Source organism: Mucilaginibacter aquariorum (genome assembly GCF_024498135.1).
GTDB classification, from domain to species: Bacteria; Bacteroidota; Bacteroidia; order Sphingobacteriales; family Sphingobacteriaceae; genus Mucilaginibacter; species Mucilaginibacter aquariorum.
Window position 1 is genome coordinate 807,400 of record NZ_JANHOH010000001.1, and the last position, 57,671, is coordinate 865,070.

General features: G+C 39.1%; 52 protein-coding genes (2 of these 52 only partly in view). 22 read left to right on the forward strand and 30 right to left on the reverse strand.

Going from position 1 to position 57,671, the window contains the following annotated elements:
- Both NPE20_RS03480 and NPE20_RS03485 read left to right on the forward strand, forming a co-directional pair.
- A protein-coding gene (locus NPE20_RS03480; protein ID WP_256537208.1) for a TraR/DksA family transcriptional regulator crosses the window boundary here: on the forward strand, positions 1 to 45 show its 3' end. Its footprint begins 342 nt before the window's first position; 45 of the gene's 387 nt are visible here — the last part of the coding sequence; the start codon falls outside the window, past its left edge; its stop codon occupies positions 43 to 45.
- A 4-nt stretch (positions 46 to 49) separates the two neighbouring features.
- On the forward strand, positions 50 to 811 hold the full coding sequence (locus NPE20_RS03485) for an HAD-IIB family hydrolase (protein WP_256537209.1): 762 nt from the start codon (positions 50 to 52) through the stop codon (positions 809 to 811).
- 290 nt (positions 812 to 1,101) lie between these two features.
- Here NPE20_RS03485 and NPE20_RS03490 read toward each other — a convergent pair whose 3' ends face one another.
- From NPE20_RS03490 to NPE20_RS03505, 4 genes are all read right to left on the reverse strand, one after another.
- On the reverse strand, positions 1,102 to 3,759 hold the full coding sequence (locus tag NPE20_RS03490; protein ID WP_256537210.1) for a DUF5686 and carboxypeptidase-like regulatory domain-containing protein: 2,658 nt from the start codon (positions 3,757 to 3,759) through the stop codon (positions 1,102 to 1,104).
- Positions 3,760 to 4,036: 277 nt separating this feature from the next.
- Positions 4,037 to 4,612 carry a DUF417 family protein gene (locus NPE20_RS03495; RefSeq protein ID WP_256537211.1) on the reverse strand — a complete coding sequence of 192 codons (576 nt, stop codon included), beginning with the start codon at positions 4,610 to 4,612 and terminating at the stop codon, positions 4,037 to 4,039.
- A gap of 123 nt (positions 4,613 to 4,735) precedes the next feature.
- Positions 4,736 to 5,962: a Pycsar system effector family protein gene (locus NPE20_RS03500; protein ID WP_256537212.1), complete on the reverse strand. Its 1,227-nt coding sequence runs from the start codon at positions 5,960 to 5,962 to the stop codon at positions 4,736 to 4,738.
- 21 nt (positions 5,963 to 5,983) lie between these two features.
- Positions 5,984 to 6,292, reverse strand: a complete 309-nt coding sequence (locus tag NPE20_RS03505; protein WP_256537213.1) for a phosphoribosylpyrophosphate synthetase — start codon at positions 6,290 to 6,292, stop codon at positions 5,984 to 5,986.
- A 938-nt stretch (positions 6,293 to 7,230) separates the two neighbouring features.
- Here NPE20_RS03505 and NPE20_RS03510 point away from each other — a divergent pair.
- From NPE20_RS03510 to NPE20_RS03530, 5 genes are all read left to right on the forward strand, one after another.
- Positions 7,231 to 8,148 (forward strand): pyridoxamine 5'-phosphate oxidase family protein, encoded by a 918-nt coding sequence (locus NPE20_RS03510; protein WP_256537214.1) that lies wholly within the window; start codon positions 7,231 to 7,233, stop codon positions 8,146 to 8,148.
- 7 nt (positions 8,149 to 8,155) lie between these two features.
- On the forward strand, positions 8,156 to 8,509 hold the full coding sequence (locus NPE20_RS03515; protein WP_256537215.1) for a phosphoribosylpyrophosphate synthetase: 354 nt from the start codon (positions 8,156 to 8,158) through the stop codon (positions 8,507 to 8,509).
- A 4-nt stretch (positions 8,510 to 8,513) separates the two neighbouring features.
- The gene (locus NPE20_RS03520; RefSeq protein ID WP_256537216.1) at positions 8,514 to 9,461 is read left to right on the forward strand and encodes a heme-binding domain-containing protein; all 948 of its coding nucleotides are present in this window, start codon (positions 8,514 to 8,516) and stop codon (positions 9,459 to 9,461) included.
- A gap of 5 nt (positions 9,462 to 9,466) precedes the next feature.
- Positions 9,467 to 9,943 carry a cytochrome P460 family protein gene (locus NPE20_RS03525; protein WP_256537218.1) on the forward strand — a complete coding sequence of 159 codons (477 nt, stop codon included), beginning with the start codon at positions 9,467 to 9,469 and terminating at the stop codon, positions 9,941 to 9,943.
- A 289-nt stretch (positions 9,944 to 10,232) separates the two neighbouring features.
- On the forward strand, positions 10,233 to 12,659 hold the full coding sequence (locus NPE20_RS03530; protein WP_256537219.1) for a histidine kinase dimerization/phosphoacceptor domain -containing protein: 2,427 nt from the start codon (positions 10,233 to 10,235) through the stop codon (positions 12,657 to 12,659).
- Positions 12,660 to 13,188: 529 nt separating this feature from the next.
- Here NPE20_RS03530 and NPE20_RS03535 read toward each other — a convergent pair.
- The 12 genes from NPE20_RS03535 to NPE20_RS03590 all read right to left on the reverse strand — a co-directional run bounded on the left by NPE20_RS03535 (position 13,189) and on the right by NPE20_RS03590 (position 29,136).
- Complete coding sequence (locus NPE20_RS03535; RefSeq protein WP_256537220.1) at positions 13,189 to 14,250, reverse strand: alpha/beta hydrolase; 1,062 nt, start codon at positions 14,248 to 14,250, stop codon at positions 13,189 to 13,191.
- Between the two features lie 49 nt (positions 14,251 to 14,299).
- The gene (locus NPE20_RS03540) at positions 14,300 to 15,298 is read right to left on the reverse strand and encodes an alpha/beta hydrolase (protein WP_256537221.1); all 999 of its coding nucleotides are present in this window, start codon (positions 15,296 to 15,298) and stop codon (positions 14,300 to 14,302) included.
- A 698-nt stretch (positions 15,299 to 15,996) separates the two neighbouring features.
- Positions 15,997 to 17,376 carry a sigma-54-dependent transcriptional regulator gene (locus NPE20_RS03545; protein ID WP_256537222.1) on the reverse strand — a complete coding sequence of 460 codons (1,380 nt, stop codon included), beginning with the start codon at positions 17,374 to 17,376 and terminating at the stop codon, positions 15,997 to 15,999.
- A 423-nt stretch (positions 17,377 to 17,799) separates the two neighbouring features.
- The gene (locus NPE20_RS03550; RefSeq protein ID WP_256537223.1) at positions 17,800 to 20,118 is read right to left on the reverse strand and encodes a histidine kinase dimerization/phosphoacceptor domain -containing protein; all 2,319 of its coding nucleotides are present in this window, start codon (positions 20,116 to 20,118) and stop codon (positions 17,800 to 17,802) included.
- Positions 20,119 to 20,166: 48 nt separating this feature from the next.
- The gene (locus NPE20_RS03555; protein ID WP_256537224.1) at positions 20,167 to 22,449 is read right to left on the reverse strand and encodes a histidine kinase dimerization/phosphoacceptor domain -containing protein; all 2,283 of its coding nucleotides are present in this window, start codon (positions 22,447 to 22,449) and stop codon (positions 20,167 to 20,169) included.
- A gap of 67 nt (positions 22,450 to 22,516) precedes the next feature.
- Positions 22,517 to 25,285, reverse strand: coding sequence for a sigma 54-interacting transcriptional regulator (locus NPE20_RS03560; RefSeq protein WP_256537225.1), 2,769 nt, complete (start codon positions 25,283 to 25,285; stop codon positions 22,517 to 22,519).
- 235 nt (positions 25,286 to 25,520) lie between these two features.
- Positions 25,521 to 25,907, reverse strand: a complete 387-nt coding sequence (locus NPE20_RS03565; RefSeq protein ID WP_256537226.1) for a DUF302 domain-containing protein — start codon at positions 25,905 to 25,907, stop codon at positions 25,521 to 25,523.
- A gap of 98 nt (positions 25,908 to 26,005) precedes the next feature.
- Positions 26,006 to 26,578 (reverse strand): DUF417 family protein, encoded by a 573-nt coding sequence (locus NPE20_RS03570; RefSeq protein WP_256537227.1) that lies wholly within the window; start codon positions 26,576 to 26,578, stop codon positions 26,006 to 26,008.
- A 29-nt stretch (positions 26,579 to 26,607) separates the two neighbouring features.
- Complete coding sequence (locus NPE20_RS03575) at positions 26,608 to 27,033, reverse strand: DUF983 domain-containing protein (protein ID WP_256537228.1); 426 nt, start codon at positions 27,031 to 27,033, stop codon at positions 26,608 to 26,610.
- 67 nt (positions 27,034 to 27,100) lie between these two features.
- Positions 27,101 to 28,060 carry an MBL fold metallo-hydrolase gene (locus NPE20_RS03580; RefSeq protein WP_256537229.1) on the reverse strand — a complete coding sequence of 320 codons (960 nt, stop codon included), beginning with the start codon at positions 28,058 to 28,060 and terminating at the stop codon, positions 27,101 to 27,103.
- 37 nt (positions 28,061 to 28,097) lie between these two features.
- The gene (locus NPE20_RS03585) at positions 28,098 to 28,523 is read right to left on the reverse strand and encodes a nuclear transport factor 2-like protein (RefSeq protein WP_256537230.1); all 426 of its coding nucleotides are present in this window, start codon (positions 28,521 to 28,523) and stop codon (positions 28,098 to 28,100) included.
- Positions 28,524 to 28,587: 64 nt separating this feature from the next.
- Positions 28,588 to 29,136: a carboxymuconolactone decarboxylase family protein gene (locus tag NPE20_RS03590; protein WP_256537231.1), complete on the reverse strand. Its 549-nt coding sequence runs from the start codon at positions 29,134 to 29,136 to the stop codon at positions 28,588 to 28,590.
- A gap of 436 nt (positions 29,137 to 29,572) precedes the next feature.
- On the opposite strand from NPE20_RS03590, the gene NPE20_RS03595 reads away from it, so the two are divergent.
- Together NPE20_RS03595 and NPE20_RS03600 are read left to right on the forward strand one after the other, a co-directional pair.
- A complete protein-coding gene (locus NPE20_RS03595) occupies positions 29,573 to 30,604 on the forward strand; it encodes a class I fructose-bisphosphate aldolase (protein WP_256537232.1) in 1,032 nt (343 codons plus the stop codon).
- Positions 30,605 to 30,642: 38 nt separating this feature from the next.
- Entirely contained in the window at positions 30,643 to 31,812 is a 1,170-nt protein-coding gene (locus tag NPE20_RS03600; RefSeq protein WP_256537233.1) for a sensor histidine kinase, read from the forward strand.
- A gap of 103 nt (positions 31,813 to 31,915) precedes the next feature.
- On the opposite strand, the gene NPE20_RS03605 is transcribed toward NPE20_RS03600, so the two are convergent.
- Together NPE20_RS03605 and NPE20_RS03610 are read right to left on the reverse strand one after the other, a co-directional pair.
- On the reverse strand, positions 31,916 to 32,695 hold the full coding sequence (locus NPE20_RS03605) for an SDR family NAD(P)-dependent oxidoreductase (RefSeq protein WP_256537234.1): 780 nt from the start codon (positions 32,693 to 32,695) through the stop codon (positions 31,916 to 31,918).
- An 86-nt stretch (positions 32,696 to 32,781) separates the two neighbouring features.
- Positions 32,782 to 33,573 (reverse strand): alpha/beta fold hydrolase, encoded by a 792-nt coding sequence (locus tag NPE20_RS03610; RefSeq protein WP_256537235.1) that lies wholly within the window; start codon positions 33,571 to 33,573, stop codon positions 32,782 to 32,784.
- A 528-nt stretch (positions 33,574 to 34,101) separates the two neighbouring features.
- Here NPE20_RS03610 and NPE20_RS03615 point away from each other — a divergent pair.
- The 3 genes from NPE20_RS03615 (at position 34,102) to NPE20_RS03625 (ending at position 36,530) form a co-directional block, all read left to right on the forward strand.
- Positions 34,102 to 35,043: an alpha/beta fold hydrolase gene (locus NPE20_RS03615; RefSeq protein ID WP_256537236.1), complete on the forward strand. Its 942-nt coding sequence runs from the start codon at positions 34,102 to 34,104 to the stop codon at positions 35,041 to 35,043.
- Between the two features lie 19 nt (positions 35,044 to 35,062).
- The gene (locus NPE20_RS03620; RefSeq protein ID WP_256537237.1) at positions 35,063 to 35,473 is read left to right on the forward strand and encodes a nuclear transport factor 2 family protein; all 411 of its coding nucleotides are present in this window, start codon (positions 35,063 to 35,065) and stop codon (positions 35,471 to 35,473) included.
- Between the two features lie 73 nt (positions 35,474 to 35,546).
- A complete protein-coding gene (locus tag NPE20_RS03625) occupies positions 35,547 to 36,530 on the forward strand; it encodes an SLAC1 anion channel family protein (RefSeq protein ID WP_256537238.1) in 984 nt (327 codons plus the stop codon).
- Between the two features lie 420 nt (positions 36,531 to 36,950).
- Here the strand turns inward: NPE20_RS03625 and NPE20_RS03630 are convergent, their stop codons facing one another.
- From NPE20_RS03630 to NPE20_RS03655, 6 genes are all read right to left on the reverse strand, one after another.
- Positions 36,951 to 37,922 (reverse strand): NAD(P)/FAD-dependent oxidoreductase, encoded by a 972-nt coding sequence (locus tag NPE20_RS03630; protein WP_354003235.1) that lies wholly within the window; start codon positions 37,920 to 37,922, stop codon positions 36,951 to 36,953.
- A gap of 9 nt (positions 37,923 to 37,931) precedes the next feature.
- Positions 37,932 to 38,615, reverse strand: a complete 684-nt coding sequence (locus NPE20_RS03635) for a response regulator (protein ID WP_256537239.1) — start codon at positions 38,613 to 38,615, stop codon at positions 37,932 to 37,934.
- A gap of 31 nt (positions 38,616 to 38,646) precedes the next feature.
- Entirely contained in the window at positions 38,647 to 40,047 is a 1,401-nt protein-coding gene (locus NPE20_RS03640) for an ATP-binding protein (protein ID WP_256537240.1), read from the reverse strand.
- A gap of 100 nt (positions 40,048 to 40,147) precedes the next feature.
- A complete protein-coding gene (locus NPE20_RS03645) occupies positions 40,148 to 40,828 on the reverse strand; it encodes a metal-dependent hydrolase (RefSeq protein WP_256537241.1) in 681 nt (226 codons plus the stop codon).
- A gap of 95 nt (positions 40,829 to 40,923) precedes the next feature.
- Positions 40,924 to 41,382 (reverse strand): DoxX family protein, encoded by a 459-nt coding sequence (locus tag NPE20_RS03650; RefSeq protein ID WP_256537242.1) that lies wholly within the window; start codon positions 41,380 to 41,382, stop codon positions 40,924 to 40,926.
- A gap of 18 nt (positions 41,383 to 41,400) precedes the next feature.
- On the reverse strand, positions 41,401 to 43,686 hold the full coding sequence (locus NPE20_RS03655; RefSeq protein WP_256537243.1) for a multicopper oxidase family protein: 2,286 nt from the start codon (positions 43,684 to 43,686) through the stop codon (positions 41,401 to 41,403).
- 684 nt (positions 43,687 to 44,370) lie between these two features.
- Here NPE20_RS03655 and NPE20_RS03660 point away from each other — a divergent pair.
- From NPE20_RS03660 to NPE20_RS03695, 8 genes are all read left to right on the forward strand, one after another.
- Complete coding sequence (locus NPE20_RS03660) at positions 44,371 to 45,288, forward strand: SDR family NAD(P)-dependent oxidoreductase (RefSeq protein WP_256537244.1); 918 nt, start codon at positions 44,371 to 44,373, stop codon at positions 45,286 to 45,288.
- A 34-nt stretch (positions 45,289 to 45,322) separates the two neighbouring features.
- The gene (locus tag NPE20_RS03665; RefSeq protein WP_256537245.1) at positions 45,323 to 46,150 is read left to right on the forward strand and encodes an SDR family oxidoreductase; all 828 of its coding nucleotides are present in this window, start codon (positions 45,323 to 45,325) and stop codon (positions 46,148 to 46,150) included.
- Positions 46,151 to 46,493: 343 nt separating this feature from the next.
- Positions 46,494 to 47,909 carry an aldehyde dehydrogenase family protein gene (locus NPE20_RS03670; protein ID WP_256537246.1) on the forward strand — a complete coding sequence of 472 codons (1,416 nt, stop codon included), beginning with the start codon at positions 46,494 to 46,496 and terminating at the stop codon, positions 47,907 to 47,909.
- Positions 47,910 to 48,051: 142 nt separating this feature from the next.
- Positions 48,052 to 48,855, forward strand: a complete 804-nt coding sequence (locus tag NPE20_RS03675) for a helix-turn-helix domain-containing protein (protein ID WP_256537247.1) — start codon at positions 48,052 to 48,054, stop codon at positions 48,853 to 48,855.
- A gap of 278 nt (positions 48,856 to 49,133) precedes the next feature.
- Positions 49,134 to 50,714, forward strand: a complete 1,581-nt coding sequence (locus NPE20_RS03680) for a GMC family oxidoreductase (protein WP_256537248.1) — start codon at positions 49,134 to 49,136, stop codon at positions 50,712 to 50,714.
- Positions 50,715 to 50,879: 165 nt separating this feature from the next.
- Positions 50,880 to 51,329 carry a cupin domain-containing protein gene (locus tag NPE20_RS03685; RefSeq protein WP_256537249.1) on the forward strand — a complete coding sequence of 150 codons (450 nt, stop codon included), beginning with the start codon at positions 50,880 to 50,882 and terminating at the stop codon, positions 51,327 to 51,329.
- Positions 51,330 to 51,486: 157 nt separating this feature from the next.
- A complete protein-coding gene (locus tag NPE20_RS03690; RefSeq protein ID WP_256537250.1) occupies positions 51,487 to 51,918 on the forward strand; it encodes a putative quinol monooxygenase in 432 nt (143 codons plus the stop codon).
- Positions 51,919 to 52,009: 91 nt separating this feature from the next.
- The gene (locus NPE20_RS03695) at positions 52,010 to 52,594 is read left to right on the forward strand and encodes a Crp/Fnr family transcriptional regulator (RefSeq protein WP_256537251.1); all 585 of its coding nucleotides are present in this window, start codon (positions 52,010 to 52,012) and stop codon (positions 52,592 to 52,594) included.
- A 48-nt stretch (positions 52,595 to 52,642) separates the two neighbouring features.
- Here the strand turns inward: NPE20_RS03695 and NPE20_RS03700 are convergent, their stop codons facing one another.
- The 3 genes from NPE20_RS03700 to NPE20_RS03710 all read right to left on the reverse strand — a co-directional run bounded on the left by NPE20_RS03700 (position 52,643) and on the right by NPE20_RS03710 (position 54,461).
- Positions 52,643 to 52,888: a hypothetical protein gene (locus NPE20_RS03700; RefSeq protein ID WP_256537252.1), complete on the reverse strand. Its 246-nt coding sequence runs from the start codon at positions 52,886 to 52,888 to the stop codon at positions 52,643 to 52,645.
- 1 nt (position 52,889) lies between these two features.
- Positions 52,890 to 53,513 (reverse strand): pyridoxamine 5'-phosphate oxidase family protein, encoded by a 624-nt coding sequence (locus tag NPE20_RS03705; protein ID WP_256537253.1) that lies wholly within the window; start codon positions 53,511 to 53,513, stop codon positions 52,890 to 52,892.
- A 66-nt stretch (positions 53,514 to 53,579) separates the two neighbouring features.
- A complete protein-coding gene (locus tag NPE20_RS03710) occupies positions 53,580 to 54,461 on the reverse strand; it encodes a helix-turn-helix domain-containing protein (RefSeq protein ID WP_256537254.1) in 882 nt (293 codons plus the stop codon).
- A gap of 219 nt (positions 54,462 to 54,680) precedes the next feature.
- Here NPE20_RS03710 and NPE20_RS03715 point away from each other — a divergent pair, with 219 nt between their 5' ends.
- Both NPE20_RS03715 and NPE20_RS03720 read left to right on the forward strand, forming a co-directional pair.
- Positions 54,681 to 55,745 carry an NADH:flavin oxidoreductase gene (locus tag NPE20_RS03715; protein ID WP_256537255.1) on the forward strand — a complete coding sequence of 355 codons (1,065 nt, stop codon included), beginning with the start codon at positions 54,681 to 54,683 and terminating at the stop codon, positions 55,743 to 55,745.
- A gap of 36 nt (positions 55,746 to 55,781) precedes the next feature.
- Entirely contained in the window at positions 55,782 to 56,171 is a 390-nt protein-coding gene (locus NPE20_RS03720; protein ID WP_256537256.1) for a nuclear transport factor 2 family protein, read from the forward strand.
- Between the two features lie 139 nt (positions 56,172 to 56,310).
- Here NPE20_RS03720 and NPE20_RS03725 read toward each other — a convergent pair whose 3' ends face one another.
- From NPE20_RS03725 to NPE20_RS03735, 3 genes are all read right to left on the reverse strand, one after another.
- On the reverse strand, positions 56,311 to 56,745 hold the full coding sequence (locus tag NPE20_RS03725; RefSeq protein ID WP_256537257.1) for a DUF2493 domain-containing protein: 435 nt from the start codon (positions 56,743 to 56,745) through the stop codon (positions 56,311 to 56,313).
- Positions 56,746 to 56,770: 25 nt separating this feature from the next.
- Complete coding sequence (locus NPE20_RS03730; protein ID WP_256537258.1) at positions 56,771 to 57,163, reverse strand: SPW repeat domain-containing protein; 393 nt, start codon at positions 57,161 to 57,163, stop codon at positions 56,771 to 56,773.
- A gap of 93 nt (positions 57,164 to 57,256) precedes the next feature.
- On the reverse strand, positions 57,257 to 57,671 hold the 3' portion of the coding sequence (locus NPE20_RS03735; RefSeq protein ID WP_256537259.1) for a Dps family protein. The gene runs 62 nt beyond the window's last position; 415 of the gene's 477 nt are visible here — the last part of the coding sequence; its start codon lies off the right edge, out of view — the gene reads right to left on this strand; it ends in the stop codon at positions 57,257 to 57,259.

Sequence of the window (57,671 nt, forward strand, 5' to 3'; positions counted from 1 at the left end):
CCGCATACCACCCAAACGATGGAGGCGAAACTTAAACAAGCATAGTATCATGAAGAAATTAGTCATATTCGATCTTGACGGAACGCTTGCCGAAAGCAAAGCTGCTATCGACGAGGAAATGAGCTTAATCTTAGGCAACCTGTTAACCGTTTCAAGAGTGGCTATAATTTCGGGTGGTGACTGGCCTCAGTTTCAGAAACAAGTGTTGGCTCACCTACCCGATTCTGATCTTAAAAAACTATCCATCCTACCCACCTGCGGTACAAAATATTACAACTACGAGCATGGCTGGAAGAAGATGTATGCCGAGAATTTCACACAAGAAGAAAAAGAACTGATCATTAAAGAGCTTACCGAAGCAGTAATAGCTTCTGGTTTCGAGGCTGAAAAGACCTGGGGGGATCAAATTGAAGACAGGGATAGTCAGATCACCTATTCAGCGCTTGGACAATCTGCACCTATAAACGAAAAAATGAATTGGGACCCGGATTTCGCAAAGCGTAAACAGATCAAAAAAATACTCGATAAAAATTTAAAAGGTTTTGCCGTAAATATGGGCGGCGCTACCTCCATCGATATTACTAAACCGGGCATTGATAAAGCCTACGGTATAAAGAAGCTAAAGACCGTCCTCAAAATTAAGATCTCAGAAATGATCTTCATCGGGGATGCTCTTATGGAGGGTGGCAATGATCACCCCGCTTATAAAACCGGTGTCGATTGTATCAAAGTTCGTGGACCTGAAGATACCAAACGGGTTGTAGAAGGAATTATGGTTTGCCAGGGGTTCAAACCTACACAGATCAAATAGTTAAAAGAGTAGCCTCGACCTTGTTTGATTATTAAAAGCTTACGTGTCATTTTTTTAATTAATTATAAAGTACTAATTTCTCCATACCTGTTTTTGGGAGATACACCTGTAAAAGTTCCCGCTCTTTTTCCGTGATCCGATCCGGAACGTTTTTATAGCGGTGATTTTAGGGACCAAACAAAACTTTCAGCTAACGTGAAGCCAAAGAAAAACAGCTGATATTCTTTACGGATTACTTTTTTTTACAATTGCATTTTTACTCCTGAACGTGTGCAAATCCTGCAAGCTCATTAAAATTGCAATAGGATAAGTGCACGTATACCGCTTTTGGCAATATTCGGATGATCCAGATAAGAAAAGCGCTTTACGTAATCCAACCTTAATACCTTAAAAATATTACCGATTCCTACACTGCCTTCCTGGTAAGGCCCATTTGTTAGCGCATATGTAAAAGGAATTCCGTTGCGTTCCGGGAAATTAAGTAATGACGGATCATTATCAGGATTATTTTGACTTCTCACTCCACCCCACAAAACTTTATAGGAAATCGTTTCTCTAAGCTTTAGTTTTTTCAGCAACGGAATTTTATTGAAAATAAATCCATTAAAATTCTGGTCTATATTAATTGCCGCATAATGGTCGCTTACAAATTCCTGAAAGTTCATAAGGTTGTAAGATTGCAGTTGTAAAGCATAACTCTGATTGGCATGATGGATGTCTAATAAAGGAAAAGGAACCTTGCCTGCAATTACACCTCCTTCACTGCTAACATCTGCGTATCCTAACTGTGATAAATAAAATCTTTTGGTAATATTGCCGGTTATGTTTTCATATCGATACTGTCCTCCTAATGCACCTTTTATTCCTTGCTGATAACGCAGGGTGTACACAGGATATTTGTCAGGGATCGGTGTTCTGTACAATTTTCCCTGATAAAATTTTTCATGCGGTGCATATCGTATTTCAGCTGATACTTCCAGGTTTTTTACTCCCTCAATAATGTTACCGCCTCCATTTAAGTCATTCTCAAAGTACAGCGCCCCGCCAACATTTGGTCCTGCAGCAAATTGACTCCATCTTTTAATTCCAATTTTATAAGAAAAGTGATTTAAGAATTCCTGGACATAATCCAACCGGAATACGTTATTATATGTTAAAATATTATTATAACCTCGTTTGAAGGAAAGAAAAAAATTATCTTCCTGGACAAATTGAAGTTCCTGGCCCGGTATCTTAGTGTCATGCTGGAAGCTGGCTCGAATATAACTCTGAGGATAAGAGTATACCGACTTATTGTTAAACGAAAAAGTACCGCTGAGGAAATATTTAAACTTTTGATCCTTAAAACCATATGCTCCATAGGTTTCCGCATACCAACGTTTGCTTAGAGTTGTAGTTGTTCGGCCGCCCAACCTTAATCGGAAACCCTCAATTGGATTAAAATTATAAAAGGTATTAACCGGACCAACTTCAAACGGGCCAAATGATTTATACCCTGCCAGCACAAGAGTGGCTATATCCATCGTTCGGCGAAACGAGGGTATAGTCTGCAAACTATCAATGTTTTTGTAAATGTTGGCCTCCGCAGCTTTAAGGCTATCCGGCCTGTTTGCATTCCAGTAATCATCATCTTTCTTACCTGCATCAGCGGAAATAACTTCAGATGCACCCTGGTATGTATTGAGTGGCCTTGGAATATTAATCATAAAATCACGTAGTATTACTACCCGCTCGCCAAGAATTCCACCTCCTTTGTTCTTCTTCAAACCAAATTCAATTTTCAAGTCACTTTGATTTAAGTGATATTTACCATCACTGGCCTTTTCGAACGTTAGCACTGCCTGCATTTGCCTGACAAAATTGAGATTGATATTTTTGTTCACGGTGAGAAGCGATTTTTCTACAGCATAATTACCATCCATTGTAATATAGATCTTACCCTCAAATAATAAATCCGTTGTTGTCCGGGGCGTAAAACTCAATTCAATTAAATTCGGGGTTACGTCTTTTAAGGTGTCGGTAATAAAAAATTTATAGAAAGTTGGTGAGCCATCTGCAATTGGGCTTAATAATTGGTTACCCAGCATCGATACATTGTTATCATAAATATTTATATCCTGATACATTCGATTAAACCAGCTGCTGAGGCCCTGATTATCAATAAAATTTTCATCATATTTTACTTGTTTATCAGCTTCAATAAATTGTTTTTTTGCAAATGGCTGTTTCCTGAAAAAATTATGCGAAAGTTTTTCCTCCATGTAGATGGGCAGCAAATTTTTCCCGCCAATTTCTGTGGAATCCTGAGTTCTGAAAAGAAACTGGTATTTCTTAAATAACCCCTTGTTTTTAAATCGGTCAGACAAATTACTTAAGGCAAACATCATTTTCTCGTATTGATGATATTCGGCGAAATCATAATTCTCTACCCTGTTCCGATTTTTATGAGCGATTACTTGTCTAATCAATTCAACTGCAGGATTATTCCTGTTACTATATCTGGCTTTTTTGGCGGATTTAATTACAACTTCATTCAGTAGCTGATTATCTTCTGACATAGCAACATTTAATTCAGTATTTTTTTCAGACCCTAAATCGCGGGTAACTGTTTGGTAACCTATAAAAGAGAATTTAATAGCCTTATTTACCCCATTGCCCTTGAGGGTATAGTTCCCATGGTTGTCGGTACTTGTTCCGATTGAGGTTCCCGAAAATTGTACAGTAACAGCTTGTAAAGGCTCATGAGTTTTGGCATCGGTGACAGTTCCGCGAAACAAACTGATCTGTTGCCCCTTTAAGCGATAAGGAAATAAACAAATTATTGTTGTGAAAAAAATGAGCGAAAAAGAACATATGTTCAGTTTAATAATTACCGTCCTGAAGGTTCGCCTTAGCCCTGTTATTGGATGGCAGATATATTTGATAAAAATTGAGTAAAGCTTTTCCATATGGCCTTGTGCATTTTAAATCCAGGCCCTTGGCTTAGGATATCGGCACGGAATTGCAAATTCAAAGTTTATACCATTATATATGTTACTATATATCAAGCACTTACAATTAATACACTTGTATAAATATTTCTTAATCTCGCTAATTATTATTTTTTTAGCGATATATGATAACTGGATAAATTTAAACTTTACTCGCTAACCTGCATTATCTACTATAAAAAAAGGAGGCACTACTAGGCCTCCCTCTTTAATTTTTATCATTTCCTCTAAAGGCTTATTGTTTGATACCTTTTTTCCTTAAAAGATAAATTGACGCAGATTCGCTCATCGTAATCAAGGCGCCACCGAGAATGACAATATCCTTTATAACCAAGCGTCCTCTTCCTGATAAAAAAGGAAACCCAAAATCATTATCCGTTAAATGGGGAACCCAATTTTCAGGAGTTGTTATCAGGAATGATAACGTGCCTAAGGTCATCGTGAAGATCAAAATACTGGCTATCATACTCGCCAGAGGCGCAACCTTATAAATGGCAATTAATACACCCAAAATGATCAAAACCGATCCAAGGCCTTTTGAAAATCCATAAGTATTGTTTTCAATGTTCCATTCATGATTCTTTGGAACCAATTCCCCTTCTTTACTCATATGACTTTTATACTCCTCAGGATGATTGTAGAAAAAAGACATGAATGGGCTGTTAGCAACAAACGGCACAATACCGTCAGCTTCGTAAGTAAAGAATTTAAGTCCTCCAATCCATATAAATACTATGGCAATGCCAAAACGAATCGCTCTTTTACCAACCTGATCGAGGTTAGCTATAAAATTAATGATGGTAGTTTTCATACTGTTATTTTTTAACAAAATTACAGCAATCGCAGGCCGGAGAACATGGACAGATAAGGTTAAAGCTTGGACAATTCCGTATTCTTTAGCGGTAAATATCAAAGGATAGCGCTAACCATGTTTTCAGTTTGTTTGAGTCTTATTGATAAAACCTGGTTCTAATGAAGAATGATTAATAATTACTACGATAATGAATGCTAATACGGAAACAATTAAACCAAACATAAAAATATTGTAAGAAACTCTTAAAAGTAAATATTTTTTCCCCAATACTATTCCTTGCCCATAAACATCCCGGATTAGAGCACGGTACAGAAATTTTTTTTCATCCATCATTTTTAACATACCTTCCGTATAATCATCCAGTGACATTCTGTAGAAATTTCCAAAAAACAAGAGATTTGCGGTTTGTTCATTAATGTCTTCGTTACTAAAGCGTCCGTTTGGTATGGTGGGTCGTGTAGCCAGTATTGCAAAGATCATTGAAAATAAACTGATACTTAACAATAAGATTGTCGGATAAATCAGGAACACATTGTCGCTTAACTTCCGTAATAAAATACTGATAATGGCTGATAAAATTATAGAATTAACGGTAATTAGAATGTGGGCCTTGTTATCACCCAGACTTGTCAACCGCTGATTATTAGAAGAGGATATCCGGAACATCGTTTCTATACCTTTATCCCGTTTATCATTGTTGTCGCTTGTTAATCGATGTCCACCCTGATGATCGCTAAGGATTTTATAATGGTGATCCATCACGGATACCTGTTCCTCTAACTTTTTCAGGTTTTTTTTCAGCCTTCTTTTTTGCGTGCCCGATAATGGATCAACGAATGCAAAGGTCTGCATATTTACCATTACCTGTTTTAACCATTCTGAAACCGAGATCTGCCGGCATTCCATAACTTCGGTATCTTTACGAAGCGCCTCTGACCAAATAGAAAATGATTTGTTAAACCAATAAAAACAGTTTGCTTCTGATAGTAAAGAATTTAGAGGACTAGCAGGAGTCGCCAATTCTTTTGGTGGTTGAAGTAACAACATTACGGATTCAATAAAAGGGCCTTCCACACCACCTGCAATTAACAGCTCGCGCACGGTATCGACCGCCCTGTCACCATATTCAAAATATTCCAGTTGGCTGATATCATAAAACCAACCTGCGATTTCAATTTTGAACTTATCATTTTCAATTAATTTCCGGTATCCCGGTATCCTTTTTAATTCATTGACCAACCGGACAGTATGCTCGTAAGTATGGTAATGAAAATTCTTTTTAGATTTTGCAAGGAATACATGCTCTATATACGCCTTAATATTAAACAATACGATCCTGGTGCTCATACATGATTTTAAACCCAATGATTAGTTAAGGTTCGCTGCCAACTTCGACCATAAGTGAATAGATAACCCCTGTGTAAAAGCGCCGTAAGAGGTCATCAGAATGCCTTTTACTCCATTTTGAAAAGAACTGATAGCGTAAATAACAAAAGGGAGATCAGCTTCGGCTTCATTTTCAAATAAAAAGGTTTCAGCTATTTCAAAGTCGTCCGGGCTGATCAATTCACCGTCCTGGATACATCGCAGAAATTCATTGTTTAGTGTAAAATCCAGATCATACCCTTTTTTCTGCAGGCCGATAATCACTTCGGCTTTCGTTATTAAATTTTCCATTTCTTAAGTGGTTTTGAAAAGATATAAATAATTCTGTGTCGTTAAATCTATTTATACATATTCAAAGATTAAGCCCGTTTACATCGCGTTGATTATTTGGCAGTTATAATAAATATTGCCATAGTTATATGCTTATATATCGCTAATCGACACAGCAATTATTGATATTTAAAAAATTAATAAACTGGACATCAACACCCTCATTAATTTAGAGCCACCGATTAAGGCAACTAATTTCAACAGCCTCCTTTCCATATGGACATCCATCTTTTGCCAGACCTTCTCATTATTTATATATCATAATAGTATCGCTAAATACTGAAATAACGATTTTATAAATTTCAAAAAAATCACCTAAGTATCTGATTTAGTGAATTATAAATTATGGTCTCATCTATGCATACCCCGATCATATAGAAACATTGACTTGATACGATATGCAACCCCCTAAAAATAAAAATGAGTATAGCCCTGGCTCTCGTGTTATTCTATCGACAAATCATTTGAAGATAGGAGGTTCGTCAACATGCAAGAGTAAAAATAATGCTCATCAAAAAACAAAAGGAATATATAATTGGCTATTAGCCAATTTGTTGGATGCGTACCTGTATACCCTGGAATTGCTTTATTTGATCTACAGGTAATTATTCAGAAACGCAAAATAACTTTTAAATACATTAAGTATGGAAACCACTATTTTTATAATAACCCGCCTGATTATGATAGCCTGTCTGATAGTACTTTATCGTGCAATTGTCGGCCCCAATAAGGGTAACGCCTCAGCTGAGGGTTCGATCTTATAAGAGCATAAGTTCCATAATTGTTGAAATATCATTCATCCTAACCTATCAAGCGGTATATCGCTTATACGACAATCACGATTAAGAATTAAGTAATTGATTTAAAGCAATATATCTTATGGCATCATCTTTACATATATGAAAACAGAAGTAGACCATACAGATATGTCAGACCCTATATTTCATTCAGGCGAAGAATTTATTCAGGAACAATCCGGTGAAAAAGGCATGGCCATTAGAAATCGTGGTATAATAAGCAATCAACTCAGCCCCGGAGCAGCTACATTTCTTATCAATCAAAAGATTTTTTTCACTTCGTCTATGGATGCCGATGGATTTTTATGGGCTTCCGTTTTATCAGGAGCTGATGGTTTCTTAAAATTTGATGAATCACAGCAATTAGATTGTGACACAACATTTTTAACCTCCAATCCCCAGGAGTTATTTTGGAATAATATCATTCATATGCCGGGTGTCGGCTTACTGTTTATTGATCTGATTAATCGCCGGCGATTAAGGATAAATGGTTCCTTTTCGGGTCACAACGATTTGTGGCAAATAAAGATTAAGCAGGCTTATCCTAACTGCCCGAAATATATTCAACGTCGTGATTTGCTCAACTCAACCGGCAAATTTAAGGCTGTCAGTCATGAAATTGAAAATTGGGTCAGTATGGCTGACACCATATTTGTGGCCAGTGCGGACTTGAATGGCAACCTGGATGTTTCACACCGCGGCGGTAATAAAGGCTTTGTAAAATATTTGGATGAGAATACATTAAGAATACCGGACTATTTAGGAAACAGCATGTTCAATACGCTTGGAAACTTTCACATTAATCCCTCAGCAGGCATTTTAATACTTGATTTTAATACTGGTGATACGCTGCAATTGACCGGAAAAGCAACTGTTCATTTGAATGAAGAAAATAAAGATGTATTTACCGGGGGTACAAAGCGTTTTTGGGATTTTAAAATTGAAAAAACGCTGTTTAGTAAGTCACTCTCCAATTTCAGCTCACGCTTCATTGATTTCTCTCCTTATAATCCTCAATAATTAAATTATGGAAACGAACTTTCATTACGAAACCGCAGCAATTGCGATAAATGAACTTAAGCGGCTTGGATACGTAACTGATTTTAATCTGCAAGAAAATCACCTGGTGGGCCCTGAAAATAAATATATTGCTGAATTTTTTGTGATCAGGGATATTTACAGGTATGAGGGAGACTCGGATCCGGGCGATGAAGTAATTATTTACGCGATAGAATCTGACGCTGGAACAAAAGGGATATTTGTTGCCGCTTATGGCGTTTCATCAGATGAATTAACTTCCGGTGTTATTGAAAGGCTTAAAAAACCAAAATTATCCAATGGCGGAGCTACTAGTTTTATTTCCACCAATCTAACCTCTTAATGTCATGAGTTCTAATAAAAAACACACTTTCCTGGGTATAGGAATTATCATGTTGATCTTACTGATCACATTGCAATTTTTGCGGCCGGACCTTAAAACTCCACCGGTTACCGGGGAAATTTCAGTTCCGGTAAACGTAAAAGCCATATTTAAAAGGTCCTGCTATGATTGTCATTCAAATCAGACGAAATTGGGTTGGGGCGACAAAATTGTGCCTATTTATTGGCAGGTAGCTAAACACGTGAATACAGGACGGGCACATCTGAATTTTTCTGAATGGGATAAATTAACTCCCGTTGAACAAAAAACAAAATTATGGGAAGCTGTGAATCACGCAACTTTAGGTGCAATGCCGCGGGCTGATTATGCCTTAATACATCCCTCTGCCAAGCTATCTACTGCAGATATAGCAACTCTTAAAAATTATTTAGCGGGCCTGGTGGATCACAAAGCTTCAGATACATCTAAAATCAACGCGGAAAACGCTCAATATAAATTATGGATAAATGAAAAACAGGAACCGGTCAAACATCCGGTAGCACTGAACGGAATTCCGTATGACCCGGATTATAAAAACTGGCTACCCTTAAGTACCAGTGACAGATTTGAAAATGGCACCATGCGCGTAATATTTGGCAACGACATTGCCGTAAATGCTGCCAAAAATGGGCAAACAAGGCCGTGGCCGGACGGTGCAAGGCTTGCGAAAGCCTTATGGACACAACTGGTAGATACTGCCGGCAATACGCGAACCGGAGCATTTGTGCAAGTAGATTTGATGATCAAAAACGCTCAAAAATATGCCTCCACCGGAGGCTGGGGATTCGCACGTTTCAAAACATTAAAGCTAGCTCCCTACGGAAAGACAACCATGTTTGCTTCCGAGTGTATCAATTGCCATCGCCCTATGAAAAATAATGATTTTGTCTTTACGGTTCCCGTTAAACATTAATTACCATGAAAAGTATAACCCTTACCATTTTGTGTACATTTTTGATATTGAATTTAGGTTGCCATGTATCTCCAAAACTTGATGAACCGGTTAACAAAAATGCTTCCCTTCCAGCGGAATTTAATTTTAGTAGCAAACGTTTAAGGGTCATAAGTAGCATCATCAACAAAACCAAAGGCACTATGTCTACACTCTATGGTAATGACATAGCTATCGATGCCGCCAAGTCTGGCAATCAAAAGAATACTCCGGGTATAGAATTGACCCTTATTACCTGGCAACAAAAGCCGAATAAATATTGGTTTGGTAATAACATTCCCGGGAAATTAATTACAATTGAAACGGTTGAGGCAAATCAAATTACAGCTAAAGTATCCTACAAATGCTTTAATGAGCATAACCAATCCCTTATCTTAAATCCAGCTGATACTGATTCCCGAATAGCCTTTATTTTGACTCAAAAGCCATCAGTGATGCCATAAATTCAGTCACCTGTCATATCAATCTATATTTTACCTTAATAACCCTTAACTACTCCGCGTTGGGGTTAAGAAACAGTTTGAAAGCTATTAACAAAAAAACGCTAAATTTAGGTTAATAAAAGCCTGCATATTGTGCCCCAATAATTTGGTACCATTATAAGTACGCATTTTATAAAGCAATTTTCTTGGATAGGTATCCAACTAATTACAGAATTGTTTTTTAGATCAACCTATGTAATGGTTTTTAATTTCGCCATTGCTCGGAAGTAGTTTTACAGGAGGAACGATTATGGCAAAAATTACAACTTCTTTTATTTTAAAATATTCGTTTCTCGTAGTGATATTGTTTCTTTTAGTAGAAAAAGTATCCGGTCAAACAAATACATCGGAGACGGTTTTAAAAAATTACAGCAGTTCAAAAAAAAGATTGCTCGTTATAAGCACAGTCCAATACATAAATTTACTCACCCAAAATAATTTAGATCAGGATAGCATAAAACTAATTGCAAATCGTATAACTGGTCAACCTTTTTTACTGACTTATACCGAAGGATTTAAAAATCAGCAAAGTTCACCTGGTGCTGATTTAATTAATAAGGGTAAGATCAGTGAAGCTACAACATTACTAGGTAATCAGCGAGGGGAACAGCGCATCATGCTTTTACTGGAATTAGCAACCTGGTATCTGCATCAACCCGGTACGCTGTCAAAGCATTTAAATAGTGCTGCTTATTTCCTTGAATTAGCTGATAAACTCAGTTTATCTGAAAACCTACAAGATTGGCAAATTGAATGCAGACTCATCAGGAGCGAATTATGGCATCAACGAAATGCAGATCAAAAATCCCAGGACATTCTTTCAGCAATAATAAAGTCACCATCTGAAGACAAAAATGCCTTGCATAAAATCCGCGCATTGACACAAATGGCAACTTTATTCCAGCAGACTGATTCAAGTAAAGTAATTTACTTAAATGATGCGATTAAAATTTGTCGCAAACAAAATTTCAAAGAAAAAGAAATTGAACTACTTTTCAATCTGGGTCTATCACATTTGGTGATTAATGGAAATTTACTTGAACAGGACATGATTCAAGCATTGAATATAATGAGTAGAATCAATTATAGACATAGCCTGTATATTCAAAATGTTTTAAGTTACGCGTACATTCTTCAAAGTAAAAATTTACAGGCACTCCAAATGGCAAAATTGGGATTAGAAAATATGGAATGGTCCAATTTAAAAGCAGTCGCCGGCTCATTTTATAATCGAATGGGGTCCTGTTATTGGACATTAAACAAATTAGATTATGCCTTATATTGGTTTAAGAGGTCGATTAGTTCTGGAACAATCGAAAACCGTGTTTTTTGGTATAAGAGTGTATTTTTCGCAACAACGTTACTTTATACAAAAGGTAATGCACAACAAGCGCTCAAACTTTTGGATTCAGTTACCCGAAAATTTCCACCAGTCACAATATGGGAAAAGTTCCAGGTGCTTTCAACCAAAAGTTCCTGTTATACTTTAATGGACAAATCTGACCAGGCTGATAAGATCAACATGGAGATTCTCGATCTTGCCGACAGAAATCCTACGATGGATTCTTACGGTGAACTTGCTCCCACCTATTATGAATATGCAGGGAACTATATATCAAAGGGCAATATCAAAAAAGCGAAGCTGTTCCTTAAAAAAGGAATGGAACGGGATGGGGGTAGTATAGATATGAAGTATTTAAGGTACGCTACCCTTTACAAGATCGATTCATTAGAAGGAAACACCAAAGGAGCTTTCGAAAACCATATTTTATACAAAAAGTTCTACGATTCAAATTTAGCAATGGATCAACGTAAAAAAATGGATGAACTCACTGTAAAGTATGAAACAGAAAAAAAAGATCAGGATATAAAAATTTTGAAACAGCAAAAGTCCTCTCAGCAATTAGAGTTGAATAGAAATTTACAGATCCAAAAACTAATTATTGCCGGTGCATGCTTACTATTGATAATTATAGCTTTACTATTTAAAGTGTTTAAGATTAATAAATCAACTAATAAAGCAATCAATAAAAAAAATCAAATACTTGAGCATCTGTTACATGAAAAAGAATGGTTATTGAAGGAAGTTCATCACCGTGTTAAAAATAATCTTCATACAGTCATGTGCTTGTTGGAGTCACAGGCGGCTTATTTGGAAAATGATGCACTTAAGGCGGTAGAAAGCAGCCAGCTCCGGATTTATGCTATGTCACTGATCCATCAAAAACTTTATCAGTCCGAGGATATTAAAACTGTGGATATGGCAATTTATTTACCCGAATTTATTGGTTATCTCAAAGATAGCCTGGGCACCGGGAATCGTATTTTCTTTGAACTCGAAATTGAACCATTAAAATTTGGCGTTGCCTATGCAGTTCCATTGTCGTTAATTATTAATGAAGCAATTACAAATGCTATTAAATACGCGTTTCCCAATAATGAAAAAGGCATTATATCGGTAAAAATGAGCAGGAATGGTAAATTTATTTCAATGGTAATCGCTGATAATGGTATCGGCATTGCTCGAGAACAATTAAATGGCACGACCAATTCTCTTGGCCTGAAATTGATCAACGGCCTTGTTGATGATATTCAGGGGAAAATTACTTTTAAAAATGACAAAGGAACACATATTCAGATTCTGTTTCCTGAGGAGCCAATGATATCGAATGCCTAAAAAATAGTCGGAAAAAAGCGCTATCATTAAAAAGCCGGCATCGAATTTTTCGATGCCGGCCTGGCAGAAATTGGTCAATAACTTACTGCATCCTTTACAAAGCTTTTACAATTTCGCGCGTATCTTCTATTATGAGAAACCTTGTTATCAGGCAATCGTAAATGGAAAAACGCATGCATATATCAAAATTATATTTCTTTCTTGTTTCTTTGGCCAACCTGTTAACAACCGTAAACAAGGCGGCTTGCTGGCCAGCGATAAACAAGTGGTCTGTATCAATACTTTCCTGTCCTGGTAAGTATGCTTCGAAAAGCATTTTTAGCGCTTCAGCCACGTCTTTGCGTTGTCCATTGACCCGTCCAGGGCATATAAGGTAATTGAGCTATGTAAAAATCAGGTGCCATTGCAAGAACGAGGTTGCGCCTTGTTCATCAAGTTGTGCTGCACTTTGAAAAAATGCATTGATCAGATCCTGTGTCAAAGGCATTGGTGATGTACAACCGATTAATTAGTAGAATAAAACCGTTAGTTATCTTAGATACTTTTTCATTTCAGCAGCTGCCTGCAAAAATAAAGAACGCGTTTGCGGTATAGTGGCTAAACCATTCAGCAATCCAAAATCATGGATCACACCATTGTACCGCACCGTAGTGACATTAACTCCAGCCTGTTCAAGTTGGCGGCCATAGGCCTCTCCCTCATCTCTCAGCACATCATTTTCTGCCACCTGGATCAATGCAGGGGGCAGCCCTGCCAATTGCTCCTGAGTTGCCTTTAATGGCGAAGCATAGATATTAGTTCGTTTGCCGGCATCAGGAATATACATATCGTACATCCACTTCATCAGCGGTGTAGTTAAAAAACGTTGTTGTCCAAAAAGCTTATAGGATTCAGTTTCGAAGTTAGCATCCAGTATCGGCCACATCATAATTTGCAAACTGATATGCGGCCCATGTTCTACTTTGGCCCTTATGGAGGTTACAGCAGTCATATTACCGCCAACACTATTTCCGATTACCGCTAATTTTTTTCCGTTTACATTGATTTCGCTTCCATGTTCCGCTACCCATTTGGTAGCGGCATAAATCTGATTAATTTGTGTCGGAAAAGCAGCATCAGGCGTTCTCGTATAATTAACAAATACCCCGACATAGCCAGAAAGAACGGCAAGGTCCCGAACCATGCGTTTATGGGTAGGAAAGTCTCCGAGAACCCACCCTCCCCCATGTATATATATGAAAACCGGTAACTTACCTTTTACACCGGCAGGCCGTACAATATTCAGTTTAATTTTATAGCCGTCACTATAAATGGTTTTTTCTGAAATAGTAATGCCGGAAAGGTCTACCTTGTAGGCGTTCTGGACGTCTACCAAAACCTGGCGGGCTTGCACCGGGGTAAGCGTTTCTAAACCAGGGCCGCCATTATTTAGTGTCTTGAGAAACTTTCTTACTGACGGGCTCAAATGTTCATCAGTCGCAAAATCTTTAACCTGTGAGACTGCGTTGAAATTTACTGTAAAAGTAAGCAGTATTAAAGTTATTATCCGGAAATGGGATAAGGAGAACAAAATGGTTTTTAAATTTTTCATGCTTTTGATCGTTTAATAATTAAGCTTTGTCAGCCATATTACTGAGTTTTTATTTTAAATGTTTTTTGAGTTCGGCTGCAGCCTGAACGAACAGCGACTTGGTGGGATGAATGTTTGCCAGGCCATTTAATAAACCGAAATCGTGGATGACCCCATTGTAGCGGGCTACCGTCGTATGCACCTCCGCTTCATCTAACTTGCGGCCGAAAGCCTCTCCCTCGTCCCGGAGCACATCGTTTTCTGCAACAACGATTACCGTTGGCGGCAATCCGGATAATTGTTCTACTGTAGCTTGTAAAGGGGATGCGTAGATATCTTTCCTTTTTTCCGGATCGGGAATGTACATATCATACATCCATTTCATGAGCGGTGTGGTTAAAAAACGGTCTTCACCAAAACGTTTATAAGAACCTGTTTCAAAATTCGCATCTACGATCGGCCACATCATGATCAACAATTTGATCTCCGGTCCATGATTGGCTTTGGCTTTTAATGCTGTTACAGCCGTCATATTGCCACCCACGCTGTTACCAACCACCGCAAGGCGTTTGCCATCCACATTAATTTCATGGCCGTTCGCAGCAACCCATTTAGTTGCTGCGAATATCTCATTAATGGCGGTTGGAAATGCGGCATCAGGTGTCCTGGTATAGTTTACAAACACGCCGACAGTGTTTGATTGTACAACCAGGTCACGAACCATTCTTTTATGTGTAGGGTAATCACCGAGAATCCAGCCACCACCGTGAATAAATATGAATACAGGTAAAACCTCTGTTGATCCTTCCGGTCTGACAATGTTTAAGACTATGTTAAAGCCATCAGCACTTATGCTGTGCTCTGATTCATCTATGCCGGACATATCCACTTCTACCGATGATTGTGCGCCTTCCAGCACTTTTCTGGCATCTAGGGGTGGTAAGCTTTCTAAAGGGACTGCCCCTGGCGCATTCAATTCTTTTAAAAAATCCCGCACTTCAACTGACAGCATTGGATCTTTGGCAAATGGCGGAATTATTGCCTTTTCTACATTTGTTGGTGTTTCCATTTTGATCGATTTTTTTTTAATTTTTAATTGTGAACAAGCGCCTATAAATGGCTGCGATTCTCCCTAATTGCTTTCATATGGTAAAGCAATGATGGCCATTTCAATGCCAATGCACAATTCATTGATTTTTAGGTAATTATTACTTTTTGGAAAAATTTTCAGTGACGATATATCACGCAATGAACCGCAATTGTTTAAATCTCAATTCCATTTAGAATTGGATTACATGAAATAATCCTTGGTGAGTTTTAAAAATTGACTTTGATACCTGATATGTCGCAATAGGTTAAATCAATTCCGCTTGGATGTAACAATTTAAACCAGCGTAATTCAATTATTGAATGGAAAGGAAATATAATGCAGTAGTACGACGTGAGGATCAACCTGATAAACAACATTCATATTCTATGTGTGAATTAGAAGAATGGCCCGGACTTTAGTTGTAAAAATTGAATTGTTCAATTCAGGTAAGTTCCTTTTTTTAAATACAATCGTTACAAAATCGGGGATTCATTCAGGGAATTATGTGTAGCATTGGTTGTTACTAGCTTTGCGCAATAATCTTCGGCTTTTACAAATAAACATAAAGCAACGCATTTACAAAACGGACTATATGCTGCAACTAAATACAGCATTGATATGAGCTTGACTATATTAATAATCGTATCAGTATAAACTTGCCTACATGGTATTTATGATTACAGGTAGTGCTTCTTATCAATTCCTAATTTTTTCATTCTTGAATTAAGTGTCGATACGTTAATATTCAGCATTTCCGCCGCGCCCCCTTCTCCGTAGACCTTCCAGTCACATTTGGCAAGCGTAGCTAAAATATGGTCCCGCTCATTTTCTTCCATCGTCTTAACGCGGTCGATTTCAATTTCAATAATCGGTGAACCTTTATCTTTCGGAAGGATAAGGCTATTGATCAAAGTACCCATTGATAACAAAACGCTCCTTTCCATCATATTTTCTAATTCACGAACATTTCCCGGCCAACTGTATTGTTTCATGATCGCAATCACCTCATCGGAAAAACCAGTGATAGTTTTGCCTTGCTTATCAGCATACTTTTTGAGAAAGTAATTAGCAAGCAATAGGATATCGCTTCGTCGCTCTCTTAATGGCGGTAAGTTTATCGGGAAGATATTTAACCGATAATATAAGTCAAGCCGGAAGCGGCCGGCACTTATCTCCTCTTCCAGGTTACGGTTTGTCGCCGCGATAATTCGGACATCAATTTTTTTGGCGTTTCCGCCAATTCGTTCAATTTCTTTCTCCTGTAATACTCGCAGAAACTTAACCTGCAGATCCATTGGCAGTTCCCCGATCTCATCTAAAAAAATGGTTCCACCATCTGCCTGTTCAAATTTACCAATTCGCTTATTGTAAGCGCCGGTAAATGACCCTTTCTCATGTCCGAACAACTCAGATTCAATCAGGTTAGACGGGAGGGCGCCGCAATTAACAACGATCAGGGGTTTATTTTTTCTATCAGATAGCTTGTGAATTGCCTGGGCGATTAATTCTTTTCCGGTACCGCTCTCCCCAAGTATTAAAACAGCTGTATCAGACCGGCTCACAATCTTTACACTGTTTAGTATATCGGTTATTGCCGGACTACTACCGATAATACTTTTCAATTCACCATTTGGGGGTTGGAAGCCGCTTTTTAAAAAGGCCTCCCTGTTTTTAACTTCTTCTTCTAACTGGCTATGCAGGTACCAGGCCACATCCAACATTACCAGTACATCCTTCGCCCGAAAAGGTTTGACCAAAAAGCCATAAGGCTTGGTTGCTTTGGCTGCATCTAAAATTTGCTTGTTTGAGTTTGCTGATAAGTAAACAAAGGCAATATTTTGTTCGCGAAGTTTAGCGGCCAGGTCAATTCCTGTCAAATTCCCTTGTAATAATATATCAAGCATAACCATATCAGGCCTTTCCTTTTCAATTGCCTTTAAAGCGATTGGAACTGAGCGCGCAATGCCAGTAACTTTATATCCGGCACGCTCCAGAATTCCTTGCATATTATTTGCTTCTATAAACTGGTCCTCTACAATGAGTATTTTGGTTTTCACGTCGTCTTATTTATTTTAAGAGCATTATATAATTTAGTAAGAGGATTCTTTTAGCATAAGTTATACTGGATTTATTTACCAAAATAACTTTAATTGGCCGCCTTACCCGCTAATTATTCAACGGGTAATTTTTCAACACTACAGTAATCCGGATCCTCGGAATTTTAAAATCTTGATTTGTAATTCTAATTTCGCTTAGCCATTATCATATAAATTCCTTAGTGTTTATTAATTGTAAATTTCAATACTTTGTTAGGCTTCTTTTCTTATACGTACAAAAATGACCTTAGGTAGCACTTAATTAATTGCTCGGTTTCTTTTTAAATATAAGCATTATCAAAAATCAAAGGAAAACCTGATGGTGGGAATTCCTCAAATCAAAATAGTCTAAAGTGCTATCCCTTCTCGAATTTGAATGTAATATTATTTTTTTCCATTTATACCTCCTGACAGATCTTGAATCATATCCAGCGGATCGGAATTAAAGGAAATCATGATTTTTGTCCCTTTATTATTTTCGAAAACGATACGCCCGTTTATATCTTCACTTAACCCATTCATTAATTTTAAACCAAGAGATTCCAATGGCATATTAGTTATCGCCGGATCTAATCCCACTCCATTATCAGCAATAACCAGCTTAATATCCTGTGTATATTTTTTCATAGAAATAGATATAATGCCAACAAAACCCGGGGCAAAAGCATATTTGATAGAATTTGTTACCGCTTCGTTTACAATCAATGCCAGTGGGATCGCCTGGGATACGCCAAGCTGAATAGGTTCAATTTCCAAATGGAAACGTACTAAGTGGTGGGTACCAAAACTATCGTTCAAATATTGAATGAATTCTGGCAGGTAAACAGACATATCAATCGTCTTAATATCCTCTGACTGGTAAAGTTTTTGATGGATCAGCGACATCGCGTAAATGCGGTGTTGGCTGCTTTCGATTGCTTTCAGCGCATCGTCCTGCAGGTACGCAGCCTGAGATTCCAATAAGCAGATAACCGTATGCAAATTGTTTTTTACCCGGTGATGTACTTCCTTAAGCAACCACTCCTTTTCCTTTAGCAAATGTTCAAGCAACTGGTTTTTTTGTTTAATAAGTACATTACTTCTGAGCACTAATCGATTACCCTTTTGCTTTAACCGGTATTGGCGATATAATAGGCTTATAAAAATGAGTAGAATAATAATACCGCCGAAGGTTAAGTCCTTCATCAGCTCTGCTTTTTGAAGCCCGCTTTTTTGTATCTCCGTTTTTTGATTTAAAATTTTTATCTGGCTTGCTTTTTTATCCAAATCATAGTCAATTTCTATTTGTTTCAATTGCCTGTTTTTGGTTTCATCAAAAAGCGAATCTTTAATATGATTGTACCTCAGAAGCCTTTCAATGGCCAATTTATAATTGCCAGAAGCGGAATCCAGTTTAAACCAGATCACATAATAATCCTTCATTTTGATCGGAACTTCTATTGGATTTTTTTTTAAATCACTTATTCCTATGTTTAAAAACTTGTAGGCCAAACTAAATTGCCTGGTCAAAGTAAAATACCTGACCAAAACAATAAATACTTTGTTTTTATTTATGATCAAATCTCGGTGGTTTGTAGCCATATCCAATAGGTAGTCAGCATATGGCTTTGCTTGATGTGGCTGTTTTAACGATGTATAGAGGTTGCAATAGATCCAAGGTACGAGTGTTAAAAATGCAGGATCTTTGGTTTTTAAATATTTCGGAGGAATGCTTTTCATAAAATCCAGTGCTGCAGCGTACTCCTTTAAACTTAGATAAACACCTACAGTGTTAGCGACGATAAGCAATACACTTCCCTGGTCATTATACCGCTGCGCGATTTTCAATCCATTTTTGAAGTAATCTAAGGCCTTGTGATATTCCTTCATCTTGGTTAAAATCACACCTACTATATTATTAATTTGACAACGCTGCATCGAAGAATCCTTTAAACTTTCAGAGGTTTTTAAGGCAAGCAGCCCGTAATGCAGACCTTGTTTGTAATCAGAATTAGAGGAATAGGCAGCTGAGTAGATAATATAAACACCCTGCAACATTTTGAAGTGAACTGCCTGATAATTGGCAAGTGCCTGATCAAGCACAGGTAATGCTTTTGTTTGGTTGCCATTACTGGTATAAAGATCAGCCAGTAATTCCTGGCTGTAAGCCAATTTTAAAGTTTTACCTTCCTGCTTAAGCGCATTGACCGCCAATTCTACTATTTTGGTTTTTTCGTCTAATTCAGCCTGAACGGTATAATTGAAATATGAAGCTAATTCTACGTAAGCGTCGCCTAAGTGAGGGCTATTGCTAACCTTATTGAGAATTAGAATTGACTTCTCAACAAATTCTTTACCTTCTTTTTTATTCCCGGATTCCTTAGTTAGCATCGATTTTACGAGCCAGATATAACCTTCTACCCTGCTGTCTCTTAGTTTGAGATTTGATTTTTCCGCTTCAACAATAAATGCTGCCGCACTGTCCAAATCAATTTTATTTTCGCCGGGCTTCATCACATTATACTGTGCGAGCTTTAAAAAGATATCAGCCCTGACGTTTTCATCTCTGATTTTTCCCAATGACCTGTATAAGTCGTGCGCTTCCTTGACTGAAAGATTTCCGGTAATATCTTGTCCATAAACAGCCAAAAAAACGGTTTGAAGTATAATCAAACAGAGAAGTTTTCTTATCATTTTCATAGCTAATTTTGTTATACTTTTCATTTGAGTGCTTAAATTTTTACCGCACATTATTTAAATCGCTTCAACTCTCTACATTATATTTCGTTCGGGGATCAAAGGCCGGGACAGCGCCGCCTCTGTATCTGCAGGAAATGTCAACGACACGCTCGTACCGGTAAAACTTTCTATTTGAATCTGAGCATTGATGTCTCCGCTTAATCCGTTGATAAGCCTAAGTCCGAGTGAATCTATCGCCATACCCTTTACCTGGTCAAAACCGATTCCATCATCTGCAATGACCAGCGTTACAATATCTGCAACCTGGTTCATTCTAATTCTGATTTTCCCGGTATTCCTTCTCCGAAAAGCATGCGATAAGGCATTTGTAACCACTTCATTTATAATCAGCGCCAGGGATATCGCCTGAGTGACGCTCACTTTTACATCTGCTATTTCCAATTGAAAAGTTATTCGACTTCGGTTATTATAACTATCCGTTAAATACCGCAATAATTCCGGGATGAAACCCGAGATATCTACAGCCCGTAAATGATCGTCATTATATATTTTTTGATGGATCAGCGACATCGCATAAATTCGGTGCTGGCTCTTTTCAATCGCTTTTAGCGCATCGTTTCTAAGAAATGCCGCCTGCGACTCCAGTAAAGAAATTACGGTATGCAGGTTATTGCGCACCCGGTGATGGATCTCTGAGAGTAACCATTCCTTTTGATTTTGAAGGATATCTTTCTGTGCGGTCAGATCGATGTTTTCAACCGTAAGATTTTGATTCACTTTTACCTGTTGCGCAGCAACAAGTTTGTTGATCCGCAACTTAACTCTATAGCGATCAATGCCTGCCAGTAACAACATAATTAGAATGATTGCCAGGATAATTGTCCAGTTTCTAGTGGCTTCTGTTTGCCTTATTTTCGCTTGTTGAAGCTTTCCTTGAGATTGAAGCAATTTGATAGCATCTTCCTTCTGTTCGTTTTGATAAAAAGCGGTTATTTGTTTTAATTCGCGCTTATTATTGTCATTTGATATGGAATCATTCAGTTTTTTGTTCAGTAATAAATGCTTAACGGCTGCCCGGTAATCACCGCGGACAGTATCAAGCTTAACCCATAGATCATAGTTTCTTGATAATGCACTGGGGTCACGAACCTGGTGTAAAAGGCTGTCGTTTTTTTGCAGATAATATAGTGCGGCCGGAAACTGTTCTGATGCTATGTAATATCGGGTGAGCGATAGATAAATATTACCCAAGCTCTGGACACCCAAACGGCCTGTCCGTAGTATGTGAAGCAATTGTAAACTATAATGCCGCGATAATTTAAATTCTTTGAGGCTGGTATAAATAATTAAATAAGCCATAGGGACGCAATAATACATGGACATATTATTAGTATGCAGGTATTTAACAGGTATATTCTTCACAAATTTCAGGGCATCCGCAGGCTGTCTTAAAGCGATATAACTATTGACGGTATTATACATCAGTAGGATCGCGTTGTCATTGTCATGATATTTTTCGGCTATAGAAAAGGCTTTTTTGAAATGCATGAGCGCCCTGCCGTGATCATTCAATTTGGTATAAACGCGACCAATGTTATTATAAATCTCGCAAAGTTGTAACGTAGTGTCATTTACGTTTTGGGCGGTCTCCAAAGCGACCAATTCATAATTAAGAGCCTGCATTAAATCTGCCCTATCATAATAAATAGACCCGAACAGATCATAAACAGCCTGCAATTTCCTGTAATGAATGGATTGATAAGTTTTAAGGGATAACTTGATATTTTCGAGGGCTTTAAAAGTCTCGCCATTATAATTGTACAGGTCAGCCAGCGTTTTGAAGCTAAATGCTAACAATTCAGTTTTTGCAGATTGCCTGAATGCCAGGCTCCCCAGCTCTGTCAATCTTATCTTTTCGGGTAATTGAATAGGATCAGAATAATCACAATGCTGTGCCAATTCGAAATAAGCAAGGCCCAGATGATGATGGTCACCTGTTGAACGCAATAATATAATAGCTTTTTTTACTGTAGATTTCCCTTCGGATAATTTGCCGCTTTCCCGGAAAAAAATAGCTTTTACTAAAAAAATGTATCCCTCATATTTTGGCGAGGCAAGCCGTAAGTTTTGGCGCTCGGCTGCCGAAATAAATTTACCTGCGCTATCAAGATCCGGTTTGTATTCACCTGCCTTTAAAATATGATATTCCGCTAATTTTAGGAACAGTTCGATGCGTATACTGTCCGCGACGCTTTTAGGTAAGAGCCGGGATATTTCAACCGCTTCGCGCGCAGAAATATTATGGGTAATGTCCTGGCTAAAAACCGGGGATATTAATAGAATCCATAAAATCATTGGCAAATATTTCATTATAGCAGAAGACTGTTAAGTATATTTATAGTTGATAAGGACACCCATTTCATCAAACCAGGTGTTCTTTTTTGATGCCCAGCCGTTTGATCTTTGAGTTCAAAGTGCTTGGCGGTATCCCCAAAATGTCGGCAGCGCCGCCTCGCCCGGAGATCCTACCCTGAGTGAATTTCAGGATACGCAGTATATGTTCACATTCATTCTCATCAATTGTCTTCAACTGAATTTCACCATTTGCCGTGATGACACTCGTACCAATTTTTAAACTTGGTAGATAGACATGTTTTAAAGTTTCACCCGCAGTAAGCAGGATACTTCTTTCAATAAGGTGTTCCAATTCCCTGATATTCCCTGGCCAGTTATAGGTCATCATATCCTGTAAAGCTTTACTACTTAGAGTAGTGATCTGACGGCCTGTTTTTTTTGAGTATCGGTGAATAAAATGGGTAGCGAGAACTGGTATGTCTTCTTTCCTGTCCCTAAGTGCTGAAAGCTGTATCGGAAATATGTTCAAGCGGTAAAACAGATCACTTCTGAACCGACCTTCATCAACTTCCTTTTCAAGATCACGGTTTGTGGCAGCAATTATTCTTACATCAACTTTGATTGTGCCCCTCCCTCCCACACGCTCTATCTCTTTTTCCTGCAAAGCACGCAGTAATTTGACCTGCAACTCAAGCGGCATTTCGCCGATCTCATCTAAAAATAAAGTACCGTTATTAGCCAGTTCAAATTTTCCCAGCCTTCGCTCCGTAGCGCCAGTGAAACTTCCCTTCTCATGCCCGAAAAGTTCACTTTCGATTAAATTTGCAGGAAGCGCAGCACAGTTTACTTTAACCATCAATTTATTTTTCCTTGGAGAGTTATTGTGGATGGCACGGGCGATAAGCTCTTTTCCTGTACCCGTTTCACCAAGTATCAATACTGTACTGTCAGATGGTGCAACCTGGGTAACCAGCCGAAAGGTTTTTTGCATTACCGGGCTGTCACCGATAATCTCCGCGTAATTTTGATTAACCTCAATTTCTTCTTTTAAATAAATGGTTTCTTCTTCAAGTTGCCTTTTAAATCCATCAATTTCCAACAGTTGCTGATTGACCCTTTCATTCGCCAAAATATGTGCAACCGTTATAGCGATCTGTGAACAAATGCCTTTTAGCAGAGGTTCATGTAATTTTATTTCTGAAAAGTCATGATGCGTAAAAATGATGATCGCAATATCCTCGAGCCCTATTTGTACCGAAATTCCGATCAAGTTCCTGTTTGAAATATTATCCTGCAGCTGAAAAAATGATTCGGCAAGTCCGGATACGAAATCCGCCCCGGTAGGATAATAGACAGGCCCGTTTGTAGCTAATATTTCGTTGAAGAATTCATCATCATCTGTAATTTTAACGCCCAATTCCGAACCATTAATTTCAGATTCAGTATCATTAAAAACAGGTTTGTAGTTTTTCCGTTCTTTATCTAAAATATAGATCGAATAATTATTGATACTGAATAGTTCCTGCAATTGGACTTTTAAGATTTGTGAAAGCGCCTCTTTATCCCGCACTGTCGCTACAGCATTGCTAAACCCAAGTAGTCGTTCTTTTTCCTTCTCTCTTAATTTAATTTCCTGGTTAGCGATTATATTGGCTACAGAAATACACAGCTGGTATGCTAAACTTTGAACTAGCTTTAATTTAGCTAATGAAAAATTTTGTTTTTCATTAAAGTATAAAAACCAATAGCCAAAAACCTTATCCTCCTTATCAAACCGGGAGACTAATAAAAATTTTCGGCCGTTATCATAGTTTACTTTTATGTAAAGAGGTAAATCTCCCTGAGAGGCCATCTCATCTAAATCAAATAAAACCGGCAAATCGGATTTCCTTGTTTTATTGAATACCGGATCAGTTACCGGGTAACGACCTTTTATTGCATCCTGGAATGCTGGATGATGCTTGGCTTTCGCTTCGTCATCAAGTAAAAAAGGGCTTACGCTTTTGCCATCTGTATTACAAATAGCTATCCCCGAATGGCTGCAACCTAATAATTGTTTAAATTGATGCTTTATTACAGATGCTAACTCTTCCGAATTTCTAACTGAAGCCATGGAAGTGTTGATCGATAATAATAACTCCATCTCGTTTTTTCGCTGGGTTAATTCTTCAATCAACATGATATTTGAAAGAGCTACGGATAACTGAGAACTGACGCTTTTTAATAAATTGGTATGCAGGTTCATTAAACGTTCCGGCTCCATATACAAATGAAGAAAACCGATAAGAGCGCCCCCAACTTTTAAACCTATCGCTGCAACTTTTTCTATCCCCTGTTCAATCCATTTTTTAATATAACCCGGAGCGGAAACTTCAATATCAGATATAATGAGGTCCAGGAAAACTGGATTATTTGACTTATCAATTTCCTCCAACAACGCTTCCGGAAGAAAACATTTTTGAAGCTCGGGGTCGTTCAATCCTTTTCCGTTAGCCGTGTAGTTATTTTCATCAAATTCAAATGCGCGGCAGGTTTGATCGTCATTCAGTAATACGATAGCGAATTTTTCTATGCCAAATAAAGATTTTAATTTGATGTAAATACCATTGAACAAATCATCTTTACTGCTTGCCGCCGCGATTTCATTACTAAGGTCAAGCAAAATTGCTTTTTCCTCGTGGCCTTCCAGATGATGATCCGCTTGTAATCCATTATTTAAAGCTTCCCTGATTTTTACCGAAAGGCTTTCCATGCTTGCAAGATGCTCATTGATCATTTCCGAAACATCGCCGTTATTACCGGAGGCCAGGACATGGTTTTTGTGGTTTTCTTGCATATACATTGAATTTGTATTTAAATAATGGGGTAAATCACGGAATTTGAATCCATATAACGTTTTGCAATCGCAATGCCACCATATAAACAACAGATTATCAGTAGCTTACAAGAAATTGAATTGACTATTAGTGAAATATCACCAACGATTATTTGATAATTTGTTGAGATATCAACAATAAGGAGGGAATATTACAAAAAGCAGGCTGGGTATAATTAATAAACGTTAAAGGTTATTACTTTAATAGCCGGGAAATAAGTTGTTCAAGGTCCAGTTTTTCGTTAAGTTCATGGCTGATGCCATATCGATCGTTCAAGTAGTTTTTATCATTATAGGCAATATTAACCTTCTGATCATCTCCCTCCCAGATTAATATTTTCAAAGGCAGGTCCAACGCAATTACCTTCATGTCTTTTATGACTGGCCCACCTGTTAACGGATTACCAAAAAGGATAAATCTCATTGGCAGGATTGAAACGCCGGCACCGGCAAGTTCTTTTTGTTGGTCTAATACATTATAGATTGTCGTACCATTTTTCTCCAACAATTCGATCAGGTTTTTTGTGAGCTTTTCAACTGATTGGCTGCTCACCTTTATATTAACGCCTTTTGGATGAAGCATAAATTGTAAATTTATTGGTAATGTTGTATAGATCCACGCGAATAATGATTGCCGCAAAAATTTTCGACGGCAAGACTTTGGTGTTGACTGACCGTGCATTATTTGTATGTATGTTCCTTCCTCAAATACAAGGCTGCTGAATCGCTTGCCGTAAACAATGCCGCTCCCATAATAACCAGGTCCTTTAACACTAATCGTCCCCTACCTGACAGAAAGGGGAAGCCAAAGTCTTTATCCCCAAGTTTAGGCACCCAGGCTTCCGGCGTAGTAATTAAAAAGGATAAGGTTACGGCTGTCATTAATACGATCAGCAAACTTGCGATCATGCTGGCAAACGGCACTAGCCGATAAAAGGCGACTAATACCCCCATGGCAATGAGGAACAATCCCAAATAATTGGAAAATACATATGTTCCATTTTCTGCATGCCAGCTGTGATTTTGAGGTATTGATTCACCTTCCTTGTTCTGGTATTTTTTATAATGTGCCGGATCGTGGTACATAAAGGACATTATAGGGCTGTTAGCCACAAAAGGTACGATGCCGTCAGCTTCGTAATTGAAGAACTTCAGTCCACCTATCCATAAAAACACGATGACGATAGCTGCCCTGGTCAACTGCTTTCCTACCTGTTCAAGGTTTGCGATAAAAAAAATAATTGTCGATTTCATTTCTTTACTGATAAATTGTTTAAAAGTGGTCAACAGTCAAAACCCTGAAGAGGCATTTCATGATCTTTACTCAGTTCCGGCTGATAATTAATACCCGGTGTTAACCAGTAAAGAAGTACTATTCGAGAATACCTAAAATTGAACGGAGAAAGAATTAAGGCGAGTATTATGGTAATTGCGACATATACCCAGGGGTTAATACTTTCCGTAAGCACATAAGTGGCAACTGAAGCGGAAACGATCTCTGCTACATTCATTGCATAACTGATCAGCATGGCAACATAAAAATACCCCGGCTCAATTTCGTAGACAAGGTCGCAATGACTGCATTTTTTAATCATGACCTGGCTACTGAAGCCATACATCCTGTTTTGGAACATATCGCCCCTTCTGCACCTCGGGCATTTTGCATTTATTAAAGCGGGCCAAAGAGGTAATTTTTGAAGGTTTTTCATAAATTATGATTGTAAGAAAAAAAGAATGACCAGGCAGCGCCGTAACAGCCCTGCCTGATCATCTGATTTACACACCCTTGTACACCAGCATAGTAAAGAAGTCACCTTTGATTACAAAACCGCCCCATTTTTTATCGTAGGATGCTGTTGGCTTAGCCGCTATAACTTCTTTTAAGCTTCTTCCCTGATTCTTAAGTTTGGCGACCCTCTGACGAATAGTTACCAGCATTTCATGAAAGTCAATCAATTGTGCCCGGTTTCCAACCGCACCATGTCCCGGTATGATGATGGTTTTATTCGTTGTCCTGGCGACGTTTCGCGCAGCAGCGGTGATCATTCCATCAATGCTACCACCTGTTGAATAATCTATCATAGGGTAATACGAATTCCAGAATGTATCGGCCACATGCAGAATATCCGCGTTAGGGAAGTATATCGAAGAATCACAATCTGTATGCGCCGGTTGATATGTTTGGATATGAATCTTTTCGCCATTAAATTGATGTTCGTGTTCCGTTTTAAACAAAACAGTAGGTAACGCCTGTTTAGGAAGAGGTTTGAAAGTATAATTCCAATCCTCCTGGTGGATACTTTTTGTTAAATGCTCGCGGGTAATATCCTGCCCGATAATGGTAGCGCCCGCTTCATGAATCCACTCATTCCCGCTGGTATGGTCAAAATGCCAATGGCTGTTGATCAATACTTTAATTGGATTCTTGCTGATAGAATTTAATGCTGAAAAAACATGAGGTTTTGAAACGCCGATGCCGGCATCTACCAGTAATTTACCTTCAGGGCCGTTTAATACAGCGATATTTCCGCCAGACCCATCCAGCATAAAAATGTTTCCTCTGAGCTTAGTCACATTTATTTTCGAGGTAGCCGCTGCTTTGATAATTATTTCTACCGGTCCCAAGGCTTTTGCCTGGGCAAATAAAATTTTTGGCGCTATCAACGCTCCTGCGGTTAATAGGCCGGCTGAACTTAAAAAGTTCCGCCGGCTAATGTTGTGTTGATCTGAAATCATGATTTTAGTTTTAAATGAGATTATTGAATTTTAACTTTTAGGCCAATGCCGTAAAATAGTTTCGCATACCGGATACGTCCGAAAAAAAAGAATTTATACACGAAATCTTACCGTCACGCATTGTGTTTACCGTAGCTATATGCTCAATACTATCCGGCACTCCACTGACAGCCTGGTTTTGTATAGCCATAGCCACGCAATTCAAGCAAACATGGATATGGCCGGAGCCCAAATCGAGATTTTTAACAAAATGCTTCGCCTTTTCTATAACTCGTTCAGCGCCGTCTGAACTACCTGCCAGCTCTCCTTTGCCCGGTAACACCCAGGTACAATCATCAGTAATAATTGACCTCAATAAGTCCCAGTCGCGATCTTTGAAGGCTAGAACGAATTGATTTCCTAATGTTAGCTTATCTTCATCACAGGTAATCGTTGAATAAGCATTATTATTTGTGATATTCATTGTATTAATTATAAAATGGTGATTCCCAAAGTTTATAATGGTTTATATTCAGGGGTAGTTTTTGTTAAGAAACTGAATCCAGTTTTGATGCTTCTGGAAAGTCAAGAGGCACGCCGGTTACCGCGAATACATAATTGGTAAAGATCTTAGCTGTGATAAGCCCGATCAATTCGATCAAAGCATCTTCTTTATAGCCGGCTTCAAAAAAGGCATCAAGCAGTTCGGGATCAGCTTCTCCTCGGTTATCCGTAATACTTTTGGCCAGTTTAACAACGGTATCTAATTTGTGATCAGTCGTAAATCCTTTCCGGATGCCTATAGTATCTTCCTCTGTGTAGCCTTTACTCTTAGCGATCATGGTATGAGCGGCAAGGCAGTAATCGCAATTATTAATTTCCGATACCACCAGATTAATTGCCTCCTTTTCTTTAACTGTAAAAACACCGCCGCTCATAGCTGCTTCAAATTGCAGGTAACCTTTTAATGTGCCTGATGAATACCCCATGGTGGCGTATAAATTGGGAAGCTTGCCAAGATGTTTGGTTACCTGGTCAAATAATAATTGTGCGTCCGGATTTACTTCATCCCGGGTGGGAACTTTAATCTTTTTCATGTTGTCTTTATTTGGTTTGATTAATAAAAGGCCTTTTTATTGAAGGCAAAATTCAAGTTTTAAAACAGATGTTATGCCCAACGAAAATTTAATGCCACAATTTATAATATTGATTATCAGAAGGTTATTAAACATTACACCGGAAGGAGCTTGCGGAATATCGCTAATTAGGCGAACGAAAATGATATAGCAATGATTTGGAAATGGCTTTTCGGTAATGGTAAAGTTTTGGATTATATATCAGAATTGCACCTTGCAGAAATAACTATAACGCTTTACGTTATTTCAATTAAAAATTGATTTTTCTTGAAATATCGCCGCTATAAATAAAAGCAAAAAATCGTATTGATCTTTATTTCAACAACTTACGTAATGGCATATTATTTACATAAGGTATGGCATAACATTCAACCCATTGGAATAAAATTTAACAAAAATGGATACCAAAGTCTTACAAAACACAATCACCCATTTACTTTCAGGAACTAAAGGAATTTTGGCAATGGATGAGAGTACCGCATCCTGCAATAAACGATTTGAAGCGGTGGGTATTGAACCATCTCTGGAAATGCGCCGTAGTTACCGGGAATTAATCGTGACAGCTCCTCAATTGGAAAATTATATCAGTGGAGCTATCCTGTATGATGAAACTTTTAATCAGCAAACTAAAGAAGGTATTCCATTTATAGAAATCCTAAAATCAAAAGGTATTCTGCCGGGTATTAAAGTTGACCTTGGAACAGTTAAGCTGGCAGGTTTCCCCGGTGAAATGGTAACGGAGGGTATCGACGGACTAAGGGAAAAATTGGCAATCTATTTTCAGTCAGGCGCCAGGTTCGCGAAATGGCGGGGGGTAATTACCATAAATGGTAACCTCCCTTCATCGGCATCAATTTATGCAAATTGCCATTTGTTAGCACGTTATGCTTCACTTTGCCAGGAAGCAGGCCTCGTGCCTATCGTTGAACCGGAAGTATTAATGACAGGTGATCATAACATTTTAATAAGTGAAAAAGCGACAAGACGTACCCTGAATATTCTTTTTGAGGAACTTTATAAACTGCGTGTTAACCTTAATACGATCATTTTAAAACCGAATATGGTTATTCCCGGCTTATCATCACCTGATCAGGTAAATGATGTAATTATAGCAGACTCTACTATTCTGTGCCTTTTAGAAAGTGTCCCTTCCTCTGTTCCCGGGATAGCTTTCCTTTCAGGTGGCCAGTCACCTTTACAAGCAACATCAAGGCTTCATATGATGCACAAACGTTTCAAACACTCTATGCCCTGGAAACTAACATTTTCATACTCGCGTGCATTACAGCAACCTGCATTGGATATGTGGAAGGGAAATTCTGAGAATGTCAAATCGTCTCAACAGGAATTGGTCAAAAGAGCAGCTATGAACAGCCATGCAAATCGCGCTACATACTCTCCTGCCATGGAGAGTGCTACTTCCTTCTAACTGGGCTTGCCCAATAATTTTTGCTACAAGTTACGCAGATGACCATCATAAAACATAAAATGCTGACTCCGGGGATTTCCCAAATCAGCGTGATTGAGATAGGATCCGTTAGGGGTGCCCAAAGTAATAAAAGAGGTAAAAATGCAGGTCACGTTTTGGATCTGGCTCTGACCGCTGATTATGCATTAGAATCAGCCGGATTAGGCATGTGGAGTTTCGACTTCGAATCTAAAATATTAAAAATTTGCCAGCGTTGTAAATTGGTTATCGGTATCGCTGATGTAAAAAATAAACTATTAGGAAAGTTGATTGGTCTGATTCCGGATAATCAGGTTCCGGCTTTATTACATGCCGTTAAATTAGCAAGAGACCGGGGTGTTCTTTTTGATATCTTATTTCCGGTTAATTCATACGATCTGCAAAATGACCGGAAATGGTTCAGAATTACAGGTATAAGACCTTCTGACCCCAGGGAAAACGGTAAAAAATTATTTGGGACAATTGCCGATGTTACTGTAAATGTGAATTTGGAAGCAAACCGGCAGGATCTGTTGGCAATTATCAACCATGAAATGAAATCGCCGCTAACCTCAATCAAACTTTATGTACAGCTCTGCCAAACGGTTATCCTGAATGAAAATATTACAGGCCTAAATAAATACCTCAGCAATGCTGATTCAATGGTCGATAAAGCCAATAGTTTGCTTGACTATTTTTTAAAAGGCAATACAATGCAAACCGGTCAATTAAATATTTTTAAGGCTGAATTTAATATTTATGATCTCCTAACTGAAATTATGAATGATCTGCGCATTAAACATCCCAAACACCAGTTACTTTTAAGAAATGCAACTCATTCAATTATAAATGCCGATAAAGAACGAATCGGTCAGGTCGTGCGTAACCTTGTTACGAATGCGATTAAATATTCACCGGATCCGGATATCGTCATTGTATCTTGTAAAATAAATGAAGATCATATGCAGATATCTGTTAAAGATAATGGGATTGGAATATCCGAATGTTATCATCAAAAAATATTTGATAAATACTACAGGGTAAATCATGAACTGGATCAGCAAATACCAGGCTATGGTATCGGCCTCTACCTCTGCAAGCATATCATTAATGAGCATCAGGGAAAAATTTGGTTCATCAGTAAAGAAAATCACGGTTCTACTTTCTATTTTCGGATTCCGGTAAAATGATTGTTATTTATGAAGAAAATGACCATAAATTTTTATCGAAATGCAAAATCCCTTAAGTATTATTTCAATACCTAAGGGACATCATACTATTTATATGGATAGGCTAAACTTGGGCTAAACCTCCGTCAACGAATACCTCACTGCCTGTCATGAAACTGCTTTCATCACTGGCGAGGAAAAGAGCTACCGCTGCAATTTCACTTGGATCGCCAATCCGGCCGAGCGGTGTCTGGTCGCTTAAGGATTTTAGGCCTTCATCGTGAAAGCCGGTCGAATGCATAAGATCGTGCCAACCAGGAGTGCTTGTCGCACCAGGCGATAATACGTTTACCCGGATCCCTGAACCTTTCAGATCCAGCGACCAGCTTCTGGCAAAATTGCGTATTGCGGCCTTTGTAGCGCAATATACACTTAAAGCTGCTATACCTTTAATGCCTGAAGTAGATCCGGTAAGTATTATGGATGCTCCGGATGATAAAAACGGTAAAGCTTTCTGTACCGTAAATAAAGTGCCTTTGACATTGACATCGAATGTTCGATCAAATTCGGCTTCTGTAATTTTGCCAAGTTCTTCAAATGCCCCTAACCCAGCATTTGCAAAAACAATATCCAAACGTCCATGCCCTGAAGCAATGACAGAAAAAATGTGATCAAGCTCTGCCATATTAGTTACATCCCCACGGATCCCCGTCACATTTTGCCCTATGGCTGCAACAGCTTCATCCAATTGCGGTTGCCGTCTGCCGGTTATATAAACATAAGCGCCTTCTGATGCAAATCGTTTAGCAGCCGCTAATCCAATCCCGCTATTTGCGCCAGTAATCAAAGCAATTTTATTTTGAAGCCTGGTGCCTGGTTTCAATTTGGTATTTTGTACTTCCATGATTTCATTCAATTAAGTAATTATTCAATTTTGTCATCATTATTTCTAAAACCCATTTAATTAACAGGTTTGGAATCCTGGAGCTATTACTGACCACTACCCTTTTTTGCGGCAGCCACAATCACTGCTGATACTTCTGCCGGATGTGTAATAAATACAACGTGGCTTCCTTTCATCCTGGTAATTATTGTATTTGAACGTTTATACATATTCATGGTAATATCCGGGTTGATACTTTTATCATCTGCTGAAGATATACCAAAGGTTGGTTTAGTTTTCCAGGCCGCTTCTGTTACCGGCGTACCAAATGCTGCACCGGGTATAAAACCTTGTGAAGCAAACATAAAATCCGCTAATTCTTTAGATACATCCGCGCAGAAACCGGCGTGAAACTTCGCCTTATCATAATAAACATTCCCTTTTGCGTCAGGGGGCAGCAAGCCATTTTCCGGCTTAGGTGGCAGGCTGCCTGCCCATTTAACTGTGTTTTCATTGACGTCAGGCTGAAAAGCATTTACATATACCAATGCTGCAACTTTTGGGTTAACACCTGCCTGGGTAATTACTGTCCCTCCCCAGGAATGCCCAACCAGTACGACCGGTCCGTCCATTTTATCTATGGCAAAATTTGCTGCATCAACATCCGCTTGTAAGGATGTGCAGGGGTTTTGAACGACGGTTACATTATATCCCTGGCTGGTAAGCGCTTTAAATACACCCTGCCAACCAGAACCATCTGCGAGGGCTCCGTGGACAATTACAACATTTTTGACAGCTGTCCCCTGTGCACGGACCGTGCTTGAAATTAATGTGCAGCAGAATAACACCGCCACCAAGATTAGATGTTTCGACCCTTTGGTCGCTTGAAATGTTTTCATGTTAATTAAATTAAGATTTGTAAAGATTTGATTCATGAACTCATGTAAACCCAAATGCAATACCAAATCATAAAATATTCATTTCAAATTAGTTAACAAGAATTATGAGAAAATGGGCTGACGATATGTCGGTATTCATGAAACTTTTGTTTAAATATCATGACGATAAAATCACCCGGCAAAGTAGTTTTACGTCCCCTGCAATTCTGTTGTCCAGAACATTTTATAGTTTAATATCTAAGATTTACATGTAAATGAAGGGAATATGTACGGTAAACATACTTACTAGTCAGTAACCCTTACGCCTATTGTTGCTATTTCAAGATTTAGGTAAATATTCTCGAAATACCGCTTTTCAATATTTGACAAATTGTTTTCAAATATCTGTTTATCAACACTTTAAATATTGGCATCAAAATTCTCTATAAACGTTCATTCAGCAATATGGCCTGTAGACATGGTACAGTCCATTTAGGTTGAATCGCAATCATATTTTAAAACAGTTCACAATTACAAAAAAAGAAAATCATGAAAAGTAAATTTATGCTGCTGCTGGCTTTTCTACTGTCAGCTCAATTAGTAAATGCCCAGATACCAAATATCACGGGTGTCAGGTATGGATCCGTAAAAATTGAAGGCTTGAATATCTTCTATAGAGAAGCGGGCTCACCGGACAAACCAACCTTGCTGCTCTTACACGGATTCCCAACATCTTCCCATATGTTCCGAAATCTAATGCTGGCGTTACAGGATAAATATCATTTGGTTGCTCCGGACTATCCGGGTTATGGTGCAAGTTCAATGCCTACTATCAATGAGTTTGAATATACCTTTGATCACCTGGCAAAAATAGTTGATCAGTTCGCCATCGCTAAAGGACTAAATAAATACAGCCTATATGTAATGGATTACGGTGCACCGGTAGGTTTCCGCCTTGCAGTGATGCATCCCGAAAAAGTGCAGGCTCTTATTATACAAAACGGCAATGCCTATGAAGAAGGGTTGGAAGATTTTTGGAAACCATTTCGCGCACTCTGGAAGGACCCGAAAAATGAAGACAATATCAATGGGATGAAGAAGATCCTGAATATTACGGCCACGAAATGGCAGTACATGAACGGTGTGGGAGATACGACAAAAATTAGCCCTGATAACTGGATCATAGATCAGGCTGGAATGGACCGCCCCGGAAATGTAGACATTCAATTGGCGCTATTCTATTCCTATGGAAGTAACCCGCCGCTTTACCCTTCATGGCAGGCTTATTTCAGGAAGTATCAACCACCTACCATTGTCATGTGGGGAAAAAATGATGTGATCTTCCCTGCATCCGGTGCAACGCCTTATAAAAGAGACCTGAAAAATATTGAGGTACACCTGTTGCCTACAGGACACTTTGCGCTGGAGGAATATGGTTTTGAAATGGCCAAGAATATTGATCGTTTCCTGGACAAAAATAACATCAAGTAAATAACCTCATAAAACGACGATGAAAAATAAGGAACCTTTGCAGCCTTTCACCCTCGAAACTGCCTTGCAGAAAGTGCAAGGTGGTGAGGATGCATGGAACAGCCGGGATCCCAAAAGGATCGCGCGCAATTATTCGAAGAATACCGAATGGCGTAACCGGGATATATTCTTAATCGGACGTAAGGCGGTGGTTAAATTCCTTGCCAAGAAATGGCAAAAGGAATTGGATTATAAGTTGAAGAAAGAACTGTGGGCCTTTACGGATAACCGCATAGCTGTTCGCTTTGAATATGAATACCGCAATTTGAAAGGTGATTGGTTTCGGGCTTATGGTAATGAGAACTGGGAATTTGACGAGTACGGCCTTATGATTAAAAGGTTTGCCAGCATTAACGAGATCCGGATCAAACCTCACGAAAGACGGTTATAAATTAATAAATTTTTAAGGGGCAGCCTTTTGTGGCTGTCCTTTTAACTGTTCCTTCAAAATATAATATTTACTTATGAATACGGCACAGATACAATTTTTTAAATTTTTGCCTGTTAGCTTGTTTGGAGGTGTCATGGGGTTAAGCGGCCTTTGTTTTTCGTGGAGGATCGCGGTAGACCTTTGGCTCATGAATCATTTTATACCTGACGTCATCGGTATTTTAGCTATACTGTCATTTGTGTCCCTATTCTCAGCTTACATTATCAAGGTCATGAAATATCCCGAAATCATCCTGGAGGAGCTTAAGCATCCGGTGTCGGTTTGCTTTTTCGCGACTTTCATCGTATGCCTCCTATTGATCCCCGGCGTGATTATGAACGAATTCCCTAAAATCGCTGCTATTATTTGGTGTTTCGGAGCAGTGCTTATGTTTATTTTCGCATGGTACGTATTACGCAGATGGATCGATCATCAGCAGGAACCCCAGAATGCGGTTCCCGCCTGGGTACTGCCGATTGTTGGTACATTGGATATCCCGGTAGTTGGCCTTAAATTGCCGATAAATGGAATTCACCAGATCTCTGAAGTTGCCTTCGGTATCGGTATCATTTTTTCATTTCTTTTATTAGGGATTATTTTAGGCCGCTTATTCTTCCAAAGTCCATTGCCGGAAACCGTACAACCAACTTTATTGATTTTAACCGGCCCTCTTGCACTTGCTTTTATGGTTTACTATGGTTTGACCGGACGGGTTGACCTATTTGCTGTAGTGCTATTTTATTTCAACATATTTCTGTTGATCTTACTGGCGAGCAAAATTGCCCACATTTCTGTTGCCTGTCCCTTTAGGGTAACCTGGTGGTCTGTAAGTTTTCCGATGAGCGCTGTAACGGTCACCTCTCTGATTTTTGCTCAACACCATCCTGATTGGTTCCACCAATTGCTGGCCGTATCATTGTTGGCCGTGACAACAATGGTCATCGTATATATTTTCATTAAAACTATTCATCAAATCATCACCGGATCGTATTACACTCCGGTAAATCCTATTAAATAATGGTTTGTTCATTTAAAACAGCGATCACATTTTTAGCAGTTATCCTACTGTTGCGCCTTCTGATTGTCGTGTTATTATAAAAAAATCGTGGCTATATAAGGAATGTTATAAAATCATTGTCACAGCCCTGAAATGTTGTGGAATGAAATACAAACGCATTTTATAAACCAATGGCATGCATTATCTTTCTAAGTACCCGGCCCTGAACTATGCTATCAATACCTATCATTAGTAGGATCGAGGCTTCTTGACGGATAGAAACGGTATCGAAGAGTATTGAAAATTATTATTAGCAATATATAAGTCACAGCTTGTCTACAGCCCGTTGAGATCTGCCGCCCAATATATATATCAACTTAATTAATCGAATATTTTGTTGCCCAGACGGTAAAGACTATAGTCGGCAAAGAAATACCAATGCTATTTCACTTCATTTAAATATCGGTGAACAAAACTGATTGCCATTGACCCCTCGCCTACTGCTGAGGCCACGCGGCACATAGACCCCGAACGGACATCACCCGCAGCAAAAATTCCCGGACAGCTGGTTTCCAGTAAGAATGGATCACGACGGAGCTTCCAGTTATTTTTAAATACGTCGTATGTCTTCAAAGACAATCCGGTTTCAATAAATCCTTTCCTGTCTTTTATGATATGGAGTGTTAACCACTCCGTAAACGGCTTGGCTCCAATAAAGATATATAAGGCATCTGCAGGCCGGGTAAACATCTGGCCGGTACCCATAGCTGTAAGTTTTAATTCCGTAAGCCTGTCGCTGCCTTTTGCTTCCACAATTTCAGTTTTACCCATAATATGAATGTTTGGGGTCTCCAAGAGCTGGTTGACCAGGTACGCAGACATCGTTGTGGCAAGGCTGTCTTTTCTTATGAGGACATACACGTTTTTTGCAAATTTAGAAAGATATATTGCGGATTGGCCGGCAGAATTGCCACCACCCACCAGGTAAACCTCCTTGTCTTTACAGGCAGTAGCTTCTGTCATTGCCGAACCGTAGTAAATACCCTTACCTGCGAATTTTGCAATGCCGCGCGTATCAAGTTCTCTGTAGGCGACGCCTGTGGTCAATATCACGCTGCGGGTTGAAATTAACTTGCCGTTGTCAAGCTTCATAATTTTATATCCGTCAAGTTCCTCTATCGATTCTACTGATGCAGGAGAAAGGAATTCTATACCTAACCGTCTCGCCTGTGTCAGCGCGCGAGCGGTTAATTCTGCCCCGCTTATTCCTGCAGGAAAACCAAGGTAATTTTCGATTCTGCTGCTTGTACCGGCCTGCCCTCCCGGCGAATGCCGCTCGATCAACAAAGTTTTTAAACCTTCAGATGCCCCATAAACGCCTGCTGCGAGCCCTGCCGGGCCTGCCCCAATAATTACTACATCTTACACCTCGTTTTTTAATTCCGGTCTTAATCCGATCTTCGCTGCTACATCCTGAATACCTGGTTTGCTTAAAATAACGCCATCACTGAAAATTACGACGGGAAGATCTTTTACGGTCAAGCCATTTAAACTCAGCATCTCCTCCGCATGCTCCGTTGTATGAATATCTACCCATTGATATGGCACCAGATTACCCGCGAGAAAATCCTTCAGTTCATGGCTCTGTTGAGAATACTGGTATCCTATTATTTTGATTCCGGTAAAAGTTGGCCGGTAAGTACTTTGCCAGTCATTCAATAGCCCGTCTAGTAGTGGATATAGCTTTTCTTCCGGAGGATCCCAAGGCTTCATCAGGTAATAATCTAATTGTACAGTATTGATGGCTTTGATCGCAGCATCTTTATCAGCATATGCGGTTAGCAGTACTCTTTTAGCCATCGGAAAGAACTTACGGGCATAGCCAAGAAAAACAACGCCTTCCATTTCCGGCATCTGCTGATCAGATAGTAATAATGCAATAGATTCGCCTTTGTTCCGCAGGTCAAGTAAGGTGTCTAATGCTTCCTGAATAACGGTTGTACCCATGATACGATAATCCTCTCGATAGTGTTCCTTCAGGTCTTGTGTGATGACCCTTAACACGTGCGGATCGTCATCAATGCAAAAAATTACAGGTAAGCTCATGAATTCGTATGTTTAATAGTTTAAAAAAGTCCTAACCATTTATTGGAATCCTTACTTTGAATAAAGTATTGCCGGGAACGGATTCAACGTGTATACTGCCGCCATGCAGCCGGATAATCCGCTTGACAACATCCAGGCCCAAACCGGAGCCATTTTTAATATCCTTAGTAGTGAAAAACGGTTCAAATATGTCATTGACTATGTCTGGTGAAATCCCCTTTCCGTTATCAGAAAAACATATGATCACATGATCGGCTTCCTGATAGCTGCTGATCTTAAGATTACCTGGCCTGATATCGGCTAAGGCATCAATCGAATTATCGATCAGGTTGGTCCACACCTGATTAAGTTCACCAGGCATTGCATTCACCGGTGGTAATCCGGGTTCAAATTCTTCACTTACTGAAATCTGGTTTTGAACAATTTTATGACGAAGCATGGTCAGCGTATTCCGGATGCCTTCTCGGATATCCGTGTATTGCTTATCCTGGCTTTGATCCATGTGGGTATAGATCTTAACTGATCCTACCAATTCAACGATTCTTTGTGATGCATATACAATATCAGAAAGCTTACTTTCCGTTAATAAGTGATTCATAGCCCAATGGAGAATTTTTTCCACGCTTACTTCCGGCAAATCGATTGTTAACCCGGCAAGGTCATTTCCGGAAATTCTAAAATCAGCCAATGTTTCGGCAAGAGGCCCGGCAGATCTGATGTGTCGTGCAGATAACCATGTAATTAATTCATCTTCCAGCAATGTATGCGCTTTCAGGCTTATTGGTAAATTTAACCGCTCGCTCATTAGCTTATTCATAAATTCACTTACCTTATCTATTACTTCCGGGTCAATATTTAGGTTCATTATATCCCGAAAGTCGTCGCGGGCTGCGGTTAAATATTTGCCCATAGTACGGGCATTACGTAACATTGCCGCTGCAGGATTATTTAATTCATGGGCCAATCCCGCAGATAATTTCCCCAATGCCATCATTTTTTCATCCTGTTGCTGCCTGGTCGTAAATTCCCGGACACGGCTCGTCATTACGTGAACCATTGCCTCAGTCAGTTCAAGGTGGGTACAGATCATTTCATTAATCTTTTCTATAGGAAAAGAAAGTAAAAGCGTATTTTCCATGGCCCGGCCATAGCCGAAATTAATTTTACCGCGGGAAAAAGGCAGGTAGCCATTTATAGCACCCGGGCCCGCAAGTGCAAATTCTCTCGCTTCGCTATTTTGCAGGACGTACATACTAACTTTCCCGGAATAAACTATATAGGTTGCATCAACCGGTGTGTTTGGTTTGAATAGCAATGCGTCCGCTTCCAGCGCACGAATCTGACTATTTTCTATAAACCACTCCAGCTGCTCAACCGGCACAGCTTTTAATGCGTCGATAGTTTGTAACCAATTAGCATTTATACCTTTCATAATTTGTTGCATTTCGAATTAAATCATGGAAAAAGATCAGAATTGAACGCTGGAATATCCGCCCTATCCATCTTGACAAAAACATAAATGCTTCCATCAATCAAAAATCATGAACTGAACCGATCTCCAATAACCTTAGTTCAACATCATTCAATCGGAAAGCTTTAATTGCAGATTCATGGTCGATTTTTATAAATGGAAAGGTGTCATAATGAACCCCAATCACTGTGTTCACTTTAATTATTCCTGCGACCTCGGCAGCATCGTCATATCCCATGGTCACATCATCGCCGATAGGCAATACTGCAAAATCAAGCTTGGCATATTTGGGGATTAGCTGCATATCCAGCGTTAAAGCTGTATCGCCGCTATAATAGAAGTTTTTATCGGGTGTTATAAAAATAAATCCGCCGGCCACACCACCATATTCTCCGGTAACAAAACTGCTGGAATGTACGGCAGTTACACATCGTACTGTTCCAAATTCAAATTTCCATTGACCGCCCGGATTTAAAGGCTGGATATTTTTAAGCCCGCTTTTATCGCACCAGCCAACTATTTCAATGTTGGCAACAACCATGGCCTGAGTGCGTTGGGCAATAGTTATAAGATCATCTACGTGGTCATAATGAGCGTGCGAAATAAATATATAATCCGCTGGAATTTCGTTGATGTTGATATGTTTTGCCAGTGGATTTCCGCTGATGAAAGGATCAAACAAGATGTTTTTGCCAAGAATTTCAACTGAGAAACATGCATGGCCGTAATAAGTGAATTTCATATTTAAAGTATTAAAAAACGTAAATGGATCAGGGGTAATTAATTTTTATTTAAAGCAGCCTATCGTAAAACTTGTCTGAGACGGCACAACTCCATTTAAGGGTTATACTTGTCACTAAACTTCATGCTATCTGTAAACCTGTCGAGTGATAATGGTCCGGAGCCAATAATGACAAATTGAAATAACAAGGCGATTTGCAGCGCAACAATTGAAATTTCTGCATTCATAAAAGGAGCCAGTATATTGACAAAAAATATTGATGCGACCGTAACCGGCATTCCGATCAAAGCAGCAGCCCTTGTTTGTAAACCTAAAAGTATAAGGGCTCCACCGATGAAATAAGAATATATAGCGCAATTTAAGATCAGCGCTATCGCTGAAGCGCTTACCTCCATACGGGTTTCTGTTATCAAAAGATCTTTGATATAAGGAAATTTCTCCAACATAATCCAGGCTTTACTGATCAGTGCAGCGCCGAGCAGAACACGGATCAGGTCAAGGATCTTAGGATGGTGTACATCACCCCAATTTTCCACTTTATTAATGATGTTCATGACAATTGTTTTAAGGTGCTAATACGTTAATGTAATACCGCCCCCGGTGCCCATATCACTGTCGTGATGTCCCGAAATTGAAAAATATTTGGTAACCACATATCTAAGACCGGCAGAATATTCCTTATCTGAATTTCCCATAACATTCATTCGTAGCCTTGAAGTAAGTGGAATATCTTCGCGGCTTAGCTGTAGCCTTAACTTGGCATTACCGTCTATTCTTGCATCCGCCTGAAAAAGTAAAGGCAAAGTGTAAACAAGGCCGGCTATAATGGTTTTTCGGTTATTTTTATTGCTTGATTGCCCAAACAGATTATTACCGATATCCTCTTCACCGGTTTTTCTATGATAATCAAACCCAAGGTAACTGTAGAACCATTGCATGCGGTCGATATATCTACCGATTGTAGTCTCGCTTTCATAACCTTTTGAACTGCTGGTTCCCAGGTGCCAGGTACTTTGAAGTACCCAACGTGCGTTTACCAACCCAACCCTTCCGTCACTGCCATTACTTTCCAGTTCTACCCTTGCAGTAGCTGCAAATTGTCTGTCATCAGCGTAAACTTTGCGCAGCGCTTTGGATGTGTCACCCAATTCCTGATTTAAAGGTGAATTTACATAGCTGAAGATCCTGCCCATTCCGCTCATGTTATGGTAAAGTATATGGCAATGGAAAAGCCAGTCACCACTTTCAGATGCAGCAAATTCAATGGTATCTACTTCCATAGGCATAATATCAAGAGTGTTTTTTAACGGTGCATTTTCACCTTTACCGTTGAGTAATCTGAAAAAATGCCCGTGCAGGTGCATGGGGTGGCGCATCATTGACCTGTTTTTTAATATCAACCTGATATTTTCACCTTTTTTAATTAATATTTTATCAGATTCAGATAACGTTTTATTATTGATCGTCCATAAATACCTTACCATATTCCCGGTTAACTCGAATTCAAAAGTTCTTTTTGGCCCGGGTGGCAATGATGTTTTTGCTGTAGCGCGAAGCATATTGTAATTGAGTGTAACAGGCCCCTCCGCCATTTTCATGCTTTGGTTACCATTCATAACCATAGGATCCATGTCCATATGGCCTGTAGAGCGTTTATGATCAGCCATAGATGTTGCGGTCGTTTTTTGCGTATTAGCCTCTGGATACATTACCCGGTTCATATCCATCCGCTGGTTACTCATCTTCATTTTAGAGTTACCCTTTGTCCTGCCGTCCATTCCCATCATGTTATTCATCATAACCATTCCCTTGAAATAATTCAATTTTTCGAGATGAACTGCATTTACGAGTGTTCCTGTCCCCAGAAAGAGGGAAGTTGAACTGGTCCGGTCTTCAGGTGTTGTCCTAAATTCAAAAGAACCTTTCGCCGGTACAGTGATTATTACATCATATGTTTCCGCTACTGCTATGATCATCCGGTCAACAGCTACAGGTTCAACATCCTGCCCGTCATTTGCAACGACTGTCATTTTACCACCTGCATAATTTAACCAGTAATAGGTTGATGAACTACCGTTAATAATTCGTAACCTAACCTTTTCGCCGGGTTGCAAATCCGGAAAGTATTGTTTCACCGTGCCATTGCTAAAAAAGCGGTCATAGTAAACATCACTGACGTCCATAGCCTGCATCCTCTTCCACTCGTTTTTAAACTTGGTTCCAAAGTGTCCTGTCTTTATAGCGGCCAGATAATCCTGTACACTACCTTTTTTAATTGCATACCAATCCGTCTGACTTCGCAGGGACCGGTAAACCTGGTTTGGGTTTTCATTTGTCCAGTCACTGATTACCAGATTAATTTCCCGCAAGCTATCAGGTGAAGGTTTATGTATAATAAATGCGCCATATAGGCCATTTTGTTGCTGGGTAGTAGTGTGTGCATGATAAAAATACGTTCCATTTTGCTTTAGCCTGAATTTATAAAGGTGCGTTGCACCTGATTCAATTCTTGCAGTTGTCAGATCTGAAACGCCATCATATCTGTTAGGTAACAACAGCCCATGCCAATGTACAGATGTTTCTGACCGCATGTCATTGTGTACATAAATCAGTGCTGAATCTCCCTCGGTGAAATCAAGGGCCGGCGCAGGTAAGGTGCCATTGATAACCATTGCTTTTCTTTTCACACCGGTAAAATTGACGACCGTGTCCGTCATATAAAGATGATAGGTAACTTTATGGCCAACCGTGCTGCGAAATGGTAACCTGCTGTGAATTCTATCTATGGAAGGATTGTTACCCGAATTTTCACTTTGCCCAAAAACCCATAATGAACTGGTAAAAAAAACTAATAGCATCAGAGCAGGCTTCATAATTTCATGATATGTAATGTGTAATGGCAGAATAGATCACAAAATTCCGGGGTGTTAAGGAGGATTCACGGATCTTAGATCATTTCCATTCGAGTAGATAAGAAAATTAATGCCAGCTTGTAATTAATTTATAATCAAATAATTACAACATTCATATTAAAAGTAGCGCAGCGACATTTCAATAATTTAGGCCATAAAGTTGAAATAGCAATAATTACGCGATATTGATTACAATTAAAATCCTCAATATTCATAATCAGATAAGGAGAATGGGTTTAATAGAAGTATTTATTATGAACATTTTCTGATACGTAAAAAAAAAATCAAAGTATCAACTCGTTCATCTAAGTCTTTGACTTATCTAACCATCCTCTATCGGGATAATTTGTTGTCGTAACATGGAATTTGCGCTTTTCACCGGAAATCGCGAGCGAAGGAAATATATGTGATTATTGTTATTTCGTAAATGGATATAGAATAAGCGAAATGCGAATGGTATTCTCTTACGTTAAAAAACCACATTCACCTGTAAATCAAATTATTAGACTTTGGCATCTTAATGGTTTTATACACAAGGCCGAAGAATTTTTAAATACGAATTATCCATGTCCTGGCAGAAATTATTCGATAATCAATAAGTGATCGGCCTTCAAATAATCATCATAACATATGGAATTAATTACAACTGGTTTTGGACGAAAATCAACAGCCTCTGAGGTTGTTAAAGGGATAAATCTTAAAGGGAAGCGGGTGATCATTACCGGAGGAGCTTCAGGAATCGGTATACCTACAGCGGTTGCCCTGGCGTCCGCAGGAGCTGATATAACGCTAGCTGTTAGAAATGAGGCAAGTGGTTTAACGGTGGCGAAAGACATAATTAGGGATTCTGGCAATCCCAATGTGCATGTGGGATACCTGGATGTTAGTAAGCGCAAATCTATTGCTGATTTCCTGAAAACATGGGAAGGTCCGCTAGATATTTTAATCAATAATGCCGGGGTAATGGCTATACCGGATCTGCAATTTACCGAGGACGGCTGGGAAATGCAATTCGCAACTAATTATATGGGGCATTTTGAATTAGCGCTCGGCCTTCATAGTTCCCTGACCTCAGCTGGCAATGCACGTATTGTTGCCGTTAGCTCCAGTGGTCACTTATTATCACCTGTCATATTTGATGATCTTCATTTTGATTTTCGATTCTATGATCCCTTGTATGCTTATGGACAATCCAAATCAGCAGTTGCCCTTTTTGCTGTTGCAGCTCACAAACGTTGGGCTAAAGATGGCATTACTGTCAATGCATTAAATCCGGGTGCTATTGCGACAAATCTGCAAAGACATACTGGCGGCCTTAAAACACCAGCAGAACTCCAAAAAACACCTGAACAAGGGGCAGCAACTTCGGTGTTACTTGCAACATCCCCGATACTGGAAGGTAATGGTGGCCACTATTTTGAAAATTGCAACGAAGCCGAAATCGTTGAAAAGCGTCCGTCTGACTATCATGGCGTTGCACGCTATGCAATCGATCCCGATTATGCAGACCGCTTATGGGACGTTTCTATTAAGCTACTTGGAAGATAGCGAACGCATATTGCACATAATAATTAACCCAATAATGATGGAAAACAAAACGGTATTAATAACAGGTACATCGTCAGGTTACGGTAAAGCAATTGCAAAAGTATTTGCGAAGAGGGGCTGGAATGTTATTGCTACAATGCGATCGCCTGAAAAGGAAACAGAACTAACAACGATAAGTAATGTGCTCATCACCCGTCTTGATGTGCAGGACCTTGATTCTATTAGAGATTCTATAAAGGAAGGCATTGATAGATTTGGAAAAATTGATGTTCTGATTAACAACGCCGCACACGGGCTTGTCGGTGTTTTTGAATCAATTACAAGCGAACAAATACGGCATCAATTTGCCGTAAATGTTTTCGGGTACATGGACGTTATCAGAGAAATTCTCCCCTACTTTCGAACACAGGGAGGTGGTATGATTGTAAATATTGGTTCCCAGGGTGGAATAATTACGTTTCCGCTTATGTCTCCCTATCACGCTACTAAATTTGCGATAGAGGGATTTACAGAATCCCTGTCCTATGAACTTGCGTCCATAAATATTATTGTGAAACTAATTGAACCCGGTGGCGCGGATACAGGTTTTTTTAAAAATGCAGATACCTCATCAATCCCGGTTCCCCGGGAATACGAACTGATTGCAAACCACACAGGAATGGATAAACTATTCGAGGAATATAAGGATAAATTAACTACTCCTGAAGAAGCTGGCTTGTTTGTATATCATGCCGTTACAGATGGAACTGATAACTTCCGTTATTTGGTTGGCGACGAAATGAAAACGTTTTTAAATATTAAAAAGCAAAGATCAGATGAAGAATATGTCCATTTGATGAGAGATCAATTATTACCAAAATAATGATCTTTAATAGGTGAGCCGGATATTTACTTGTAGTATCTATCATTAGGGAAACGTTGGCAGTTCTGTATATGGATACGTTTTTTATAATATGCAAAGTAACATCATGTGTGCTCTGCTAACGATCATAAAAAATTGCCTACATAAATATATTACATTAAACAGGTCTCATTTCTAAGCAATCATCTATATACTGGATATTTTTTTTTAAAATCCGAGCGATGATTTAAATGGACTTGTCAGACAACAAACATTGGGCTTCTCAGACAAATTCCGTGTTCATATTCACAGTACTTTTGTACAGGCCATAAAAAATGCCGGCAATTTTAAATTGTAAATAAATATGAAAACAATAAATAAGATTTATATCAACGGGGCTTTTACAACTCCACACGGAAAGGAAATTCTCCCAATATTTAATCCGTCAACTGGAGATCGTATTGGCGACGTTTATTTAGGTGATGAAACGGATGTTGACGAAGCGGTTAAAGCTGCTAAAGCGGCATTTAAAACTTTTTCTAAGACATCTTTAAAAGAACGAGGTGATATTCTTGTTAGGCTTTACGAAGCCATGATTGCACGCGAAGATGATTTAAACGCCACTGCAATTGAAGAATATGGTTCGCCAATCACAGCGACAAAAGGGCGTACCCGATATTCGGCACAGATATTTTTAGATGCAAAAGAAGCTATGGAGAGTTTTGAATTCGAGACAAAGCTCGAACATGCGATCATTGTTAATGAGCCCTTAGGTATAATAGCGGCAATTACTCCCTGGAATGCAGATTATACTCATATATGCAGTAAACTGGCACCGGCAATCGCAACAGGCTGTACAATGGTGATTAAACCAAGTGAATTAAGTGCGCTTCAAACCCAGATATTAACAGAATGCTTTGATGCTGCAAATGTACCCGCAGGCGTAATAAATATAGTTAACGGTACGGGGACGATTGTAGGATCAGCCCTCACAAGGCATAAAGACGTGGCTGTGGTGACATTTACCGGCTCTACTAATGTTGGCAAGTTAATTGAGCGTAGCGCAACAGAAACGCTTAAAAGAGTAGTCTTGGAACTTGGAGGCAAATCGCCAAATGTATTGCTGGAAGATGCTGATCTGGAGAAAGCAATTCCCCTGGCCATTGCCATTGCCTTCAGCAATAGCGGCCAGGCCTGCCATGCAGGTACGCGTTTGATCGTTCCGGAAAGCAGGATCGAGGAAATAAAACCACTGCTTAAAAAACATACTGAGGCTTTAAAAATTGGCGATTTAAACAGCCAGGAAACTTACATCGGTCCGATGGTAAGCCAAAAGCAGTATGAAACTGTTCAACGATATATCAAATCCGGTATTGAAGAAGGCGCTGAATTATTAACAGGCGGACTTGGTCATCCTGATGGATTGGAAGGGTTCTATGCAAAACCAACGGTTTTCATTAACGTCAATACAAAAATGACGATTGCACAGGAAGAGATCTTCGGCCCTGTTCTGGCGGTTATTACCTATAAAACGGAGGAAGAAGCAATTGAAATTGCCAATGACACTATTTATGGATTATCAGCATATGTAAGCTCCTGTGATATTGACAAAGCTCGCAAAGTTGCAACTCAAATCATATCAGGCAGAGTATTGATCAATACGGCTGTCAATAAAGAAAACAAAGCGCCTTTCGGCGGATTTAAACAATCCGGTATAGGAAGGACTTCCGGCGCATACGGTTTGGCTGAATATGTAGAACCTAAAGTTATCGCTGTATAATATTGGTTTGTTGTTTTGATAAGAGGCTGCATCACTTTGGTGGGCAGCCTTTTTTAAGTGAAAAACTTTATGGAACTGAGGCAAATAAAAATCTTACTTTAGTTTATAATTCGACGGCCAATTGAATGTTAAATACCATCCTATGCAATTGACAGATCAGCGAAACAGAATTATGTCATCAACCTATGCCACCAGCAATTCCAGCGGTGAAAATTTTATTGACGAATTCCTATTTACTTATCAACTATCAGGCTCTTTAATAATTAATGATGGCAAGCTGAAAAAAGCATTTAATGAAGGCGAATTCAGATTAAGTATCAGGAACAAATTGGCGAAATTCACAAAACAGGTACCTGCCTATGGCGAGTACCGTTCGGTGTCTGTAGCGTTCGACCAGGCATTACTTAGGGAGTTTGCTCTGGAATATAATTATAAGGCACACCCGCACTATGTCCCTGAACCGGTATTGTTACTTAAACACAACTCTCATTATCTGGATTATTTTAATTCTCTTACACCATTCTTGCAGCCTAACGCAGATTTTAGTAATTCGATAGTTAAGTTGAAAATAAAAGAAGCGCTTTTGACGCTGTTAAAATTACAACCGGAGCTAAAGGATATTCTTTTTGACTTTAACGAGCCTGCGAAAATTAATATTGCCGATTATATGGAACAAAATTTCCGGTTCAATTTAAACATGCAGCGTTTTGCATATATGACCGGGAGAAGTATTTCTTCCTTTAAACGTGATTTTCAGCAAGTTTTCGGTGTGTCACCGGGCCGGTGGCTGCTTGCGAGGCGGCTTAAGGAAGCTTATCATTTGATCAGTCAACAAGGGCAAACACCTTCCGATGTATATATGATGGTGGGTTTTGAAGATATTTCCCATTTCTCCCGCACTTTCAAAAGCCAGTTTGGTATTCCGCCGTCAAGACTAAATGCCTGAAGATTTGAAAGTTTATAAATGCTCAATCACAGATACACTTTGATGAGTAACACAAATTGTAGAACCTTACTTTTAAGATTAGGTACATCGTTTAAGGATATTTCAATAATCTTATACTAATCAGCTATATATCCACTCCTCAAAAGGACATCATTTTTTATAATCACCAAACAGTCAACAGGTTACTTTATGGCACAAATTTCCTGAAGGATTAGTATCGGCGTGATCGATACTCCTTCATTTATATCGCTAAAACTTAACTTCTTAAAAATCGTGTTATGACCAACAAAATTGAAAATTCAGTTAGCACCAATTTAAAAAATGATACAAACACTTTTATATATGATTATATCATTGTTGGGGGTGGATCCGCGGGCTGCGTACTTGCCAGAAGACTTTCTGATTGCGAAAACATCACTGTTTTACTGATTGAAGCAGGTGCGGACGATAATGGCCTGGATCGGATCCAAAGGCCTTTACGCTGGTTGGAGAATATAGGCTCGCCGCAAGATTACCTTTACAGGTACCAACCCAATCCAATATTAAATAACAGGGAGATTTATGCGCCGAGAGGTAAAGTCTTAGGCGGATCAGGAAGTATAAATGCAATGGTTTGGGCGAGAGGTAATCAAAACGATTATGACAGTTGGGCCGAAGCCGGAAATACAGGTTGGGATTATGAGTCCATATTGCCTCTTTTTAGAAAAATCGAGGATTGGGATAATGGGGAAAACAGCATTCATGGTAAGGATGGCCCGATCCGTGTGGAGCGCCCGGAAAAACTTCATGTAATTGACGCAGCAGCCGTTAAGGCAGGAATTTCTTATGGCATGCCTTATATGGAGGATTCTAATATACCCGCACCTGAAGGGGTTGGATTAATGAGTATGAACATCGGTCACGGACGAAGGAGCAGTCCCTTTGAAGGTTATTTGAAACCAATCATTGATAAACCCAACCTCAACATTTTAACGGATGCAAAAGTTCTTAAATTGAATATTGATAACGGTGTTTGCACAGGGTTAATTTATCGGAAAGATGATAAAGAAGTTACGGTGGCTGCAAAAACGGAAGTTGTATTGTCAGCCGGAACTTTTGAAACGCCCAGAATTCTAATGCTCTCAGGAGTTGGTGATGCAGTGGAACTGAAAAATTTAGGTATAGATCTCAAGGTAAATTTACCAGGTGTGGGAAAAAATCTTCAGGATCACCCTTTAATCTCACTTACATTTCAATTGAACCAACCGTTAGCTGATCTGACCTATAACCTGGGTGGGATTAACTATTACTGGAAAAGTTCGCCGGATTTAATAAAACCAGATCTGATGTTGATTCCTATTCAGTATCCGATCCTAACCCAGGAATTGGCCGCCAAGTATGAGGTTCCGGATAATGCTTTCAGTGTATTTGTAACCTTGATTGATATTAAAAGCAAAGGTTATATGAAATTAACCAGTTCATTGCCTGATGCCCCTTTGGAAATTGAACCAAATCTCCTCAAAGACCCCGCAGACTTCCAAGCAATGGTAAAGGCAGTCGAATTATGTATGGACCTGACTCAGGAACCTGACCTAAATAAGATTATAAAATCCTGGGTTGCGCCTGACAGAAGGCTTAAAGAAGGTCATTTAGCTGAATTTATAAGAAATGGCTGTTCTACATATTTTCATCCTGTGGGAACATGCGCTATGGGAAAAGGCCCTGATGCTGTTGTAAACAATAGATTGAAAGTTATTGGTGTCCAAAAGCTCAGCATAGCTGATGCATCAGTCATGCCCCAAATTACCACGTCTAACACAAACGCCCCGACAATAATGATAGCTGAATTTGCCGCTGAAGTTCTCCTCGGGACAAGATAGAAGTATATAAATGATCATTAATGTCAACCATAATTTAATCGACTTTACCGACGGCTAAAAAACATCGCCTTTTTTGATCAGCGTGTAAAACGATGAATTTTTATAGTTGCCGGAATGTGACCCGTAAATGAAATCAAAAAACTCAATCCTAATTTAAAATCTACCATGAAAAAAACACTTTGGTTATTCGGGACAGAATTAGAAATTCTAAATGACGAAAGTCAAACCGGTGGCGCATATGATTTGATACTAGGCTCTTTTCAACCTGGTACTGAGACTCCTTTGCATGTACACCATAAGTACGCTGAATCACTATATGTAATTGATGGCGAATTTACAGTTTACACTGCAGGAAATGCGACCGTTTTAAAAAGCGGAGATAATTTCTACATACCCCAGGGAACGCCACATGCTGTAGCTAACACTGGAAATATTGTTAGCAAAGGCTTAACTATTGCTTCGCCAAGTGGCTTTGCCCGGTTAATAGAACTCACAGGAGTAGAAGGAAAATCGCCCGGAATACCGGGCGATTTAAACAACGATCTGGATCTGTTTATCAGGGCTTCAGAAGAAAGCGGCGATAGTATAATCGGCCCTCCTGGTACCAGGCCTTAAACATAAAGGCCGAAATTTGCGAAATGCAGATAAATCTGTATGCAATGTTTATAAAATATAAGCTGCAGCCAATTGATTTAAATCAATTACTTTCTTATCATATATCAAGTGCTTAAGGTGATATCTGATTTACATTTGCATTCCGTAAAATTTACAAATGATTAATAAAATTAAAATAAATAACAAACTGCGCTGCGCTGCATTAACGCTGATCGCATCGCTCATTTTACAACTAAACGTAATGGCAAAAACAAATCAAACCGATACAACATCACACGGTGACCAATTGGTATTAAGCATAAAATTCAAAGTTTCTCCGGAAAATGCTGCAAAGTTTAAAACCGTTCTTACCAATCTTTTTGATACGATCAGTCACGAAAAAAACTTTGTTAGTGCTAATCTTCATGAGGCCATAGGAAAGCCGGGTGAGTTTCTTGTATACGAAATATGGAACGATAATGTGCAGCACTTTTTAACAGTACAAATGAAAAGCCCATATGCAGTAGCGTTTGAAAAAACGTTAATAGAAATGAATGTTGATCGCGAACCATCCGCATATGCGATGTTTGGGCAATGGACAAAGAAATAAGTAATTTAAATATTCTTTCAATAGTGCAATGTGAAAGCAACTAAATGATTCTCACATTGCACTCCCTTGTTAAAATAGTTAAATTTGAGGCGTGTTTGAAACGTTTCAGAAATACCTAATTGACAGAACCAGGCTCTCCCAGACTGAAATTGAACTGATTCTGAGCAATGTTAAGCCGAGAAAACTTAGAAAAGGTCAATATTTGCTCCAGGAAGGAGATATCTGCAATTTCGTGGGCTTTGTAGAAAGTGGCTGTCTTCGCACATATCGCGTAGATTTTAAAGGCCAGGATCAAATCATTTATTTTGCAATAGAGAATTGGTGGGCCGGCGATAGAGAAAGTTATTTATCTCAATCACCATCCAGATTTTATATTGATGCAGTTGAAGAAAGTGAAGTTATTTTATTTACTAAGGGAGATTTCGAAAATCTTTGCGGAGGAATTCCAGCATTTGGAAAATTGATTAATGCTACACTTGAAAAAGCTTTAATTGCCTCTCAAAACCGGATCCATTCGGCAATTAGTTTTACAGCAGAAGAGAAATATATTGACTTTCTAAATTCAAACACGCAATTGGCTAATCGTTTACCACAACAAATGATTGCTTCTTACCTGGGCATGACACCTGAAACACTCAGCCGAATCAGGAATATTACCATAAAAAAAAGCAAATAGTAATTTATATTAACTATTGCCAACTTTTGTGCAAATAAGCCAACACCGTTAACGTTCAGGTTCAAAGTCATACTTGTCACACCGGTCCTCGTACCAACCTTTTACAAATTGCTCCAAGCCGTCCAGATAAGTGTCAATAGCTTCTTTACCGTTAACTTGTTTATCGCTATCCTGTAATTTAGGTATTTCGTTATTTTCTTGTTCAATAAATTCGTATTTAACGAATAGTTGATCTAAACGATCCTTCCAGGCACGGACATCTTTGTCGTCCTGGTGATGATATATCGTTAACATTTTAATTTTCTTTTAAATTTAGCAATTCAGCTTTAAGCTGTTTGTTGTTTTGTTCGAGGTCAGCTATGTACTGGCGCTGTGAAGCAAAGGCAAGTTCAATTTCTTCGGCTGTATATCTTGGGGTAATATGTTGAGGACAATTCCAGTCGTATGCTTCTATATCCAAAACTATCATGCGCTCCGTACGATGTTTATAACCGGAAAAATCAACCTGAGCGAACAAGATTGGATCTTCAGACTGCTGAATAATCCGTGCATTGGCGTACAGCTTCAATCTTGCTTTATGCGGATAAGAGATCATAATGAGGGCTACCTTTGGATTGGTTTCGATGTTTCCGGCAGAGATGTATTGTTTATTTCCAGAAAAGTCTATGAATGCGATCCTATGGTTATCCAGCACTTTTATAAATCCCTTTGGTCCGCCGCGATGCTGAATATAAGGATATCCGTTTAACCCCGTACTTGCCATGTAAAAATGGTCTTGATCGGAAATAAATAAAGTCTCATTCTCCGTAAACCCGTCAACCACATGGAGTTTCTCCCGTTGTTCGTAGGCATTACGGCTCCCGTATTTTTCCTGCAAATCTTTAGCTGCATCTGAAAAAGCTATTTCACTGTAATTCATGTTTACCTCTTTCTTAACAATTCAAATTTACGATTAAAGAATGCCGCACAACATGGACAAAATCGGTTAAAGCTTGGACAAATCCTTAAAGTCAGGGTCGGCCAGATCAGCTACTATTGAAATGCCCGTATATTCACGAAATGCCTGTGGGGATACTTTAGTTATTTTTTTGAAAAAGCGGCTAAAGTAAAACTCGTCCTGGAAACGCAGATTATAAGCTATTTCTTTAATACTTTGCCTTGTAAGGTGTAATTGCTTTTTTGCTTCTAATACCAACCGTTCCTGAATCAATTGTGAAGGCGTTTTTTTAAAGTACCGTGTACTGCGCTTGTTTAAATTATCCGGGGTCATAGCCAGCAGTGAGGCGTACTCTGAAGGCTTATGTAAATTAAGAAAGTTTTTATCCAATAATGCCCTGAATTTCTCCATCATCTCATCCATTTCCACTTTAGTAGAAACCTCTGCCATTGAGGACAACTTGATACTGCTTGATTTGGCCAAAAACAGTTGTAAATAGGCTTGTAATACGGTCTCAGATGGCTTTTCCTGACTGAATTCATCCCGCATATTATCCAGGAACATTTCGAAAATTACGCTCTCTTTATCTGATAACTGAACTACCGGATCTATATAAATATTATTAAACAATAATCCATTGCAAGCCACTTCCTGACGATGGTACTCGATACAATAAAAGTCACTGTGAAATTGCAGTCGTGTTACGGTTAAATTTTGACATTCGTCAATGCGTACTAGTTGCATCGGGGTAGAAAACAGCAACACCGGTGCTGTAAATTCAAATACGCCAAAATCAGCATGAAAATTACCGTGACCGGCATGAAGGTAATAAAGTGTATAAACAGGAAATTGTGTAGGCCTGCAGATCGATTCTAAATCCGGTCTTGCGATCCCTAATAACAGCTGCCCGGCATTGTTTTTCATTTCCATAGTAACAAATATACAGTTCACACGCGACATGGTGATTTGGTAATTATTACCGCTTTACGATATATCACCAATTCAGATGACCATAGTGAAATAACGCTAGAAATAACTATTTGAAATTCTCATTACTCATTGTATTACAGTTACTTAATACATGGCACCCCATTTGAAAGATGGACGGAAAAGTCTAAAACACTTGCAAAAATTAATTGATTGAATAGTATGATCACGCAACCATTGTTCAGCCCCTTTACTTATAAAAACCTTACTTTAAAAAACAGGATCATAATGCCGCCGATGACCAGAAAACACTCCCCTGACGGCCAGCCTTCAGAGGACATGGCCAATTATTATGCGAGGCGGGCAGCAGATGCGGGTATGATCCTCTCTGAAAGCACTGCTATTAACAGGCCGGCTTCAAAACATTATAAAAACATACCTAACTTTTATGGTGACGGTATTAAAGGCTGGGAAAAGGTTATCCATTTGGTGCATCATCACCAGGGCGTCATGGGGCCACAGTTATGGCACGTTGGTATAGCAAAACCGGATCCATCTGGATGGATGCCTCCTATGCATTTTGAAGGCCCGGACATGATGACCAGGGGGGAGATTTACGCGACAATCGATGCATTTGCGGATGCGGCAATGAGCGCTAAGAACCTCGGATTTGATTGTGTCGAAATCCACGCCGGTCATGGGTATCTGATCGACCAGTTTTTTTGGCAACATACCAATCACCGGCGAGATTCTTTTGGCGGTAAAACTTTGAAGGAAAGGACAGCGTTTGCAGCAGAGGTAGTAAGGGCTATCCGTAAAAAAGTTGGTAATGAATTTGTTATCCTCATCCGACTATCCCAGTGGAAGCTCCAGGATTACGACGTGAAATTGGCAAATACGCCAAATGAAATGGAAGATTGGCTTTTACCTTTAGCAGAGGCGGGTGCTGATATTTTTGATTGCTCACAACGCAGGTTCTGGCAACCTGAATTTGATGGCTCCGACCTTAGCTTTGCTGGCTGGGCAAAAAAAATTACAGGGCAACCAAGTATAACCGTAGGGGCTGTTGGACTGTCAGGTGAATTCTTACAGTCTCTTTTCTATGGTGAGGGCGCGCAAAAAACAGGTTTTGATGAGTTGATGCGTCGATTTGATCGCGGCGAATTTGATCTCGTTGCCGTAGGCAGGGCATTGTTGCAGGACCCGCAGTGGATCTCAAAAATAAGAAAAGGCAGGTTTGATGAAATTAAGGATTTTAATAAGGACAGCCTGAACCAATATTATTAATTTTGCAATAGGTAAATAACTCACATAACAACCACAATGCAATATTTTGAATTGACATCAATTACTAACCTGGTAGAAAAGCATTTGCAGCTTTGGGGAGAAACTGATGGTAACAAACGCATAAGACTGGCAAAAGAAATTTATCATGAAGATATACAGGTGACCGACCCCGGAGAAATATTGAATGGCTACGAAGAGGTCAGTAATTTTATAGGAAAATTACTCTCAAACAGCCCGGGATTTCAATTCAGCATTGCAAAACCTATTGAAAATCATCACAATACCGCTGTACTATCATGGCAATTTGGCCCCTCAGATGAGCCAGGTAAGATATGCGGGCTGGATATCTTTACGATACAAAAGGGTAAAGTATCGTCCTTATTGATCTTTGTTGACGGCGTAACAGCTTCTACTACAAATTCATAAGGTTTATGCGGTTACCATAAATATTTTGCATGATATTAACATCTATTCACCCATTATATAGTGGCTCACTCTAATTTCAATTTACATTTATTGAGCATTTTTCCTGTACATTGATCATATTGCTCATTCGGCATATAAGCTATCCCGCTGCTTTTATTTGCAGGTCAAATCGTTGCCAGTAATCCTTTATAACCGGCCCTTCTTCACCAGCAACATACTTGATGATAATTAAGATTGGCGGCAGGGCATTAACCTGTTCTATGATCTGTTTTGTAACCTCACATTTTCCATCCCAAAAGCAAATGCAGGCGTCTGCGATCCACGCCATCTTCAGGTATAATTCCGGCCTTAAAAGAGGCGTAATTTGGCCGCTGTCTCCATATTCGTCAACTTCATAGCCGTGAGCTGCAGCGTACTGCTCCCCAAGCAGGTTAGCCCCCTCACTTAAACCGGACACAATGATAATCTCTCTGGCTTTTTTCAAATCGGCTAACAATATGTTGACACATTTTTCCAATAAGATGTAGTCGTTAAAATACCTATCCCCCGTCACCATCAGTTTAAACTCTTCCATTACATCTGTATTTAGATTATTTGAATTACATACCTCTTGAATCGAAAACGTCAACCTTGTTGTTTAAAAAAGGTGTTTTGGCTGTAAAGATGCCGAACACCATATTTACTATCCCCAAGCATACCTGTGACCAAAATACCAAGCCCTCGTAATGGTAAATAAACGCCGCGCTGAAAATCAGGAAGCCGCATATAAAATCGAATATCAGGTGAAGCTGTAGCGGGAACACCTGCCAAATACCAAATTTATAATTGGTAAAAATGATCATGTTCCATTGCATACAGCCGATAAATAGAGGGATAAAAAGCGATGCTCCTCCGGTTGCGCTAAACCCAAATAGCCAGGGAGATGCAGCAGTTATCGTAGCCAGCACGTAATCCAATACGCTATGGAAACTAATTGGTAAAAAGCCTTTCATTTTTATTTTATTTCGTCTCTTAAGTAAGATTTATTGTCCGCTCCTGATCAACTAAACAGTTTGATAAAGGGCTGTATCGTCGCCCTAAATGTGCTAATCACTTAGATGCACCCTCAACATCCAGGTCATTTTCTCGTGTAATTCTATCAGCCCTGTTATAAAGTCACCGGTGCCTGCATCTTTCAGTTCCAGGGTAATATAATTTACATGCTCGCGGTATTGCAATACCAGGCTTTCATGATCGGCTAATAATTCTTTTATAAAACCCGGCCCGTCATTCTTTTCATGCAGCCTTTCAGACAAATGCGTAAGGGCAATAAAGCTTGTTAAGGTTGCCGGTGCGTAATGGCCTAAAGACCTGATCCGCTCGGCTACGCTATCAACGATCTCATCAAGCGATTTAAACTGAGCTTCAAAAAAATTATGTAAGCTGTGAAAATTTGCCCCTTCCACATTCCAGTGTGCATTTTTCGTTTTTGTGAAGAGCACAAATTCATCAGCAAGCATG

Bases quoted from the DNA above. Each gene is read 5' to 3' on its own strand.
- NPE20_RS03720 (WP_256537256.1), top strand. From the start codon at position 55,782: ATGCAATATTTTGAATTGACATCAATTACTAACCTGGTAGAAAAGCAT.
- NPE20_RS03640 (WP_256537240.1), bottom strand. From the start codon at position 40,047: ATGAAAGGTATAAATGCTAATTGGTTACAAACTATCGACGCATTAAAA.
- NPE20_RS03505 (WP_256537213.1), bottom strand. From the start codon at position 6,292: ATGGAAAATTTAATAACGAAAGCCGAAGTGATTATCGGCCTGCAGAAA.
- NPE20_RS03530 (WP_256537219.1), top strand. From the start codon at position 10,233: ATGGCAAAAATTACAACTTCTTTTATTTTAAAATATTCGTTTCTCGTA.
- NPE20_RS03585 (WP_256537230.1), bottom strand. From the start codon at position 28,523: ATGAATATCACAAATAATAATGCTTATTCAACGATTACCTGTGATGAA.
- NPE20_RS03550 (WP_256537223.1), bottom strand. From the start codon at position 20,118: ATGAAAAGTATAACAAAATTAGCTATGAAAATGATAAGAAAACTTCTC.
- NPE20_RS03665 (WP_256537245.1), top strand. From the start codon at position 45,323: ATGATGGAAAACAAAACGGTATTAATAACAGGTACATCGTCAGGTTAC.
- NPE20_RS03580 (WP_256537229.1), bottom strand. From the start codon at position 28,060: ATGATTTCAGATCAACACAACATTAGCCGGCGGAACTTTTTAAGTTCA.
- NPE20_RS03535 (WP_256537220.1), bottom strand. From the start codon at position 14,250: ATGAAAAATTTAAAAACCATTTTGTTCTCCTTATCCCATTTCCGGATA.
- NPE20_RS03610 (WP_256537235.1), bottom strand. From the start codon at position 33,573: ATGAAAACATTTCAAGCGACCAAAGGGTCGAAACATCTAATCTTGGTG.
- NPE20_RS03680 (WP_256537248.1), top strand. From the start codon at position 49,134: ATGACCAACAAAATTGAAAATTCAGTTAGCACCAATTTAAAAAATGAT.
- NPE20_RS03600 (WP_256537233.1), top strand. From the start codon at position 30,643: ATGACCATCATAAAACATAAAATGCTGACTCCGGGGATTTCCCAAATC.
- NPE20_RS03590 (WP_256537231.1), bottom strand. From the start codon at position 29,136: ATGAAAAAGATTAAAGTTCCCACCCGGGATGAAGTAAATCCGGACGCA.
- NPE20_RS03685 (WP_256537249.1), top strand. From the start codon at position 50,880: ATGAAAAAAACACTTTGGTTATTCGGGACAGAATTAGAAATTCTAAAT.
- NPE20_RS03575 (WP_256537228.1), bottom strand. From the start codon at position 27,033: ATGAAAAACCTTCAAAAATTACCTCTTTGGCCCGCTTTAATAAATGCA.
- NPE20_RS03645 (WP_256537241.1), bottom strand. From the start codon at position 40,828: ATGAAATTCACTTATTACGGCCATGCATGTTTCTCAGTTGAAATTCTT.
- NPE20_RS03540 (WP_256537221.1), bottom strand. From the start codon at position 15,298: ATGGAAACACCAACAAATGTAGAAAAGGCAATAATTCCGCCATTTGCC.
- NPE20_RS03525 (WP_256537218.1), top strand. From the start codon at position 9,467: ATGAAAAGTATAACCCTTACCATTTTGTGTACATTTTTGATATTGAAT.
- NPE20_RS03560 (WP_256537225.1), bottom strand. From the start codon at position 25,285: ATGCAAGAAAACCACAAAAACCATGTCCTGGCCTCCGGTAATAACGGC.
- NPE20_RS03675 (WP_256537247.1), top strand. From the start codon at position 48,052: ATGCAATTGACAGATCAGCGAAACAGAATTATGTCATCAACCTATGCC.
- NPE20_RS03565 (WP_256537226.1), bottom strand. From the start codon at position 25,907: ATGCTTCATCCAAAAGGCGTTAATATAAAGGTGAGCAGCCAATCAGTT.
- NPE20_RS03670 (WP_256537246.1), top strand. From the start codon at position 46,494: ATGAAAACAATAAATAAGATTTATATCAACGGGGCTTTTACAACTCCA.
- NPE20_RS03725 (WP_256537257.1), bottom strand. From the start codon at position 56,745: ATGGAAGAGTTTAAACTGATGGTGACGGGGGATAGGTATTTTAACGAC.
- NPE20_RS03710 (WP_256537254.1), bottom strand. From the start codon at position 54,461: ATGGAAATGAAAAACAATGCCGGGCAGCTGTTATTAGGGATCGCAAGA.
- NPE20_RS03715 (WP_256537255.1), top strand. From the start codon at position 54,681: ATGATCACGCAACCATTGTTCAGCCCCTTTACTTATAAAAACCTTACT.
- NPE20_RS03510 (WP_256537214.1), top strand. From the start codon at position 7,231: ATGAAAACAGAAGTAGACCATACAGATATGTCAGACCCTATATTTCAT.
- NPE20_RS03490 (WP_256537210.1), bottom strand. From the start codon at position 3,759: ATGGAAAAGCTTTACTCAATTTTTATCAAATATATCTGCCATCCAATA.
- NPE20_RS03635 (WP_256537239.1), bottom strand. From the start codon at position 38,615: ATGAGCTTACCTGTAATTTTTTGCATTGATGACGATCCGCACGTGTTA.
- NPE20_RS03700 (WP_256537252.1), bottom strand. From the start codon at position 52,888: ATGTTAACGATATATCATCACCAGGACGACAAAGATGTCCGTGCCTGG.
- NPE20_RS03555 (WP_256537224.1), bottom strand. From the start codon at position 22,449: ATGATTTTATGGATTCTATTAATATCCCCGGTTTTTAGCCAGGACATT.
- NPE20_RS03730 (WP_256537258.1), bottom strand. From the start codon at position 57,163: ATGAAAGGCTTTTTACCAATTAGTTTCCATAGCGTATTGGATTACGTG.
- NPE20_RS03615 (WP_256537236.1), top strand. From the start codon at position 34,102: ATGAAAAGTAAATTTATGCTGCTGCTGGCTTTTCTACTGTCAGCTCAA.
- NPE20_RS03690 (WP_256537250.1), top strand. From the start codon at position 51,487: ATGATTAATAAAATTAAAATAAATAACAAACTGCGCTGCGCTGCATTA.
- NPE20_RS03705 (WP_256537253.1), bottom strand. From the start codon at position 53,513: ATGAATTACAGTGAAATAGCTTTTTCAGATGCAGCTAAAGATTTGCAG.
- NPE20_RS03625 (WP_256537238.1), top strand. From the start codon at position 35,547: ATGAATACGGCACAGATACAATTTTTTAAATTTTTGCCTGTTAGCTTG.
- NPE20_RS03660 (WP_256537244.1), top strand. From the start codon at position 44,371: ATGGAATTAATTACAACTGGTTTTGGACGAAAATCAACAGCCTCTGAG.
- NPE20_RS03520 (WP_256537216.1), top strand. From the start codon at position 8,514: ATGAGTTCTAATAAAAAACACACTTTCCTGGGTATAGGAATTATCATG.
- NPE20_RS03605 (WP_256537234.1), bottom strand. From the start codon at position 32,695: ATGGAAGTACAAAATACCAAATTGAAACCAGGCACCAGGCTTCAAAAT.
- NPE20_RS03620 (WP_256537237.1), top strand. From the start codon at position 35,063: ATGAAAAATAAGGAACCTTTGCAGCCTTTCACCCTCGAAACTGCCTTG.
- NPE20_RS03655 (WP_256537243.1), bottom strand. From the start codon at position 43,686: ATGCTATTAGTTTTTTTTACCAGTTCATTATGGGTTTTTGGGCAAAGT.
- NPE20_RS03595 (WP_256537232.1), top strand. From the start codon at position 29,573: ATGGATACCAAAGTCTTACAAAACACAATCACCCATTTACTTTCAGGA.
- NPE20_RS03485 (WP_256537209.1), top strand. From the start codon at position 50: ATGAAGAAATTAGTCATATTCGATCTTGACGGAACGCTTGCCGAAAGC.
- NPE20_RS03500 (WP_256537212.1), bottom strand. From the start codon at position 5,962: ATGAGCACCAGGATCGTATTGTTTAATATTAAGGCGTATATAGAGCAT.
- NPE20_RS03495 (WP_256537211.1), bottom strand. From the start codon at position 4,612: ATGAAAACTACCATCATTAATTTTATAGCTAACCTCGATCAGGTTGGT.
- NPE20_RS03515 (WP_256537215.1), top strand. From the start codon at position 8,156: ATGGAAACGAACTTTCATTACGAAACCGCAGCAATTGCGATAAATGAA.
- NPE20_RS03570 (WP_256537227.1), bottom strand. From the start codon at position 26,578: ATGAAATCGACAATTATTTTTTTTATCGCAAACCTTGAACAGGTAGGA.
- NPE20_RS03650 (WP_256537242.1), bottom strand. From the start codon at position 41,382: ATGAACATCATTAATAAAGTGGAAAATTGGGGTGATGTACACCATCCT.